Raw genomic sequence first — 53,267 nt, forward strand, 5'->3', positions numbered from 1 at the left:
CTGGCCCGCAGGCGCTGAGCCGGACACGCCTGCGGCCGAGCCGGACACGCGTGCGACGGTCCCGGTCGGCCCGGTCGGCCCGGTCGGCCCGGTCGGCCCGGTCGGCCCGGTCGGCCCGGCGGCCCGGCGGCCCGGCGGCCCGGTCGGCCCGGCGGCCCGGTCGGCCCGGTCGGCCCGGCGGCGCCCAGGGACGGGCCGGCCGCCGCTAGTCTGTGACCATGCCCCGTTACGAATACCGCTGCAGGGCCTGCGGCAGCACCTTCGAGCTGCGCCGGCCGATGTCCCAGTCCGGCGCCCCCGCCGTGTGCCCCTCGGGTCACGACGACACGGTCAAGCTGCTGTCCACCGTCGCGGTGGGCGGTACGGCCTCGGCCGCGGGGGACACCGGCCCGTCCGCGTCGCCCGCGGGTGGCGGCGGAGGGTGCTGCGGCGGCGGCTGCTGCGGCTGACGGGCCCCGGCCTTCGGGCCCCGGGTGTCCGGTCGGCGCGCCCGTGGCCGGGCGGTGGGCTCAGCGGCCCGCCGCCCGGTCCTCGCGGATGTTGGCGACCACACGGTTGGCCGTCTCGCGCACGGCCGCGGTCTCGGTGAGGAACGCCCAGTAGTCCGGGTGGCGCCCGCCGAGCGCGGCCTGCGCCCGGTCCAGCCGGGCCACCGCCTCGTCCAGCGGGCGGGCGTGCCGGGGCTCGGGGGTGACCCGGCCCTGCATGGCCAGCCGCTGGGCGTCCCGGATCGCGAACCTGGTCCTCTCGACCTCGGCCGTGGGGTCCTTGGCCACCTCGTTGAGCCGCCGCAGCCGGTCGCCCGCGGCGCCCACCGCCGCGTCCACGTCGTCCATGAGGGCCCGTACGGTCGCCAGCTTCGCCGTCGCGTCCGCCCAGCGCTGCTCGGCGCGGGCCCGGCGGGCCTCGGCGAGCGCCGCCTCCGCCTGCCGTACCGCCTCCGCGGCCTGCTCCGGCACCTGCTGCAGGTCCTGCCAGCAGGCCAGCGAGTAGCGGCGCCGCAGCTCGCTGAGCACGGGCGCGACGCCCTCCGCGCGGGTGGCCAGCGCCTGCACCCGGGTGCGCAGCGACACCAACCGCTTGTCGATCTCCCGGGCCTGCTCCGGCAGCCGCTCGGCCTCGGCCCTGACCGCCTCGGCCTCGCGGCGTACGTCGTCGGCGCGCCGCACGGTCTGCTGGACGCCGTGCCGGTGCGCGCCCTCGTTGAGCTTGGTCAGCTCGGGTGAGAGGGCGGCCAGGCGGGCCGCCAGGGCGTCCGCCCGCAAGCCCGCGGCGCGCACCGCGTCCAGCGCGTTGCTCGCGGCCAGCAGCGACTGCTTGGCCCGCTCGACGGCGGGCGCGAGCCGGGCGAGCTGGGTCTCGGCCTTGCCCAGCAGGGGGCCGAGGCCCGAGGAGAACCGCTCCAGCTCGGTCTTGGCCCGCTCCAGCTCCTCCTTGGTCCGGGTGAACTCCGCGCGAGCCCGGCCCGCCGCCCCGTGGTCCAGCTCGTCCCGGTCCAGGTCGTGCGCGTCCACGGTGGCGATGTAGGCGCCGCTGACCTGGTCGATGCGCTCGCCCAGCGCGCGGAAACCCGACAGCGCGCGGCGCGCCTCGGGGGAGTCGTCGACCGCGGAGATGGTCTCGATGGAGATCTCCAGCTCGCGCTGGGCGGTGTCCAGCTCGTAGAACGCCTGGGCGGCCGCGTCCTTCGCCGCCTGGGCCTCCGCACGCAGGTTGTCGCCGCGCCGCCACCACGAACGTGCCGTCGTCACAGTGACTCTCTCTCCCCGCGCTCGCGCCCTCGTGGCCGGTCCACCCGTCCGCTCCATCCTCCCACCCGGCCCCGGCGGGCACATCGTCCGGTCCGGGGCCTGCGCGGTTGCCGACCAGGCCCGCAAGCAGGGTAATCTGTGTCGTCGCGGTCTCCGGGGCGTGTAGCTCAGTGGTAGAGCGCCGCCCTTACAAGGCGGATGTCGGCGGTTCGAAACCGTCCACGCCCACTCGGCGCGATTCCGGTGGACGCGAAGAACGGCCAGGCAGGGGACCGCGGTCCCCCGCCTGGCCGTCGGTCTTTCCCCGCGCTCAGCCCTTCAGGGGGTTGGAGGCGATGTCGGCGAGGAACTGCCGAGGGTTGTCGTCGTCCCGGTTGACGAGGGCGACGCACGCCAGCACCAGCAGGCGGTCGACGCGCTCGTCGTGGATCCGCACCGAGTAGCGCGGGTTCAGGCCCGACTGGCGGGTCAGCTCGAAACCGTCCGACCCGGCGCCCTGGAACAGCAGCCGGAGGGAGAACAGCGCGTCGGCGGGCGCGTTGGCCAGCACGGCGCGCAGCGGGAAGCTGTGCCGCAGTTTGGTGGCCCGCCCGTCCGGTCCGCCGAGCAGTTCCGGCAGGCCGCTCTGCTGGAAGCTCCACTTGTCCCGCCGCGCGGCCGACCCCGACCGGCGGTCGACCCGGCCGATCCTGACCCGGTCCGCCGTCATGGCCTCCCAGGGCGTCACGTACCCGACCAGCCGGTCGAGCCCGGGCCCCTCGAAGACGTGGTACGGGAAGCGGGTGTCCCACGCGCTGTCCTTGTGGGCGCGGGCCACCGGCTCCTTCTGCCCCTGCGCGTACACGCGGAACGTGGTGTGCTTGCGGCTGAACTCCGGGACGCAGGTGAACGCGTCGAGCGACTCGATCACGTGAACCCGCCCGCGCGCGGCACCTCGGTCCGGCGCCGCGCGTCCTCGGTCGCGGTCCGGCTGAGCTCCCCGATCAGGTCCTTGATGTCGTCGACCTCGGCGCCGTCCGCCAGTTCCCGGAAGATGCGGTCCGCCAGTTCCTGCTGCCGCGGGGACCGGTTGGCCATCATCTCGTCGGCGACCCTCTCGCTCGCCGCCTCGATGTCGTCGGCGTCGCCCGGCCCGTGGGCCGCCCCGTACTGCGATCCGTGGAAGCTCATGTCATCTCTTTCCCGTTCCGGTCCTGCCGTGCCGCTGTGCTGCCGTGCCGATGTGCGGTGTCGCCGTGCCGCCGTGCCGCCTGCTGCCGTCGTGCCTTTTCGCGCGGTACCGGCGACGTCACTGGGCCGGCGGGAGCATGGCGAGGCGCGCGGCGCCCACGCTCGGCGTCCAGCCGCCCTTCTTTTCGAACGAGAAGCCGTTCTGCTCCACGTCGTTGACGAGACTTCCCAGACTCGGCAGTTCCATCGGCGCGTTGAAGAACGCCTTGACCGCTTCGACGTCCTTTTTCATCGTCTCCACGGCCTTCTTGACGGCGTTGATCGTCTTGTCGATGTACATGATGATTGTGATGATCTTCTTCACAATCTTGTAGATTTTGTAGAGCTTGTAGGCGGTGAAGATTCCCGCGCCGATGTCCGCGAGCGGGTCCTCGGGCCCGAGTCCCACCGCCTCGATCCCGGCGTCGCCGGCCGCCATCTCGGCGCCCTGCTTGGCCAGTTCCTCCAGCTCGTTGTTGATGAGGTCGTTGAGTTCCTTGAGGACGACGTAGACGAGCGGGACGATCACGTCGTACCCGTCCTTGAACGCCTTGGCGGCCACCGCGGCCGCGTCGCCTATGCCGCCGACCCCCATGCTCCAGCGGAACATGTACGAGTCGAAGGCCGTCGCGCCCTCGCCGGTCCACTCGTCGGCCAGCGACCAGGAGCCCTTGCGGATGGTGCCGGCCACCGTGTAGGTGCCGTCGCTCAGCTCCGCGTAGGCGTCGTGCAGGTACTTCAGCCGGCCGTACTGGCCGAATATCGGGTCGATGAGGATCGCGATCAGGCTCTTGCCGGTGAGCCACTTGAAGATCTTCTCGGCCGCCGCCAGCTCCCCGCCGCTGGTCAGCTTCCTGCGCATCAGCTTCAGCTGGAGCTTGATGTTGTTGGCCGTGTCCTCCTCGGCGCTGGTCGGCGTCTTCAGGTCGACGGGCTCGTCCTTGAAGTCGCCCATGCGCGGCATGCCGGGAGTGGCGCCGATGTCGGGGAAGTGGGACAGCGGCTTGCCGTACACGCTCTGCAGGTTGACCTGGTTGGCGTGCTCGGTGTGGGCGTAGTCGCTCGCGGTCTCCTTCACCTTGCTCGCGACCGTGTGCATGCCCGTCTCGCACTGCCCGAGCTTGCCGCCGAAGAATCCGGATATCTCCGGGACCAGCGGCCGCAGCAGTTCCAGTACCCCGTCGAGGCCGTCGCTCTGGTTGCACTCGCTGGTGCTCCAGCTCTTCAGCTTCGTGAAGTGGCCGCCCTGTTCCCCGATCAGCGTCTCGTAGTCCGAGAAGTCCTTCTGTGGTGGCGTTTTCAGGTCTGACACATTTCCCCCGTTACCGGTTCTTTGTGCATGTGTTCACTTGTCCTCGGCCGTCGGCGCGTTGTACGCGCGCCCGACCGGCCCTGTGCAGTGTATTGACGCCCGCCGGGCCGGGTGAAGGAGGTGGCTCCATGTCGCGCGCCCGTTCCCACTCGCGTTCCGTAGGGGTGAACGGCTGCCCCACTGCGGTGTGTTGACGGCGGAGGGCGCGGATCCCGAAGAGTAATCGCACAGAATATCGGGTGTTTGCCCGATGAATACTCCGAACGGGGGAACGGCTGCCGGGGGCGGGGCTCTCCCGCCCGCTTCTCCCGACCATTGCCCTGTGAGTGCCGATCTGAGCATTTCGTGGGGGAAACGCGCCCTGTTGTGGGCGGCGCTCGTCGTCGTGGTGACGGCGGCGGGTCTGTGGGCCGTCGGCGGGAGAGCCGCCGCCGCGCCCAGGGCGCCGTGCCCCGCCTTCCTCGGGCAGCCCGTCTGCCGCGACGAGCAGGCGGCGCCGGGGCCCTCCCAGGGCGACCCCGGATGGCCCTGGCGAGGACCCCGCCGCTGGTGGGAGTGCGGGCACTGGATCTGGATCTGGGACTGGGGCGACGACTGGCCCTGGCGCCACCACAAGCCGAGACCGTGCCCGACCCCGACTCCCAGCCCCACTCCCACTCCCACTCCCACGCCGACCCCGACCCCGTCCCCGACTCCTACCCCGTCCCCCTCCCCGACGCCCAGGCCCGCGCCGGCGCCACCGGTCGTACGGCACACGCCGCCGCCAAGCCCGGCGCCGGTACCGAAACCGCCACCCCGACCCGCGCCCAAGCCGGCGCCCAAACCGACGCGGGCTCCCGCGCCCGCGCCGAAGCCGCGGCCCGCGCCTGTGCGATGGCCGGCCCGCGAACCGGCCGCCGTGGCACCGCCGAGGGCCCGGCACCAGCCCATGACCATCACGATGCTGCTGACCACCGTGCCCGCCCTCCTGGCCGTCGCGGTACTGCGCCCCGGTGGCGGGACCGGTCGCAGGAGCAGGTAGCGAACGACGACGTACCGAAGCGAAGCCGAGGGGGAGTTGCCGATGTCGCAGTGGCTCGCGCTGCTGATCGCCATGATCGCCGTGTGCGCGGTCGTCCTGACCGTCGTGGTGATCAGGCAGCGCAGGATCGGGGACGACGACGATCCGTCGCAGACACCGGATGTCATCGAGTACATGACCATGATGATCGGGGTGATCTACGCGATCGTGCTGGGCCTGGCGATCGCCGGGGTGTGGGAGGCCAGGGGCTCGGCGCAGGACGCGGTGCGGGCCGAGGCCCAGGCGCTGCACGAGGTGAAGGCCAGGGTGCAGGTGTATCCGCCGGCGGTACGCGACAAGGTGCGTGCCGACGTGGACATTTACGCCCAGTACGTGGCCGACCACGAGTGGCCGTACATGAAGAAGCACGGCGACCTGTCGGCCAGGGGCACCGCGCTGCTGGACCAGGTGCGCGCCGACGTCACCCGGTTCGACCCCAAGTCGGACCTGGCGGCGCAGGCGTACCAGCCGGTGGTGGACCAGGTCGCCGCCGCCGACGAGGCGCGCACCGCCCGCGGGCAGAACGCGGGCTCGACGATGCCGGCGATGGTGTGGTTCGGACTGATCGTCGGTGCGCTGGTGACGGTCGGCCTGGTCTTCGTGCTGCAGATCCGGCGCTCGGCCCGGGAGTTGCTGCTGGCCGGGCTGTTCAGCGCCCTGATCGCCTTCCTGCTGTTCCTGATCTGGGACCTGGACGATCCCTTCGGCTCGGGCCTCGCGGTCTCCGCCGACACCATCAGGAACGTGGTGCTCGGGTAGCCGCCCGGTACGGCCGCGGCGCGCGCAGGACGAAAGGAGCGGTTCCCCCAGGTCGGGGGAACCGCTCCTGTTCCGTGCCGCGGGCCCTTGCGGGGCCCGCGGCCGGTCCGCTCAGCGCCAGTTCGCCACGTTCACGTTCTCCAGCACGCCCAGCGCGTCCGGCACCAGCACCGCGACCGAGAAGTAGGTGCTGACCAGGTAGCTGATGACGGCCTTCTCGTCGATGCCCATGAAGCGGACGTTGAGCCCGGGCTCGTACTCGTCGGGCAGGCCGGTCTGGTTGAGGCCGATCACGCCCTGGTTGTCCTCGCCGGTACGCACGGCGATGACCGAGCTGGTCCGCGCCGCGGTGACCGGGATCTTGTTGCAGCTCAGGATCGGGATGCCGCGCCAGGCGGGAACGGTCGAGCCGGCCACCTCCACCGGGTCGGGGTAGATGCCGCGGCGGGTGCACTCGCGGCCGAATGCGGCGATGGTCCTGGGGTGGGCGAACAGGAAGCGGGTGCCGCGGCGGCGGGTGATCAGCTCGTCGAAGTCGTCCGGCAGCGGCGGGCCGGCGTGCGGCTGGATCCGCTGGTCGTACTCGGCGTTGTGGAGCAGCCCGAACTCCGGGTTGTTGACCATCTCGTGCTCTTGCCGCTCGCGCAGCGCCTCGACGGTGAGCTTGAGTTGCTGCTCGGTCTGGTTCATCGGCTCGTTGTAGAGGTCGGCGACCCTGGTGTGCACGCGCAGCACGGTCTGGGCGACGCTCAGTTCGTACTCGCGCGGCTTGACCTCGTAGTCCACGAAGGTGCTGTGCAGGGCGGGCTCGCCCTTGTGACCCGAGGTCAGCTCGATGTCGGCCTCGCCGCGCCTGTTCGTGCGCTGCTTGGGCAGGGCGCGGAACGCCGCCAGGTGCTCGGACAGCTCCGGCAACCGCCCCTGCAGTGCCTCCAGGTCGGCGCGGGTGAGCGCCAGGACGGTGGTCGCGGCCGCCGCCCGGGCGGTGAACTCCCAGGTGCCGTCGCCGGACAGCAGGGCGTCCGCGCCGAAGTGGTCGCCGTCCGCCAGCACGCCGAGGCGGGTCTGCTCCCCGTACGGCCCCTCGCCGAGCTGCTCGACCTTGCCGTGCGCGATCAGGTAGACGGTGTGGGCGGGCTGCCCGGCCTGCGCGAGGACCGCTCCCGGTTCGAACTCCCGCTGGACGAAGCGGTCCGCCAGCGCGGTGAGCCCCTCGTCGCTGTCGAACGAGCGCAGCGGCGCCAGCTCGCCCAGCTCCCGCGGGATCACCCGGACCTCGGAGCCGGTCTTCACGAACGTCACCCGCCCGTCACCCACCGCGTAACTCAGCCGGCGGTTGACCCGGTACGTGCCCGCGGTGACCTGGACCCAGGGGAGCACCTTCAGCAGCCAGCGCGAGGAGATGCCCTGCATCTGCGGGGCGGACTTCGTGGTCGTGGCGAGATTCCGCGCCGCGGCGGTGTCGAGACTGGTTCGTCCCTGTCCGTCCCGCGGTTCTCCTTGCGCGGTCTCCTGCCCCGCATCAACCGACATGGGCTGTCCTTCCCATCAGGGGGTGATACGGCCCTCATTGTTTCCGTGACGCAGGGTGCTGCCTATTGCCGGATCGAGTGAGAATACTTTCCGAAATCCTGGTATTCGCCGCTGACCTGGCCGGACGCGAGCCCGTCCGCGGCCCGTACGCAGCCTGCCGGCGGCCCGCCTACAGCGCTTCGACGATCCCGGCGCGGTCGGGCTGCGTCTGCTGACCCGGAAGGGGCAGGGGTACGGCGGCGTAGGCGGCCTTCAGCGCCGCCCGGCGCTCCCGCCGGAACACGTAAGCGGCGAAGCCGCCCGCGGCCAGCAGCGCGGCGAACGACATCGCCGTACCCAGCCAGCTCGCGCCCAGCCACTCGCCGCCGATCCAGCCCAGGCCCACGCTGTACGTCGCCCAGCACACCCCGGCCACCGCCGACCAGGGCAGGAACTCCCGGGGGCGGCGCCGGGCCGCGCCCGCGCACAGGCTGACCACGCTGCGGCCCGCGGGGGCGAAACGGGCGAGCACGACCAGTGCCCCGCCGCCGCCGGTCAGCACCTGGCCGAGCCGCTCGTGCGCCGACGCCAGCCGCCGCGATGCCGCGACCCGGCTCTCGAACCAGTCCCCGCCGCGGAACGCCAGCCGGTACGCCAGCAGGTCGCCCGCGCAGGAGGCCGCGGCGGCGCACACCAGCAGCGCGAACACGTCGAGGAAGTCGTCACCGGGCGCGGACGATCCGGCGGTGGCCGCGCTGATCACCAGCATTCCGCTGGGCAGCACCGGCAGGAAGACGTCGAGCAGGACGGACAGCGCCACCAGGGCGTAGATCCAGGGCCAGTCGAAGAGAGAGCCCAGGCCCTGCAGCACCCTGCCTCCTCGTCCTCCGCCAGTCCTGCCCGTGCCGTGCCGTGGTCCCGCGAGTCCGTGCGGAGTACGGTGCCGCTGTCGTTCCGGGAACGGCGGATCTTGTCCCCCGTCAGCCGTACAGCGTACGCCAGTGATGGCCATCGGTTCCGCCGAGGGCACGTGACGTATCAGACACCTTTCGGCCGCTGTTGGGACACGGGGGCGGGCCGCGGGGCACGGGTGTTCCCGGCGGCCCGCCCCGGCGGGAACAGCCGTGCCCCCGCGGGCGGGCGGTGTGCCACAGTGGCGCCGTGACCGCCCCGACCGCTCTGACCGCCCCGACCGGCGCCGCCCTCGCGCCCGCCGCCTTGCCGTCCGCCTGGTCGCCGTCCGCCCTGCCGTCCACCGCCTCGTCGTCCTCGCTGCTGCCCGTGGACCGCACGCTCGCCGTCGTGCTGGCGGTGCTGCTGGTCGCGGCGGCGGGCGTCGCCGCGTACGCGCGGCTGGCGGACGCGCAGGAGAACTACGCCCGCGGCATCGTGTACGCCGGAATCCGCGCGGCCGTCCAGCTCGCGGCGGTCTCGGCGCTCATCGGCTGGGTCGTGAAGCACGAGGCGGCGCTGCTGGGCTTCGTGGTGCTGATGTTCTCGGTGGCGTCCAGGACCGCGGGGCGGCGGATCACCCGCGACCGGACGTGGTGGTGGGCCTTCGTGCCGGTCGGCGCCGGGTCGCTGCCGGTGGTGGCGGTGCTGGTCGCGGCGGGGCTGGTGCCGATCGACGGCGTGGCCCTCATCCCCGTGGCGGGCATCCTCATCGGCGGCGGGCTGACCGCGACCGTGCTCGGCGGGCGGCGCGCGCTGGAGGAACTGGCCGGGCGGGCAGGCGAGGTGGAGGCCGCGATGGCGCTGGGGTTCAGCGACCGCGACGCCCGGATGGAGATCGCCCGGCCCGCCGCGTCCGGCGCGCTCGTCCCGGGCCTGGACCAGACGCGGACCGTCGGCCTGGTCACCCTGCCGGGAGCGTTCGTCGGCATGCTGCTCGGCGGCGCGAGCCCGGTGTCGGCGGGGGCGGTGCAGTTGTTCGTCCTCATCGCGCTCATGGCCGTGCAGGCCGTTTCGGTCGCCGTGGTGCTGGAACTCGTGGCCCGCGGGCACATCACCCGCCCCGCCCCCGCGTAGTCCCGCGCGGCCCCCGTACACTGGTCGCAGCAGAAGGGGAGTAGCTCTTCGCCGGACCGTCGACATACTGCCCGGACCGCCGCCCGCGCGGCGGCACCCGGGCCGGCGCCCGGGGGCGGCGCGTGCGTGCACGGGCCGTCGGCGAGACCTTCGGCCGCAGTGTTCACACGCTGCCGTGCCGAAGCGACCCCGAATCCGCGGTCCAGGGCACGGCGCCCGACCGATCGAGGACCCGAATCCCGTGTTCAGCCCGACCGTCATCGCCGTCGTGTTCGGCGTGATCTTCCTTGCCGAGCTGCCCGACAAGACCGCGCTCGCCTCGCTCATGCTGGGCACCCGCTACCGCGCCTCGTACGTCTTCGCCGGGGTCGCCGCCGCCTTCGTCGTCCACGTGGCGCTCGCCATCGCCGCGGGCAGCCTGCTCACGCTGCTGCCGCACCGCCTGGTGCAAGGTGTGGTGGGCCTGCTCTTCCTCGGCGGCGCGGCCATGCTGCTGCTGTCCAGGGGCGAGGAGGACGAGGAGGTCAGGGCGCCGTCCTCGCAGAGCTTCTGGAAGGTCGCGGGAGCCGGCTTCACGCTGATCCTGGTGGCCGAGTTCGGCGACCTCACCCAGATCATGACCGCCAACCTCGCGGCCCGCTACGGCGACCCGGTCTCCGTCGCCATCGGCGCCGTCCTGGGCCTGTGGGCGGTGGCCGCGCTCGGCATCTTCGGCGGGCAGCTCCTGATGAGGCGGGTCCCGCTGCGGCTGATCACGAAGATCGCGGCGGCGGTGATGGTGGTACTGGCCGGATTCAGCCTGTACGAGGCGGCGGCCGGGTGAGGCGCGAGGGCCTGGCCGGGGCCTGAGCCGGGGCCGGCCCGGCCGGGGCCCGGCCGCACGGCTGCGTTCGGGGCCAGGTGGGGCGGAGCCCGCCGGCCGGGTGCGGCCGGCCGCCGCCGCTCGCGGGCCGCCGTCCAGGAACGGCCCGCGAGCGGTCAGCGGACGGTCACGTGGAGGCCGCTGTCAGGATCGGCCGCCACGAGTACGTGGTCCAGCGACGGGACGTGGGCGGTGGGCCCGTGGGCCGCCGCGCGGGGGCCGACGCCGACGACCCGCATCCCGGCCGCCTTGGCCGCCGCGATGCCGACTTCGGCGTCCTCGAAGACCAGGCACTCCTCGGGGGCGAAGCCCAGCTCCGCGGCGCCCTTGAGGAAGCCCTCGGGGTCCGGCTTGCTCGCGCTGACCCGCTCGGAGGTCACCAGCACCGGCGGCAGCGGCAGCCCGGCGGCGCCCATCCGGGCCCGGGCCAGCGCCTCGCTCGCCGAGGTGACCAGGGCGTGCGGACTGCCCGCCAGCGCGGCCAGGAACGCCCCGGCGCCCGCGACCGGCACGACGCCGTCCAGGTCGCCGGTCTCCTCGGCGAGCAGGACGGCGTTCTCCGCGAGGTTCTCGGTCATCGGGCGGTCCGGCAGCAGTTCGGCCATCGTCATGTGGCCCTGCCGCCCGTGCACGACCCTCAGCACCGCCTCGCGGGCCAGGCCGTGGCGCGCCGCCCACCGGCTCCAGACCCGCTCCACCACCGCGTCGCTGTTCACCAGGGTCCCGTCCATGTCGAGCAGCAGCGCGCGGACGCGGAAGGTGGCCGTGGCCGGCATGGTGCTCCCTCGGTACGGGGTCCTGCGGCGGGCTGACGCAGTGGCTCCGCCCGCCGGTCAGGGGAAGCGGGCGGCGCCACTTTGTTTCTTCACTATACAAAGTGGCCGCGGGGGACGCCAGTGCTTCCGGGGAACGGGCGACGACGCTTTGGGTGCGGGCAGGGGACGGCCTGGTTACGGGCAGGGGGTGGCCAGGCGGGGGCGCGGCCCGGACGGGCCGGACCCGGCGGGGAGGGCGGCTCAGCGCTCGTCGGACACGTACTGCAGCAGGCCCCAGGTGAAGTGCGCGAACACGCGGGTGGGGGTGCCCGGGACGGTCAGGGCCAGGCGGGAGCGCGTCGGGGCGTCCGGCGGCAGGGGGGTCGCGGGCGGGAAGGCGCGGGCGGCGTCGTCGACCGTGCAGGACCAGGGGACCAGGTCGGCGGCGGTGCGCAGCGGCGGCGGGGGCGTACCGGGGGCGCGGACCAGCCACTCGTTCCAGACCGCGCCGCCGGGAGCGCACAGGACCTCGAACCGCAGGTCGGGCCACAGCGGCACCGGCCACAGCAGCCCCGTGCAGGTCAGGTCGCCGACCCGCCGCAGCGTCTCTTCCCGCGGCGGCCCGAGCGCGGTCCGGTACCGCTGCGCGCCGCCGGGGAACGTCCGCGAGTGCACGCGCGCCTGCCACCGCTTGTGGGCCTCGCGCAGGTCGGTGTGGCTCGCGCCGAGCGTCCGCAGGGCGTCGTCCACGAGTTCCGGCCGGTGGTCGGCCATCCGGCGCAGCAGCACGAGCTGGAACCGGTCGAGGCCGAAGGAGGGCGCTGGCACCCGGACGAGTCTACGCGGGACGCCTTCCGGCCGGTCGCCGCCCGAACCGCGGCCCGCCGGTCCGCGGCCGGGGCGGTGGCCGGTGGCGGTCGGTGGCCATCAGTGGTGGTAGGGGCCGCCCGTCGCGTTCTCCAGGGCGGCGCGGGTGGCAGGGCCGTAGACGCCGGAGGGGTCGGCGGTGACGCCGTACCAGAACTGGAACGTGGCGACGGCCTGGCGGGTCCACTCGCCGTACCGGCCGTCGACGGGGCCGTGGTAGGTCCACACCCGGGTGAGGCGGCGCTGGAGGTCGGCGACCTGCGGGCCGGAGTCGCCGAGCCGCAGGACGGCGGAGGGGGCGGGCGTCAGCGGTCCGTTCGGCGAGGCGCCGGTCGGCGGGGGCTGGGAAGGGGACGGCGCGGTGGGGGAGGGCGAGGCGGGGGCCGACGCGGTGGGCGTGCCGGACGGGGTGGGCGCGGTCGACGGGGTGGCCGGGGACGGCGTGGGACTCGGCGACGCGGACGACGGACTCGCGCTCGGCGCCGTCGGCCTCGCGGGCGCGGCATGCCCGCGGCTCGCGGCCGGCGGCGCCGCGTGGGTGCTCGGGGTGGCCACGTCGGTGGGCAGCTGGACGTCGGGCACGGAGGTCGTACGGTCCGGCTGCGCCAGATCCGTACCGCCCTCCTCCTCGCCCACGATCTGCCCGGTCACCGCGACCGCCCCCGCGGCCAGCGCCGACGCGGCCACGGCTGCCGCGGCCACCACGATCCGCCGCCTGCGGCGCCGGTGCCTGCCGCGGACGGCGGCAGCCGCGGCCGCCTCCCTCTCGTACGCGGTGTCACGCTCGGTCAGCGGAAGCAGCGGCACCCGGGCGAGCTCGGCCGTGGGCGGCTCCTCGGGGAACTCCGGCAGCGGCAGGAGGCCGGTCCGCGCCGCTTCGTCCTCGGGCGCCTCCGCCGCGGCGGACGGCTCGGCCACGTACGGGCGGACCCGCAGCGGATGGAAGCCCTCGGCGGCCGCGACCGCCTCGGCGCGGCGGGCCGATCGCTCGGCCGCGCGTCTCTCGCCCGCCTCCGGGTCGGCCTCGCCGATGTCCCCGGCGGCGTCCGTGCCGACGGCCGCGCCGCTTACCGCGTCGAGGCCGTGGTCGCCGCGCGTGTCCGGGTCGTCACGGAAGGCCGCCGCGCCCGGCGCCCGCGGCACGTCCCGCTCCCGCGCCGGCCCGTCCGGCATCCGCCCCCGCCCGGCCCCCTTCTCCTGCTGCGACGCCACTGGGTCCCCTCCCACGATGGGTTCACTTGTTCGTGAAGCCAGGGCGATTATGCCCACTGCGGGTCCCGGCGCGCAGACGTTCCCCTTCCCGCCGGGCTCGCGCCCCGCGCGGAACCGACCGCGACCCGTGGGTCATACCCGTTCGAACAGTGGGAATCCGGACCAGTGGGAATGCGGTCCAGTGGGGTCCGGGGCCGCCGGCGTCCGGGATGGGCGGGATCCGGACCGGCGGGATCCGGACCCAGGACGTTCGGTCAGGAGAGACCGGACCCAGGACGTCCGGCCGGGACAGACCGGACCGGGGACCTCCCGGGCCGGGCAGGCCGGGAGATCCGGACCTCGGGGGATCGAGGCGAGGGAGCTGTTCCATGGCCCAGGACACATCCGCCGCCGCGGCTCCCGCGGCGGCGGCGGGCGAGCCCCAGGACAAGCGGGCGGTCCGTCTCGCGATCGGCGCGCTTGCGCTGGGCCTGCTGCTGGCGGCCCTCGACCAGACCATCGTGTCCACCGCGCTGCCCACGATCGTGAGCGACCTGGGCGGCATCGACCACCTGTCCTGGGTCGTCACCGCCTACCTGCTGGCCTCGACCGCGGCGACGCCGCTGTGGGGCAAGCTCGGCGACATGTACGGCCGCAAACGGCTGTACCAGGCGGTCATCGTGCTCTTCCTGCTCGGTTCCGCGCTGTGCGGGGTCGCCCGGTCGATGGGCGAGCTGATCGCCTTCCGGGCGGTGCAGGGGCTGGGCGGCGGCGGCCTCATCGTCCTGTCGATGGCCATCGTCGGCGACATCGTGCCGCCCCGCGACCGGGGCCGCTACCAGGGCGTGTTCGGCGCCGTGTTCGGCGCGGCCAGCGTGCTCGGGCCGCTGCTGGGCGGAGTGTTCACCGAGCAGCTCTCCTGGCGCTGGGTGTTCTACGTCAACCTGCCGATCGGCGCCGTCGCCCTCGCCGTGATCGCCGCGGTCCTGCACATTCCGGCCCGCCGTACCCGCCACCGCATCGACTACCTGGGCATGGGCGTGGTGGCGGCCGCCGCCACCTGCCTGGTCCTGGTCACCTCGCTGGGCGGCACCACCTGGGCCTGGGGCTCGGCGGGCATCGTCGGCCTGGCGGTGGCCGGCGTCCTGCTCGTCGCGCTCTTCGTGTTCGTCGAGCGCCGCGCCGCGGAACCGGTGCTGCCGCCCCGGCTGTTCACGGTGCGCACCTTCACCCTGTGCTCCGCGATCTCCTTCGTCGTCGGCTTCGCGATGTTCGGCGCGATGACGTACCTGCCGACGTTCCTGCAGGTCGTGCACGGCTACTCGCCGACCTTGTCCGGTGTCCACCTGATCCCGATGGTCGTGGGCCTGCTCATCTCGTCCACCGGCTCCGGCCAGATCGTCAGCCACACCGGGCGCTACAAGGTCTTCCCGGTCGCCGGCACCGCCGTGGTCACCGTCGGACTCCTGCTGCTGCACCGGCTCGACGAGTTCACCGCGACCTGGCTGCTGAGCCTGTACCTGTTCGTCTTCGGCTTCGGGCTCGGCCTGGTGATGCAGGTGCTGGTGCTCGCCGTGCAGAACGCCGTCGACTACGACGACCTCGGCGCGGCGACCTCCGGCGCCACCTTCTTCCGCTCGATCGGCGCGTCCTTCGGGGTGTCCGTCTTCGGCACCGTCTTCACCAACCAGCTCCGGGACAAGCTGGTCTCCGCCCTGCGCGGAGTGCCGGTGCCGCCGGGCTTCCGCCCGGCCTCCCTCCAGGCCGACCCCACGTCCGTCGCCCGCCTGCCGTCGGCGATCAAGGCGCCGGTGCTGCACGCGTACTCCACCTCGATCACCACGGTGTTCCTGTACGCGGCGCCGGTCGCCCTCGCCGCCTTCGTCCTGTCCTGGTTCCTCAAGGAGCAGCCGCTGCGCGGGACGGTGACCGTGCCCGACGCCAGCGAGACCATCGGCACCAACCCGGTCGACCGCTCCTCCCTGGACGAGATCGCCCGCTGCCTGTCGCTGCTGGGCAGCCGGGAGGCGCGCCACGACCTGTACCGGCGCATCACCGACATGGCCGGTCTGGACATCCACCCGGCCACGAGCTGGCTGCTGCTGCGGCTGGCCCGCGACGGGGAGGACGACCCGGTCGAGCTCGCCGAGCACACCACCGTGCCGTCCGCGCTCATCGAGTCCGCCGCCGTGGAGGCCGAGTCGCGCGGCTACGCGACCCGGGAGGGCAACCCGCTGCGGCTGACCGAGTCCGGTCTGCTGCTCGCCGACCGCCTGGTCGAGGCCCGCCGCTCCGTCCTGGCCGGACTCCTCGGCGACTGGGACCCCGCGGCCCACTCCGAACTCGCCGCGCTCGTCAACAAGTTGAGTACCGAGCTGTGCGGCGGCGACACCGACCGCCCCGAGCCGCGGGTACACCGCCGTACCTCCCACGGCACGGCGGCCGACCGCGCGGCCTGACCCTCCCGGCCGGGACGTACGCGGCCTCGCGGGGGGCGCGCAGGGGGCCGGACATCCCGTCATCGCCCCCCGGCCTCTGCGCCCTTGGCCGGAATCGGAGTTTGGCGGCACCGGCAGCGGCAACGCGAACCGGGGAGAGCGGGGAGAGACGGGAGGCACGTGATGTCCACAGGAGCGGTGATCGCCGTCGTCGTCGTGGCGGCCGTCGTGGTGTGCGCCATAGCCGCGGCGATGGCCATGATGCGCGGCGGCGGCAGCACGATGGGGGTCAAGCGGCGGTTCGGCCCGGAATACGAGCGGGCACTGGCACGCAACGACGGCGACGTGAAGGCGACGCGGCGGGAACTGAGCGAACGGGTCAAGCGGTTCGGCGGGCTCCGGCGCGAGCCGCTGTCCGCGCAGGACCGCGACCGGTACATGACGAGCTGGGCGGGAGTGCAGACCCGGTTCGTGGACGAGCCGGCGGCGGCCGTCAACGAGGCGGACCGGCTGCTGGCCGGGCTCGCGGCCGAACGCGGCTTCCCCGGCGCCGACTCGCCCGACCACTTCAACGCCCTTTCCGTGCACCACCCGCACGAGATCCAGGGCTACCGGCACGCCCACGCGCTGGCCGAGCACGGCCCGGTCGGACGGCAGGCGACGGAGGAGCTGCGGCAGGCGCTGCTGGGCGCGCGCGCCCTGTTCGACGTGCTCGTCGAGGACGTGAGCCCCGAACCGGTCCCCGCGGCCGGGACGACCGCGCCCGTCACCGCGGGCGCGGCGGCGGCACCCTCCCTGGAGAAGGGCCCCGAGGCGGACGGGACGCGGGGCGCGGACCCGGCGGGCACGGCCGACCCCGACGCGGCCGACAGGGAGGAAGCGCTCGCCGGCGGACCCGGCCGCCGCGGCGGCCCCCTCGCCCAGCGGTTCGCCGGCCTGACCGGCGGCCGGCGCGGCGGCCACGGCGGCGACCAGGCCTGACGCACCGCCACACCACGACCGCGCACACCCTTTCGGGCACTTCGCGGACTTCGCGGAATCCAAAGAACCGGGGACCACAGGTCGGGCGCTCCGGGGAGGCGACGGCATCCCTTCCCGGAGCGCCTTCCCCGACCCGTACGCACACGCACGCGCATAGGCATACGTACACGCGGCACGCGCACCCGCGGCCCGCCGCCGGCAGCCCCAGGACCCAGAAAGACGAGGACGATGACCGCACAGCAGGAACGCGAGCAACAGCGGGCGGTCCGCGAGGACCAGGACCGGCCGGAGGCCGAGGCCGGGGCGGCCCCCGCCCGCGCGCCGGAGTCCGGCAACCCGACGCCCGGCCTCCTCCGTGAGCCCGGCGCCCCCGCGCCCGGCGTCCCGGAGCCCGGCGTCCCGGAGCCCGCAGAGCCCGGCGCCGGAAGCGCGCCCGTACCCCCGTCCGAAACACCCGCGTCCGAATCACCCGCGTCCGAAGCACCCGCGACAGCTCCGGCCTCCGCCGCCGGGGCTCCGCCCGGGCCCCCGGCCGGGCAGGAGACGGACCCCGTCGCCGAGATGGACCGGCTCGGGCGGCGCATGGACCGGGCCGTCGGCGGCTTCGTGGACGATCCGCGGCGCGCCGTGAAGGACGCGGACGCCGTACTGGAGGAGACGGTCGAACGTCTGGCGCGGCTGCTCGCCGAGCGCCGCCGGGAACTGCGCGAGAGCTGGAACACGCGGGACGGCGAGGCGGCCGGCACGGAGGAGCTGCGGATCGCGCTGACCCGGTACCGGGACATGACCCGGCACCTGCTCACCGTCGCTTAGGACCCGCCGGACCCGTCGGGCCCGCCGGACGGCCCGGCGGCCGGCGGGTCGAAGGACGCGGCGGCGGTGAACGCCGCTCGGCGGGTGGCCCGGCGCAAGGCGCGCAGCACGGGGGGCCCGAGGGCGAAGGAGAGGACGGCGGTCAGGGCGGCGCGGGGCAGGTCCCAGCCGAGCGACGTCGTCAGGCAGTAGGTGGCGAACCGGGCCAGGTTCGTGCCCAGGGAGGCGTGCGGGTCGTAGGAGATGTCCGAGGCGAGCCCGGCGATGTAGGGCCAGCCCTGGAGGTTCATCACGGTGCCGTACGCGACCGCGGACACCGCCCCGTACCCGGCGAGCAGGGCGAGTTCGGCCCGGCCGCGCAGGCGATGGGCGCCCGGCAGCAGCCCGGCGCCCATCGCCACCCAGCCCATGGCGAGCATCTGGTACGGCAGCCACGGACCGACCCCGCCGGTCAGCAGCGCCGAGGCGAACATCGTCAGCGAGCCCAGCGTGAACCCGAAGCCGGGCCCGAGCACCCGCCCCGACAGCACCATCAGGAAGAACATCGGCTCGATCCCGGCCGTCCCCGCGCCCAGCGGCCGCAGGGCGGCCCCGGCCGCCGCCAGCATCCCCAGCATCGCCACGGCCTTGGCGTCCATGCCGGTGTCCGCGATCGTGGCGATCACCACGGCCACCAGCAGCGGCAGCAGCGCCGTGAACAGCCAGGGCGCGTCGGCGCTGTGCGCGGCCACGGCGGAGCCGTGCGCGGCCAGCAGCGGCCAGCAGAAGGCGGCGGCGCCCACCGCGGACACGAGCGCGAGCACGGCCGCGGACCGTACGCCCAGGCGCACCGGACGCACCTGGGCGTCGAGCCGGGTCCGCGCGGCCCTCGCGGCAAGGGGCGCGGGTGGCGCGGCCGCCCGGCCCCCGGCCGCCGGCCCGGGCGCCGCGGTCACGGCGCCGCCTCCAGGGCGCGGGCGACCTGGCCGACCGTCAGCCAGGGAGCCGGGGCGAGGATCTTCGCGACCTGGGGCGCGAACGCGGGGGAGGAGACGACCACCTCGGCGGCCGGGCCGTCGGCGACGATCTCGCCGTCGGCCAGGACGACGACGCGGTGCGCCAGATCCGCGGCAAGTTCCACGTCGTGCGTGGCCAGGACGATCGCGTGCCCCGCCGCGGCGAGCGCCCGCAGGTGGGCGACCAGGCGGGACTTTGCGGCGTAGTCGAGGCCGCGGGTCGGCTCGTCCAGCAGCAGCACCGGGGGCTCGGCGGTGAGGACCACGGCCAGGGCGAGGGCCAGGCGCTGGCCCTCGGACAGGTCGCGCGGGTGGGCGTCGTCCGGAACGCCGGGCAGCAGCTCCGCGACAAGGGCGCGGCAGCTTCCCGGGGCCGCGGCGGCGTCGCGGTCGGCGGCGGCGCACTCGGCGGCGACCGTGTCCGCGTACAGCAGGTCGCGCGGCTCCTGGGGGACGAGGCCGACGCGGCGCACCAGCTCGGCGGGCCGGGTGCGGTGCGGGACAGCGCCGCCGACGTCCACCGTGCCCGAGGCGGGGGTGTGCAGGCCCACCAGGGTGGACAGCAGGGTGGACTTCCCGGCGCCGTTGCGGCCCATGAGCGCCACCGTCTCGCCCGCCCGCACCTCCAGGCCGACACCGCGCAGCACCTCGCGCCGGCCGCGCCGCACCGCCAGCCCCCTGACCTGTACGAGGGGTGTGCCGGGAACGGGTCCGGCCGCGGCCGCCCCGGCGTCAGGTGCCGCGCCGGCCAGGCGTTCCCGCAGGGGCGCGGCCCGGCGGCGGGCGTCCCGTACCGACAGGGGAAGCGGCGACCAGCCCGCCAGCCGGCCCAGCGCGACCACCGGCGGCTGGACCGGCGAGACGGCCATGACGTCGGCGGGCGGGCCGGCCAGCGCGGGCGCGCCGGGGGAGGGGAGCAGCACGACCTGGTCGGCGTACTGCACCACGCGCTCCAGGCGGTGCTCGGCCATCAGCACGGTCGTGCCGAGGTCGTGCACCAGCCGCTGCAGGACCGCCAGCACCTCCTCGGCCGCGCCCGGGTCCAGCGCCGAGGTCGGCTCGTCCAGGACCAGGACCGAGGGGTGGACGGTCAGGACGGAGCCGATCGCGACCCGCTGCCGCTGGCCGCCGGACAACGTGGCGATCGGCCGGTCCCGCAGGTCGGCCAGGCCCAGCAGGTCCAGGGTCTCCTCGACGCGGCGGCGCATCGTCTCGGCCGGCAGCCCCAGCGACTCCATGCCGTAGGCGAGTTCGTCCTCGACGATGTCGGTGACGAAGTGGGACAGCGGGTCCTGGCCGACCGTCCCGACGACGTCGGCGAGTTCCCGCGGCTTGTGGGTACGGGTGTCGCGCCCGGCCACCGTCACCCTGCCGGACAGCCGGCCGCCGGTGAAGTGGGGTACGAGGCCGCTGACGGCGTTCAGCAGGGTGGACTTGCCGACCCCGGACGGGCCGACCAGCAGGCACAGTTCGCCCTCCGGGACGGTGAGGTCGATGCCGCGCACGGCGGGCGCGGCGGCGCCCTCGTAGGTCACCGTGACGTCCTCGAACCGGATCACGGGCGCGCCTCCTTCGCGGGGGCCGGGGCCACGAACGCCGGGAGCAGGCCCACCAGGACGGACAGCGCGGGCCACAGCGGCAGGGTGGGGGCGGTCAGCGGGTACGCGGGCGGGTCGAGCGGGCCGGGCGCGTACCGGGAGGCGGCGATCATCGCCGCCGCGACCGCGACGCCCGAGCCGGCCACCAGCCAGGCGCGCGGCCCCCACGGGTCGGGGCGGTACCGGGTGCGGACCGAACGGCGGCCGCCCAGGCGCAGCCCGGCCAGCGCGCAGGCCAGGCCGGCCAGCAGCACCCACAGGCCGTAGCCGGAACCGGCGGCGGACAGCAGCCCGTACGTCCCGGCGCACACGCCCATCAGGCCGCCGAGGGTGAGCGCCGCCGTCGCGCGCCGCACGCGGACCGGGACGTGGGCCGTGCGCCCGTATCCGCGCGCGTCCATGGCGGCGGCCAGCGCGACGGAACGTTCCAGCGCGCCTTCCAGCACCGGCAGGCCCACCTGGAGCAGGGCGCGCACGCCGCGGTCGTCGCGGCCGCGCAGGCGGCGGGCGGCGCGCAGCCGTGAGACGTCGGCGACCAGGTGCGGGGCGAAGGTCATGGCGACGACGACGGCGACACCGGCCTCGTACAGCGCCCCGGGCAGCGACTTGAGCAGGCGGGCCGGGTTGGCCAGCGCGTTCGCCGCGCCGACGCAGACCAGCAGCGCGGCGAGCTTCATCCCGTCCCGCAACGCGAACACCAGCCCCTCCGCGGTCACCCGGCCGCCCAGCCGCACCCCTTGCGCCCAGTGCGGCAGCGGCACTTCGGGCAGCGTCATCACCACATGGGTACCCGGCACGGGCGAGCCCAGCAGCACCGCGAAGAACAGCCTGATGGCGAGCACCGCGAGCCCCAGCCGCAGGAAGGCGCCGTAGGAGCGGGCCCACGGCGCGTCGGTGCGACGCGCGGCCACGACGTACCCGGCGACCGCCACCACCAGGGCGAGCAGGAGGGGGTCGGTGGTGCGCGAGGCGGCCGTGGCCAGGCCCAGCGCCCACAGCCACCAGGCGCCCGCGTGCAGGGCGTTGGCCCGGTCGGCGCGGGGCGCCCCCCGGAGCGTCACGAGCGGCGGCGGCGGGCCTGCCATACGGCGGCTCCGCCGAGCAGGAGCACGGCGCCGCCCCCCGCGTACAGGCCCAGGGCGGGGCCGTCGCCATGGTGCCCGGACGCGCGACCCGCCGACGGCGCACCGGCACCGGCACCGTCGCCGGAGCCTTTGCCGGAGCCGCCGTTCGGGCCCTTGCCCGACCCGCCGCCCGACCCGCCGGCGGCGTCACCGTTCGACCCGCCGTCCGACCCGCCCTTCGCCGACACCTGCTCGCCGCAGCCGGCCGCCGGGTAGCCGTCGATGGCGCACAGGATGCCGGAAGAGTCGTAGCGCAGGGGCTTGGCCACGGCCGCCAAGGCGTCGGCGGAGCTGGCGTCCTCGGGCACCCGGGCGCAGGCGGTACGCGGGCCCCGCGCGGGTGTCTCGCCGGCGGGCGCGTCGGCGTCCGTACCGGCGTCGATGACGAGGGCGACGCGTTTGCGGCCGGGGGCCGGCGGCGTGTGGGCGCACACGGTGGCGAAGGCGGGCGTCTCGCGCGGCCGGGTGGCCTTGTCGGCCGCGTCCCGGCTCACCGCGAACCGCCACCCCTCCACGTCCCCGTCATGGGGTGTGTGGAAGGCGGGCCCGGTCTGCGCGTACGTCCAGGCGCCGTCCGCACCGAGCAGCCAGTACGACCAGTACCGGTAGCCGGTGGCCCGGGCGGGGGCCGCAGCCAAGGTGACGAGGACAAGCGCGGCCATTGCCGCGAGTACCGCCGCCGGAAGGGCGCGGACGGTACGGGTGACGCGGGCGGGCCGGCGCATCAGCCGCGTCGCCTGCGGGCGCTGAGGAGGATGCCGACGCCGACGCTCGCGACGAAGGCGACGCCGACGATCACCCAGGTGCCGACGGCCGAGCCGCCGTGCTTGGCGGAGTGGTGAGCCGACGCGGACGCCGGCGCCGGCGAGGAGTCCGCCGCCTTGGCGGGGGCCGGGCCGAGGTTCGTGAGCTGCCGCACCCAGTCGGCGCCGGCGGCGTCGCGCGGGTCGGCGCCCACCGCGTGGGCGGCGAGGATCAACTGGGACAGCGCCGCGGGGTTGGCGTGCGCCCATGCGGTCGCGTGGCCGGTGAGCCAGGTGTACGTGGCCTTGGCGGTGCTGAGGTCGCCGGTCGCGGCAAGGGCGGCGACCGCGTCCGCCGTCGTGCTGTAGTCGGGGGTCGGCGTGGTGGCGCCGGGGGTGACCGCCGTCAGGTGGCCGCCGCCCTTGGTGAGCAGGCCGGCGAGATATGCGGCGCCCGCCTGGCCGCTCGCCTTGGGGGCGAGCGCGGCATAGGCGTCCTTGCCGCCCGCGCACCCGGGTGCGGCCGGCCGGGTGTCCGCCGCGGGCGGGCTCACCAGGAATCCGGCGCCCTGGGCGCCGCGCACGGCGTCCACCGTCGCCTTGGCGTTCACCGAGAGCTTGCCGTTGATCGGGTAGCCGAACGACCCCCGGTCGGCCACCTTGGCCGAGCAGCCGAACTGGAAGCCGCGCAGGGCGTCGTAGGGGCTCTTGCCCGAGGCCGAGGTGCGCGTGGCCGGATCGGTTCCCACCGCCTTCAGGGCGCCGATCACCACGGCCGTGGAGTCCGGGTCCGAGGGGGTGTGGGGGTTGTACGGCCAGCCGCCGTCCGCGTTCTGCACCGACGCCAGCCAGGTGGTCGCCTTGGTGACCGCGGCCGTGTGGCCGCCGAGCGCGGCCAGCGCCTGGACGGCGAGGCCGGTGGCGTTGGTGTCCTCGGCCTTGGCCACGCAGGGCGTCGCCGTGGCGGCGCGGAACGAGGGGAACCCGCCGTCCGCGCACTGCTGTCCGGTGAGCCAGCCGACGGCCGCGGGGGAGGGGGTCACCCCCGCGGTGTGCAGGGCGAGCAGGGCGTAGCTCTGCCGCCAGACGCCGTCGTAGGTCGGGTCGGCCGCGCCGTACAGCCCCGCGGGCGGCGTGGCGGCAGCCGCGGCGAGGGGCGTCAGCAAGGTGGCTGCCGCGAGGGTGAGGACGGCGGCGGCACGGCGCAGGGACATGAGGTGTCGGCCTTTCGGGGTGCGTGGGAGCCCCTCACCCTAACCCGCGGCGCCCGACCCCCTCCGACCCGCCCCGGCGCCACCGGCCGCCCCCGACCAGGCGGCGGCGTCCGGCCCGTCCTCGCCCCGGCGGCCGGTGCGCCGCGCCACCGGCAGCCGGTCCGCCCCCGCGTCGGCGGCCGGTGCGCCGCGGCCCGGCGCTCACTTCCCCGGCGGTCCCCCTTTCACCGCACCCTGCCGGATGACCTGGAGGAAGACCGCCAGGTTCCTGCGTGTCGTGCGCAGCACCACACCCGGGTTGTCGCTCTCCCGGAGCAGGACCGCGCCCCCGTGTGCGGCCAGTTCGACGCAGTCGCCCTGCTCCTGCGAGTACGTGGACTTCTGCCAGATCAGGGGCACGGTCATGGGCGGCCTTTCAGAGGTCTCGGGAAATGGCGTGGATGAAATCTCGGGACCGCGGGCGGTCGAGGGCGACGGCGGCGAGCGTGTCGTACAGCACCCGGTAGTTGGCCAGTTGCGGGGCCGAGTGCAGGAAGGTGACGCCGTGCGCCGAGTCGATCTGGACGGTGTCGAGCTGGCGGACCGGCCCGCTCGCGTAGAGCATCGCGTGGCCGGATCCGATGTGGCCGTCCGCGGCGAACGGGATGACCCGCACGCTTATGTGCGGCAGATGACTCAGCTCCTGGAGGTGTTCGAGCTGCGCCCTGGCCACCTTGCTGCCGCCGAAGCGCATGCGCAGCGCGGCCTCGTGGACCAGCGCCTCGTACGGCGGCGCGGCCTCCCGGTACAGCACGCCGGAGCGCTCCAGCCGGTGCGCCACCCTCGCCTCCAGTTCGTTGTCCGGCAGCGGCGGGATGGCGTAGCCGAAGACCGTACGGGTGTAGTCCTCGGTCTGGAACACGCCCGGGATGTGCGTGATCTGGATGCTGCGCAGGTGAACCGCGTGGTGCTCCAGCTCGGCGACGTCGAGCAGCGCGGCGGGGACCACTCCGCGGTAGGTCTCCCACCAGCCCTTGCGGCCCTGGCTGTTGGCCATGGCGACGAGCGCGTCGATGAGCGCGGTGTCGCCGCACTCGTAGAACGCGGCGAGCCGCCGTAACCGCTCCTCGCTCACGCCCAGCCGGCCGGCCTCGATATGACTGACCTTGGCCGGGTCGGTGCCGAGCAGGCGGGCGGTGTCGCGAGCGGTGATGCCGGCCGCTTCCCGCATCTTCCGCAGCTCCGCACCGAGGCGCTCCTGGCGGGCGGTTGCGGTGCTTCTGAGCGGCATGGTGTCCCTTCTTGATGCTGGTTCAAAAGTGTGCCGTTCCGCCCTCTCGGGGTCCAGATCGTTTCTGGAAATTTCGGCGACAACGTTGCAGAGGGGCATTATTGCCCCAAACCGCCGTCGCGCCGCCACCCGGGTCGTGCGTACGGGACCAGTCAACTCCCTTGTCGGGCAGTCATGTTGCACCGGGTGGACCATTGCCCGTGGTCCCGGGCCGGCCCGGCCCCGGGGGCCGTGCGGCGCGCCCGGCTGGAACCGTGCGTTCCGCATGCCCATGAGATGACATCGGTGACTTCTCCCGCCGCCGGCGGCGTGGAAATCTTTGTCCGTCGCCGGCTCTGGATTCCTCCCGGGCCGAAGGCTCGTGGGGAAGGGTTCGATGGACAATCGCTACGAGGTTTTCTGTATCGCGGACCGGTATTTCTACGAGAGCCTCGACCGGCTCCCCGCCGAGGTGCCCGCGGCCCTGACGAGCGGCGGCGCGATGACGCTCTTCGAGACCGCGCAGCGCGAGATCCCGGCCGGCTGGCGCAGCACGCGCCACGGCGACTGGCTGCACATCGACCCGCCCGAGACGGCCGGCGGCCACCCGCCGCAGGGCTGGAAGATCCACGTCTCGGCCGCCCTGGACAACGCCGACAAAGTCGCCGCGAAGGTGTGGGACTACTGCGTCCCGCGGCTCGTCCCGTTCAAATTCGTGCCCGGCCCGCAGTTGCTGCACCTGCGGAATTCCAAATACGCCGGCCGCGACACCAGCGGGAAATTCGTCACCGTCTATCCGGCGGACGAGGACCAGTTGCGGACGGTCCTGGAGGAACTGGACGACCTGCTCGCCGGCGAGCACGGACCGTACATCCTCACCGACCTGCGCTGGCGCGAAGGACCGCTCTACGTGCGCTACGGCGCCTTCGCCCGGCGGTACTGCGTCGGCGAGCGCGGCACCCTCGTACCGGCCGTCGAGAACGCCGAGGGCGTGCTCGTCCCCGACGACCGGTCGCCCGCCTTCCGCGTGCCGCAGTGGGTGACGCTGCCCGAATTCCTGCGGCCGCACCTGGAGGCGCGCAACGCCACCACCGTCGCCGACCTGCCGTACCGCATCGAGTCGGCGCTGCACTTCTCCAACGGCGGCGGGGTCTACCAGGGGACCGACACGCGCACCGGCGCGAAAGTGGTGCTCAAGGAGGGCCGCCCGCACGCCGGGCTGGCCGCCGACGGCGCCGACGCGGTGGCGCGGCTGGAACGCGAACGCGACGCCCTGCTGCGGCTGTCCGGGCTCGGCGTCGCCCCCGAGGTGCGCGACTGGTTCACCGTGGGCGACCACCGCTTCCTGGTGATGGACTTCCTCGACGGCAAGCCGCTCAACTCCTTCTTCGCCCACCGCCACCCGCTGCTCACCCCCGAGCCGGACCCGGACGCGGTCGCCGCGTACACCGACTGGGCGCTGCGCATCCACGCGGGCGTCGAACGCGCCGTCGCCGCCGTCCACTCGCGCGGCATCGTCTTCAACGACCTGCACATGTTCAACATCATGGTCGGCCCCGACGACGAGTCCGTCGCGCTGCTCGACTTCGAGGCGGCCGCGCCCGCCTCCGACCGCGGCCGCCAGTCCGTCGCCCACCCCGGCTTCGTGGCCCCGCCCGACCGCCGCGGCACCGACGTCGACCGGTACGCCCTGGCCTGCCTGCGGCTGGCCCTGTTCCTGCCGGTCACCACCCTCCTCGCCGTCGACCGCGGCAAGGCGGCCCACCTCGCGGAGGTGATCGCCGCCGAGTTCCCGGTGCCGCGCGCCTTCCTGGACGAGGCGGTGGCCGAGATCACCCGGGACGAGCCCGCCGGCTCCCCCGAGCCCGCCGACGGCGCGCCCGCCCTCATCACCGCCACCCCCGCGCCCGGCCGCGGCACGCGCCGTCCGCCCGCCGACCCCGCGGACTGGCCCGCCGCCCGGGAGTCCATGGCCGACGCGATCCTCGCCTCGGCCACCCCGGACCGCGAGGACCGGCTGTTCCCCGGGGACATCGCCCAGTTCGCGGACGGCGGCGGCCTCGGCCTCGCCAACGGCGCCGCCGGCGTCCTCTACGCCTTCGCCGAGAGCGGCCTGCCACGGTACGAGCGGGGCGAGCGGTGGCTGCTGGACCGGCTGGCCCCGCCGCCGAACGGCATCGCGCTCGGGCTGTACGACGGGGTGGCCGGCATCGCGTACGTCCTGGACCGGCTCGGCCACACCGAGCGGGCCCTGGAACTGACGCGCACGCTGCTCGGCGAGAACTGGCAGCGGCTGTCCTCCGACCTGCACGGCGGGCTCGCCGGCATCGGGCTGGTGCTGGACCACCTGGCCCGCACCACCGGGGAGGCCGACCTGCGCGAGCGCGCGCTCGAAGCCGCCGGCATCGTCGCCGGACGCCTGGCCGCCCTCGCCGACGCGCCGACGCCGGCTCCCGCCAGGAACGCCCCGCCCCGCCGGGCCGGCCTGCTGCGCGGCGCCACCGGCCCCGCCCTGCTCTTCCTGCGGCTGTACGAGCACACCGGCGCGCCCGCCCTGCTCGACCACGCCGCCCGGGCCCTGGGGCTCGACCTCGACATGTGCGTGACCGCGGAGAACGGCGCGCTGGAGGTCGACGAGGGCTGGCGGACCATGCCGTACCTCGGCGACGGCGGGGTGGGCATCGGCATGGTCCTGGACGACTACCTCGGCCTGGCCGGCCGCGGCGACGCGGGCGACCCCGCCGCGGCCGGCCGCTTCCAGGAGGTCCGCGGCGCGGTGGTCCGCGCGGCCACCTCGCGGCTGTACGCGCAACCCGCCCTGTTCGCCGGCCGGGCCGGCATGGTGCTGCACCTGGCCAGGACCACCGCCCCGGTACCGGACGGCGCCCTGGCCGCGCAGATCGGCGCCCTCGGCTGGTACGGCATGGACTACCGCGGGCACCTCGCCTTCCCCGGCCACCAGATGATGCGCCTGTCCATGGACCTGGCCACCGGCACGGCCGGCTGCCTGCTGGCCGTCGCCGCCGCGAACGGCGCCGGCGACGGCGGGCACACCGCCCGCCTGCCCTTCCTGCCGCCCCTCGCCCCCATGGCGGGCGCGGGCGGCTCCTGAACCCGGCCCCGGTCCCGTGCCGCCGGCCGTGCACCACCAACCGTCTAGTGAAAGGACACTGTCATGGCCCTTCTCGACCTGCAGAACCTGGAGCCCGCCGACCGTCACAACGGCGGCGACGGCGACAGCTCCCTGAGCCTGCTGAGCTGCGTCAGCTCGCTCAGCACGCTCGTCTGCCTCTGACCTTTCCGGTCATCCCGGGTGCGGCCGACGGGCCGCACCCGGGTCTTTCCGCTCCACCAGGAGGTCGCGCATGGCCGGCCAACCGCCCTCGGGCGACCGGATCCTGCTGGACGCGGCGCGCCGGGCCTGGGCGCGGGTCACCGCGCTCGTCCTGCTGGGCGCGGCCCAGACCGGGCTGACGCTCCTTCTGCCCTACGTCCTCGGCCACGCCCTGGACCTGCTGCTGCGCGGCCGGTCCGGCGGTGCGTGGGTGGGCGCGTGCGCGGCCGTGGTCACCGGGCAGTTCGCGCTGGGCGCCGCCGCCGACGTCCTCGCCGCCACCACCACCGCGAGAACCGCGGCGGGCCTGCGGCGGACGGTCGTCCGGCACGTCCTGGCCGCGGGCGAGCCCGCCGCCGCGACCGGCGCCGGCGACCTGGTCAGCCGCATGGTCGGCAACGCCGCCGACGCCGCCTGCGGACCCACCGCCGCCGCCGCGCTGCCCGCCACCGTCGCGGGCCCGCTCGGCGGCATCGTCGCGCTCGGCCTGACCGACCCCTGGCTCGCGGCCGCCTTCCTCGTGGGCGCGCCGCCGATGGCCCTGCTCGTACGGCGGTTCGCGCGCGTGTCCTCCGACAGCGTCATCCGCTACCAGGACGCCCAGGGCCGGATCGCCGCCCGCCTGGTCGAGGCGCTCGGCGGCGCGCGCACGATCGCCGCCGCCCGCACCGAGGAGCGGGAGACCGCCCGGGTGCTCGCGCCGCTGCCCGAACTCAGCGCCCAGGGCTTCCGCATGTGGCACGTCCAGGGCCGCGCGACCGCGCAGGCCGCCGTCCTCGTACCGCTCCTGCAGATCCTCGTCCTCGCCGTCGGCGGCTGGCGCGTCACCCAGGGCGCGATGAGCGTCGGCGGCCTCCTCGCCGCCACCCGTTACGCCGCCTTGGCCACCGGTATCGGCCTGGCGGTCGGCCAGCTCAGCGCGCTGGTACGGGCCCGGGCGGCGGCCCGCAGGCTCGCCGCGGTGCTCGCGGTGCCCGTGATGCCCTACGGCGACGGCCGGCTGCCGGCGCGGGAGGGGGCGGGCGCGAGTGAGCCGGTGGCACCGGACGCGGCTGCGGCACCCGATGGGTACGCGGCACCGGACGCGGCTGCGGCACCCGATGGGTACGCGGCACCGGACGCGGCTGAGGCACCGCACGGGTCCGCCGTACGAGGTCGGCCGGCGGCATGGAGCGGGCCGGCCGGGCCGGCCGGGCAGGCCGGGCAGGTGGGGGACGGGACGCTGGAGCTGCGGGGGGTGACCGCGCGGCGCGGAGGCGCGGTCGTCCTGGACCGGCTCGACCTGACCGTACCGGGCGGCGCCTGCGTCGCCGTCGTCGGGCGGTCGGGCGCCGGGAAGTCCGTCCTGGCCGCGATCGCCGGGCGGCTGGCCGACCCCGACGAGGGGACGGTCCTGCTCGACGGACGTCCCCTGACCGCCCTCGGCAAGGCGGAGCTGCGGGACGCCGTCGCGTACGCCTTCGCCCGGCCCGTCCTCCTCGGCGACACCCTCGCCGAGGCCATCGCCTTCGGCCGCGGGCCGCTGCCCCCCGCCCGGGTCCGGGCCGCCGCGCGCGCCGCCCGTGCCGACGAGTTCGTCTCGCTGCTGCCGCGCGGGTACGGGACCCCGCCCGCCCGCGCTCCCCTGTCCGGCGGCGAGGTCCAGCGCCTGGGCCTGGCCCGCGCGTTCGCCCACCACGGCCGCCTGCTGATCCTGGACGACGCCACCTCCAGCCTCGACACGGTCACCGAACACCACGTCGCCCGCGCCCTGCTGAACCCGGCGGGCCGCCGTACCCGTCTCGTCACCACCCACCGCCCGACGACCGCCGCGCGCGCCGACCTGGTCGCCTGGCTGGACGCGGGCCGGCTGCGCGCCCTGGCCCCGCACGCCGACCTGTGGCCGCTGGCGGAGTACCGCGCGCTGTTCGCGGCCCCCGCGGCCGACGACGGCGCCGGGCCGGACGCCGCCGGCGAGGGGGCGGCGTGAACGGGGGGATGCGGGGCTTCCTGCGGGAGCGCCGGGCCGTGCTCGCGGTCCTCGCCGGATGGTCCGTCGTCGAGGCGGGGCAGACCTTCTTCGGCGCCTTCGCGCTGGCCAAGGCGGTCGACCAGGGCTTCCTGCGGGACCGGCCCGCCGTGGGCGCGTGGTGGCTGGCGCTGGCGGCGCTGTGCGTGCCGGTCGGCGCGTTCGGCACGGCCCGCGTCTTCCGGGCCCTGGCCGCGCTGGTGGAGCCGCTGCGGGACCGACTGGTCGAGACGGTGGTACGACGGGGGGTACGGGCCGCCGTGCGCGGCCGCGCCACACCGCACTCGTCCGTGGTCTCGCGGCTGACCCACCAGGTCGAGATCGCCCGCGACGCCTTCGGCGGACTCGTCCTGGTCCTGCGGTCGTTCGCCTTCACCACGGCCGCCGCTCTGGCCGGAATGTGCGCGCTGGCTCCCATGACGCTGCTGATCGTGGTACCGCCGCTGGCGGCGGGCATCGCCCTCTTCGCGGCAGCCCTGCGGCCACTGGCGGCCCGCCAGCACCGCTACCTCGCCGCCGACGAGGCCCTCGCGGCCGAACTGGGCACACTGGCGGGGGGGCTGCGCGACATCAGGGCGTGCGGCGCGGAGGAGGTCATGGCGGAGCGCGCGCGTCAACGCGTCGACGCGGAACTGCGGGCCGAGTGCTCCCTCGCCCGCTGGGGCGTCGCCCGCGCGGCCGCCCCCGCGATCGGCGGCCGGCTCCCCGTGGTCCTGCTCCTGGTGGCCGCCCCTTGGCTGCTGTCCACCCACCGCGTCACCGCCGGCGCCCTCCTGGGCACGCTCACCTACCTCACCCAGTCCCTCCAGCCCGCACTCCAGAACCTCGTCCACACCTTGAGCGCGGCTGGCACCCGGCTGGGCGTGGTACTGGAACGCGTCACGGGTGGCGAGCGGGACGGTGCCGCGGAGGGTGAATCGGAGGGTGAACCGGACGGCGAACCGCCCGCCGCCGAAGCCGCGCCCGAGCCGGCCGCCCCCCGCGGACCGGCCGCCTGGCGGCCCAAGCGGCGCTCCTCCCCGCGGGATGCGGCGGGTGGTGGTTCGGACGGGGAGGCGGCTGCCCGGGACGTGGCCCGTGGCCGTTCGGGCGGGCGGGCCGCCGTGCCCGGGCCGGGGCGGGGGCGCCGGGGGCGCCGCGTGTCCGAGGCGGCGGGTGGTGGTTCGGACGATTGGTCCTCCGAGCCGGACGTGGCCCGTGGCCGTTCGGGCGGGCGGGCCGCCGTGCCCGGGCCGGGGCGGGGGCGCGAGGGGCTTGCGGGGGGTGCCGGGGGCGGTTCGGTGGGGGGGCGGGGGACGGGCACGTACGAGTCGGTGCCGCGGGCTGGGGGCGGGGTCGTGCTGCGGTTCGAGGGAGTCACCTTCGCGTACGGGGCCGGGGCCCGGCCGGTGGTGCGGGCGCTGGACCTGGACGTCGCGGAGGGCGAGCACCTGGCGGTGGTCGGGCCGAGCGGGATCGGCAAGTCGACCGTGGCCGGGCTCGCGGCCGGGCTGCTGCGCCCCGACGCCGGCCGGGTGGTGGTGGCGGGGCGGCCCGCGCTCGTCCCCCAGGAGGCGTACGTATTCGGCGCGACCGTCGGCGACAACCTCCGCTACCTGCGGCCCGGCGCCGACGAGGCCGAGGTGCTGGCAGCCGCCGAAACGGTGGGCGCCGGTCCGCTGGTGGCGGCCCTGGGCGGGCTCGGCGGGCAGGTGGAGCCGGCCGCGCTGTCGGCGGGCGAGCGGCAACTGCTGGCGCTGGCCCGCACGTACCTGTCCCCGGCGCCCTTGGTGCTGCTCGACGAGGCCACCTGCCACCTGGACCCGGCGGCGGAGGCCGTCGCGGAACGGGCGTTCGCCGCCCGGCCGGGCGGCACGCTCGTGGTCGTCGCGCACCGGATCAGCTCGGCGCGGCGGGCGGGGCGGGTCCTCGTGCTGGACGGCACGCACGCCGTGCACGGTACGCACGAGGACCTGCCGACCCGCTCGCCGCTCTACCGCGACCTGGTGGGCGGCTGGTCGGTGGCCGGCCTCACACCCAGCCCGCCACCCGGGAGATCCTGATGGCGTCGACCCGGTTGCGCGCGCCCGTCTTGCGGGTTATGGCGGCGAGGTAGTTGCGCACGGTCCCGTCGCACAGGTGCAGGCTGCGGGCGATCTCGGGAACCGACGCCCCCTCGGCGCTCAGCGAGAGCACGCTCAGCTCCCGTCGGGTCAGCGGCATGTCGGCCGCCTGCAGGAACTCCATGGCGAGCGACTCGTCGACGAACCGTTTCCCCTCCGCCGCCCGGCGCACCGCGGTGGGCAGCCGGTCGGCGGACCGGTCCTTGCTGACGAAGCCCAGCGCCCGCGCCTCGTAGGCCCGCCGCAGGTCGCCGGGCTTTCCGGCGCCGGTCAGCACCACTAACGCGGCGCACGACAGCCCGTGCCCGGCGCCGGCCCCCTCCGCCGGGCCGCCCGTCCCCACCCGCCCGCCCGGCCCCGTATCGCCGCGGGCCGCCCGGCCCCCCGGGCGGCCCCAGTGCCCCCAGCCCCCGTGACCGCCGCCGTCGACCCAGCCGCCCCGCGCGCCCCCTCGCGCGTCCGCGCGCCCCCGGCTCCGAGCCGCGCGCCCGGAAACACGCGGGTCCTCCGGTCTGCTCCAGCCACCGGCGTGCTGCCGCCAGCCGGGACAGTCCGCGTCCGCGACACAGACGTGCGGAAGTGTCCTGCGCCCCGACTCGCCCAACCGGGGCCAGTCCGTCGCCGTCACCTCGAAGTCCGGTTCCTGCTCAAGCAGTGCGACCAGCGCGGAACGCAGCAGGCTCTGCTCGTGGGCCACCAGAACACGTATCACTTGTCCCATCCCCTCGCGTCGACGTCCGCCCCCAAACGCCACCCCCCGGCCAGGCGCCTGTCCTTCCTAACCCGTGGGCATGCCATGCCGAAAGTCCCGCTTTTCGGTCAAGTCGGGGCAGTCGGACAGCGTGAAGGGGCATGGGGGGGCGCGCGTCAGCGCGTGCGCGCTCCCGAAGGGTCTCAGCGCATGCCCGGGCGTTCCGCTTTCTGGCGTAGTTCCGGCAATTCCAGCAGTCGGCACGCCATGCGGATGTCCGCGGTCACCCGGTCCACCGACGAGCGGCCGGCCAGCCAGCTCACCAGGGCCGCGTGCCAGGTGTGCTCGATCACGCGGACCGCCGAGAGCCGCTCGCCGGTCGGGGGGTCGGCGAGCGCCATCGCGTCCAGGATGATCGTGGTGGTCAGCCGGGAGCAGGTGTCCACCTCGGCGCTCACCGAGCGGTCGGCGAAGATCAGCGCGCGGACCATCGCGTCCGCCAGCCGCGGCTCGCGCCGCAGCGCCCGGAAGGCCCGCAGCAGCGTCTCCGCGACGCGTTCGCCGGGGTCCTCGGCGGTCGGCGGCCGGGTGCGCAGCGCCTCGTGCAACTGGCCGAGCTGGTCGCGCATGACGGCGACCAGCAGGTGGATCTTGGACGGGAAGTAGCGGTAGAGGGTGCCGAGCGCCACCTGGGAGGTCTCGGCGACCTCCCGCATCTGGACCGCGTCGAAGCCGCCCCGGCAGGCCAGCGCGGTGCTGGCGGCCAGGATCCGGCGGCGCCTGGCCTCCTGCCGCTCGGTCAGCGGGAGCTGCGACGGGCCGGGGTCCGCGGTCGTGGGTGCCATGGCGTACCGTTCCGTTTCCGTACAGATTCCGTACTGTTGGCGGCTGTTGCGTGGGTCCGTGCTGGGTCCGTGCTGGGTCCGGGCTGGTCCGTGCTGGGTCCGGGCTGGTCCGTGCCGGGTCCGGGCTGGTCCGTGCCGGGTCCCCCCGCCGGCCCGTGCGGCGCGCGCTCGTGCGTGCGGTGCGCGGCGGGAGGACCGGGAGTACCGGGAGGGCCGGGAGGGCCGGGAGGACGCGGAAGGGGACGTGTTCTGTACCATCAAGTCTGAAACTTGTTCTAGATTAGCGCGACCGGTTACGCTCCGGCTCAATCGCAGGCAGAAGGGGGCCGTGAGTGACCCAGGAGGCCAGGCCGCTACGGATCGCGCTGCTCAGCTACAAGGGCAACCCCTTCTGCGGCGGTCAGGGTGTCTACGTACGGCACCTGTCCCGGGAACTGGCCGCGCTCGGGCACAGCGTCGAGGTGATCGGCGCGCAGCCGTACCCCGTGCTGGACGCGGTCGGCGAGGGCGTCGTCCTCACGAAGCTGCCCAGCCTGGACCTCTACCGGCAGCCCGACCCCTTCCGCACGCCCGGCCGCGGCGAGTACCGCGACTGGATCGACGTGCTGGAGGTCGCCACCATGTGGACCGGCGGCTTCCCCGAGCCGCTGACCTTCAGCCTGCGGGCCAGGCGCCACCTGGCCGCCCGCCGCGCCGACTTCGACGTCGTCCACGACAACCAGACCCTCGGCTACGGGCTGCTGGGCCTCGGCCTGCCGCTGGTCACGACGATCCACCACCCCATCACCGTCGACCGGCGGCTGGAGCTGGCCGCCGCGCGGGACCGCAAGCGCCGGCTGTCGGTCCGGCGCTGGTACGGCTTCACGCGGATGCAGAAGCGGGTCGCCCGCCGGCTGCCGTCCGTGGTGACCGTCTCCGGCTCCTCGCGCGAGGAGATCGTGGCGGACCTGGGCGTGCGGCCGCAGCGCATCCGTACCGTCCCGATCGGCGCGGACACGCGGCTGTTCGCGCCCGACCCGGCGGTCGCCGAGGTGCCCGGGCGGATCGTCACCACATCGAGCGCCGACGTGCCGCTCAAGGGCCTGGTCTTCCTGGTCGAGGCGCTGGCCAAGCTGCGGGTCACCCGGCCCGGCGCCCACCTGGTGGTGGTCGGCGCGCGCCCGGACAAGGGCCCGGTCGCCCGGGCGATCGAGGACTTCGGGCTCGGCGGCGCCGTGGAGTTCGTCAAGGGCATCAGCGACGCCGAACTCGTCGACCTGATCCGCGGTGCCCAAGTGGCGTGCGTGCCGTCGCTGTACGAGGGGTTCTCGCTGCCCGCCGCCGAGGCGATGGCCACCGGAACCGCGCTGGTGGCCACCACCGGCGGCGCCATCCCGGAGGTGGCCGGCCGCGACGGCGAGACGTGCCTGGCCGTGCCGCCTGGTGACGCGGGCGCGCTGGCCGCCGCCCTCGACCGGGTGCTGGACGACGGCGAACTGCGCCGCCGGCTGGGGGCCGCGGGCCGCGCCCGCGTCCTGGAGCGCTTCACGTGGGCCCGCGCCGCCCAGGCCACCGCCGAGGTCTACCGCGAGGCGATCGCCGACCGGCGCGCCCACCGGCCCCGCAGGCCGCCGATACCGGCGCTGCCGCCCACCGCGAGGACCGCCACCGCCAACACAGCCACCGTCGCCAACACCGCCGCCAATACCGCCGCCACTGCCGACAACGCCGCCTCCGCCGTCTCGGACGACCCGGCCACCCCCGTGGGGAGCAACCGCTGATGCTGACCGTCGACTTCACCCGTTTCCCGCTCGCCGCGGGCGACCGCGTGCTGGACCTCGGGTGCGGCGGCGGCCGGCACGCCTTCGAGTGCTACCGGCGCGGCGCCCGCGTGGTCGCCCTGGACCGCAACGGCGAGGAGATCCGCGAGGTCGCCAAGTGGTTCGCGGCGATGAAGGAGGCGGGCGAGGCCCCGGCCGGCGCGTCCGCGACCGCCATGGAGGGCGACGCCCTCGCGCTGCCGTTCCCCGACGAGAGCTTCGACGCCGTCATCATCTCCGAGGTGATGGAGCACATCCCCGACGACAAGGGCGTGCTCGCCGAGATGGTACGGGTGCTGCGCCCCGGCGGCCGGATCGCGGTCACCGTGCCGCGCTACGGACCCGAGCGGATCTGCTGGGCGCTGTCCGACGCCTACCACGAGGTCGAGGGCGGCCACATCCGCATCTACAGGGCCGACGAACTGCTGGACCGCATGCGCGAGTCGGGCCTGGCCCCGTACGGCACCCATCACGCGCACGGCCTGCACGCGCCCTACTGGTGGATCAAGTGCGCGGTCGGCGTGGACGACGACAAGGCCCTGCCGGTGCGGCTCTACCACAAGCTGCTGGTCTGGGACATCATGAAGCGGCCGCTGGCCACCCGGCTCGCCGAACAGGCCCTCAACCCGCTGATCGGCAAGAGCTTCGTGGCCTACGCGACCAAGCCGCACCTGCCGGCCGACGCCCGGGCCGGGGCCGCGGCGGCCGGGCCCGTCGGAAGCACCGCCAGGTGACCCGGGCGGGCAGCGGCCAGGGCGGCCGGACCGAACGGCTGGCGCTGCCCGGGGTGCTCACCGCCGGCCAGGCCGCCGCCACCGTCGCGGGCATCGCGGCGCTGCAGCGCCCGGACGGCGCGATCCCCTGGTTCGCCGGGCACCACCTCGACCCGTGGGACCACACCGAGGCCGCGATGGCGCTGGACGCGGCGGGCGAGCACGAGCGGGCCCGGGCCGCGTACGAGTGGCTGGCGCGGCATCAGAACCCGGACGGCTCCTGGTTCGCCGCCTACCAGGACGGCGACGCCGCACGGCCCACCGACCGCGGCCGGGAGACCAACTTCTGCGCCTACGTGGCCGTCGGCGTCTGGCACCACTACCTGGCCACCGGGGACGACCCCTTCCTGGACCGGATGTGGCCGCACGTCGTGCGCGCCGTGGAGTTCGTGCTGGCCCTGCGGCAGCCGGGCGGGCAGATCGGCTGGAAGCGGGAGGACGGCGGGCAGGCCGTGGCCGACGCCCTGCTGACCGGGTGCGCGTCCATCCACCAGGCGCTGCGCTGCGCCCTGGCCATCGCCGAGCACCGCGAGGAGCCGCAGCCGGACTGGGAACTGGCCACGGGCGCGCTCGGGCACGCCGTGCGCCGCCACCCCGAGCGGTTCCTGGACAAGAGCCGCTACTCCATGGACTGGTACTACCCGGTGCTCAGCGGCACGCTGCGCGGCCCGCGCGCACTGGAGCGCATCGACGAGGGCTGGTCCCGGTTCGTCGTCCCCGGCCTCGGCGTGCGCTGCGTCGTCCCCAACCCGTGGGTGACCGGCGGGGAGAGCGCGGAACTCGCCCTCGCGCTGTGGGCGGCGGGCCGCTCGGACCACGCGGTCCGCGTCCTCGCCGACATCCAGCACCTGCGCGCCGAGGACGGCCTGTACTGGACCGGCTACGTCTACGAGGACGACGCCTTCTGGCCCGCGGAGCGCACCACTTGGACCGCGGCGGCGCTGCTGCTGGCGGTGGCCGCCCTCGGGGGAGAAGAGGCAACCACCGCGGTCTTCGGGGCGGAGCGGCTGCCGTACGGACTCGCGCCCGACTGCTGCTGACCTCTCCGGCGTGCCGGGCCCGGGCCCGCGTTCGGCACCTGACCAGGTCCCGGCACGCCGTCGTACGATCCGGTCGGGGTGCCGTACCCGACGCGGTGCTGTAGCCGATGGACTGCTATACCCGATTCACCCGGCCTGCCACCGCGTGCGCCACGACCAGGTAGACGACCGCGGGCAGACCGTAGTTGAGCACCGTGCGCCACTTTGCGTTGTCCGGCGTGAACAGGTCGCGGGACCAGCCCGCCAGCCAGTTCGCCGAATGATGGACCCAGTTGACCAGGTCGTTGGCCCGATTTGCGTCCAGCAGGAAGAACAGGATCCACAGGATCAGGATCAGCGAAGCGATGTCTGCGGCGATCAGGATGATCACCGCGGCGGGGTTGCCGCCATACCGTCTGGCCATGTCGGTCGCATTGCCCCGAAGGGGTGGTTGAAACGCGGTGGACGAGTCCCGGGAAAGGCCGGCGGACGCTCGGCGACACCCGTGCCGACCTGCTCGAATGGCGGCGGTCGACCGTTCGGGTGATCCTGCTGGAGGATACGTCGGCATAGGTGCCGCTATGCCCGGAACGTACCGCCGTCATCCATGGCCTGCCACCCTCGTTCACGGCCCAGTACCGGAGGTGCGTCGTGACCACCGGAAACCCCGCCCGCAGGGCCCTGGTCGTCCTGTCGCTCGCCCTCGCCCTGCTCGTGATCCCGGCCGGCGCCGGGCACGCGGCCGCGGCGGGCCCAGTCGCCGGACACTCCGCCGTCGTACCCGCGGCCGCCGTACCCGCGGCCGGACCGGGCGCGGCCCAGCCCAGCCCCAGTCCGACCAGCCCCGCCGAGCGGAAGAAGTTCGCCAAGACCCGCTTCGTGCTCAACGCCGGGCTCGCCGCCGGTGCCACGTACGAGTGGATCGTCAAGCCGGCCAAGGCGGGCAGGTTCAAGAAGGGCGCGCCGGGCCGCAAGCTCACCTTCGTCAAGGCCGCCCTCGCGGGCGCGTTCGCGTACAACCGCCTCAAGGCCGCCGTCGCGGACGCCAAGGGCGACCCGGCGCTGAGCAAGGCGCTGGCCCCCGTCACCGCGGGCATCGCCTCCCTGAAGGCGCTGCCGGCCAAGCTCAGGAACGGCGAGGACGTCAACTCGATCGTCGACGACTACGACAAGACGATCACCAAGGTGAAGGACGCGGGCAAGAGCGCCGGCGCCGACGTGAAGAACAAGGTCCCGTCGCTGTCCGACCTGAAGTCGGGCGCGAACAACCCCGGTTGACGTCGCCCCCGGCGCTCCCGCGGCGCGAAACGGCCGGCGCCCCTCCGTGTCCTTCCCGGAGGGGCGCCGGCCGTTCGTCCGACCGGCGGGTCAGCCGCGCTGGATGCCGCTGCTGTCCTGGAGGACACCGCGCCGCCCGTCCTGGGTCTGCGCGATCAGCGCGGCACCGCGCTGGTCGACCGCGAGGTACCAGGTGCCGGGGGTGAGTTCGGCGATCTGGCCGCCGCTGCCGTCCTCGGCGTACAGCGGGCGCGGCACCGGCACCGCGAACCAGAAGGCGGTGAAGTCGCCGCCGGCGGGCGCGGCGGCGGCCGGCGCGGGCTGCGGGGCGGCGGCGCCGTACGGGGCCGGGGCCTGCGCTTGCGCGTACGCCGGGTCCACCGACTGGGCGCCGCCCGGGTAGCCGTAGCCGGCCTGCGGCGGAGCGGCCGCGTACGGCTGCGCGCCGCCGACCGCGCCGTACGGCTGCGGCGCCGGGGCGGCGCCCATCAGCGGCGCCTTGAGCGCGGGCAGCCGGTTGTTGAGCACCGCGAGCACCGCCAGGCCGATACCGAAGATGAACGTCAGCCAAGCCCCCGCGCCCTTGCTGACGCCATCGTTGTTCTGTCCGAGCCCGCCCGGGATGACGTTGGAGAAGATGGACCAGAAGGCCGACCAGCCGACGAAGACACCCAGCGCCGTGGCCCACTGGTCCAGGGTCAGCCCCACGACCTGGCGGCCGGGCTGCTGGCGGGCGAAGGCGAACAGGGCGGCGGTCGCGAGCGCGGCCAGCGTCACGGTCGGCAGCAGCGGGAACAGGGCCGGGCTCCACGAACTTGTGGACTTGGAGGTGCCGGAATAGGTGAAGAACGGCAGGAAGGAGAAAATCAGCAGCAGCAGAGCCGCGCCGATCACCGCGCCGTCTCCTCGGGTCAGGGAGCGGATGTTCACTTCAGGTCCTGTCCTTACGTCATGTGTCGGTCGGTCGTGCGGTCGTGCGGTTGTCGGTCGCTGCCCCTGTCGCTGGTGCGCGAGGTCCTGCGAGTCGTTCGGTGGGTATCAAGTGGGTACCGGTCCGGCAAGGCACATGCGGGTGCCCCATCGTACGGGTGTGATCTTCAGCTCGTGGGCCGGGTATGACCATTGGTGCGCGATCCATACCGGACTGCTACACCCCTGTCACCTCGCCCCCGTCGCTCTCTCGCCGGAAGACCGTCACCTCTTCCCTTCGAGGAAGGCGGTCAGCCCGTCGGCGATCCCCTGGGCAGCGTGCTGCCGCCAGCCGGGGTCCGTCAACGCCTTGGCATCGACGGAGTTGCGCATATTGCCGCATTCGATGAAGACCTTGGGCACGGTGGAGAGGTCCAGCCCGCCCAGGTCGCCGCGGACGGTCAAACCGGTGCCGTCGGCGAGGTAGTTCGCGAACGGCTCGCCGGTCGCCGCCGCGAAGTGCGCGCGCAGCGTGGTCGCCAGCCGCAGCGAGGGCGCGGCGATCGCGCGGGTGTCGGCCGCGCCCTCGTGCAGCGACTCGGGCGCGATCACGTGGAAGCCGCGGCCGGAGGCGGGACCGCCGTCCGCGTGGATGGACAGCGCCGCGTCGGCGTGCGCCCGGTCGCCGATCCTGGCCCGCTCGTCCACGCACGGGCCGTACGGGGTGGAGCCGTCCTGCGTCAGCGTGACCTGCGCGCCCCGGGCCGCCAGGATGGTCCGCACCCGGCGGGCGACGTCCAGGGTGTACGAGGCCTCGGTGTAACCGGCGTTCGTCTCCGTGCCGGTCGTGTCGCACTCCTTGCGGCCGGTGCCGATGTCGACCAGGCGCGCGATCCGCGCGGGATAACGGAAGTTGCCGGGATTGTGGCCCGGGTCCAGGACCACCACACGCCCGGCCAGCGGACCGCTCCTCGCCGGGCCCGGTGAGCCCGCGCGCGTCGCGGGAACGGTGGCCCGCGGCGAACGCGCCCCCGCCGGGCCGCCGGGCCGCGCGCCCGCGGTGCCGTCCGGCGCCACGGAGGGTGTCCCGCCGGTCGTCGCGCCGTTCGTCCCGCCGTTCGTCGCGGTGGGACCGGCGTGTTCGCCCGCGTCCGTCCCCGTACCGCCGTCCGCCGCCCGGTACACGAGCCAGCCCGCCAGGCACGCGGCGAGCACCACGGCGGCGGTTATGAGGAGGGGACCGCGACGGCCGCCCCCACCGGACTCGTTGCTGAACACGCGGGCGACTCTATCGTGACCGATCCTTGGCACGCCCCTTGCTCTTCCGGGCCGGCCCGCACTCCTCGGAGCCGCCCCCGCTCTCGTGCGGGCTGCCCGTACTCCCGCGGGCTACCCCCGCACTCCCCGTACGCCCCGCACGCGCCGCAGCACCCGCAGCGAGCCCGTCGCCGAGACCTCCGTGAAGTCGCCGCCGGACAGGGCGCGGCGGTAGACGCGGTACGGTGCCTGCCCGCCGTCGGCGGGGTCGGGGAACACGTCGTGGACGACGAGCAGACCGCCCTCGGCCACCAGCGGCGCCCACCCCTCGAAGTCGGCGCCCGCGTGCTCGTCGGTGTGGCCGCCGTCGATGAACACCAGCCCGAGCGGCTGCCGCCACAGCTTCGCGACCTGCGGGGAGCGGCCCACGACGGCGATCACGTCGTCCTCGAGTCCGGCCGCGTACAGGGTCCTGCGGAACTGCGGCAGCGTGTCCATGCGGCCCGTGGCCGGGTCGACCAGGGAGGCGTCGTGGTACTCCCAGCCCGGCTGCTGCTCCTCGCTGCCGCGGTGGTGGTCCACGGTCACCGCGACCGTGCCCGCGCTCCTGGCCGCGTCCGCCAGCAGGATCGTGGAGCGCCCGCAGTACGTGCCCACCTCCAGCAGCGGCAGCCCGAGCCCGGCCGCCGCCTCCTTCGCCGCCGCGTACAGGGCCAGCCCCTCGTCCACCGGCATGAAACCCTTGGCGGCCTCGAACGCCGCGAGCACGTCTGTCATGGTTGCCACCTTAAGGACCCCCGAGGACCCCCACCGAAGGGCCCGCACCTGGACGGCCGGGCGGAGCCCGCCGCGGACCGGAGGGGACCTCCGGTCGTAGGTCGAAATCCCGATGCCGCTGCGCCGCCGCGTTCGGCAGCATGGAGACCATGACTGAACTCCTGGGCGAACGGCGGCAGACCGGACGAGGCGGCCGGGGGGCGACGGCCCCGGCGTGGGCGGTCCTGCTGGCGGTGTGCGCCGGGCAGTTCCTGGTGGTCCTCGACGTCTCCGTGGTCAACGTGGCCCTGCCGTCCATGCGGACCAGCCTCGGCATGGGCGAGACGGGCCAGCAGTGGGTGGTCAACGCCTACGCGCTCACCTTCGCCGGGTTCCTGCTGCTCGGCGGACGGGCCGCGGACCTCTTCGGCCGCAAGAAGGTCTTCCTCACCGGCCTCGGCCTGTTCACCCTGGCCAGCCTCGCGGGCGGCCTCGCGCAGGACCCGTGGATGCTCATCACCGCCAGGACCGTGCAGGGCCTGGGCTCGGCCGTCCTGGCGCCGACCACGCTGTCCATCCTGACCACCTCCTTCACCGAGGGAGCGGAGCGGACCCGGGCGATAGGCACCTGGACCGCGGTCGGCGCCGGCGGCGGGGCCGCGGGCGGCCTGGTCGGCGGCGTGCTGACCGACTACCTGTCGTGGCGCTGGGTGCTGCTGGTCAACGTGCCGGTCGGCCTGGTCGTCCTGGCCACCGCCTTCTCCTGCCTCACCGAGAGCCGCGGCCCGGCCGGCCGGCGCCTCGACGTGCCCGGCGCGGTCCTGGTCACCGGCGGTGTCGCCACCCTCGCGTACGGCATCTCGCAGACCGAGACGCACGGCTGGACGTCCACCGCCTCCCTGGCGCCGCTGGCCGCCGGACTCGCCGTCCTCGCCCTCTTCACGGCGGTGGAGCGGCGCACCGCCCAACCGCTCATGCCGCTGCGGCTGTTCCGGGTGCGGTCGGTGTCCGCCGCGAACGCCGTGCTGCTCGCGTGCGGCGCCGCGACCTTCGCCACCTGGTACTTCCTGTCCCTCTACATGCAGGGCGTACTGCACTACAGCCCGGTACGGGCCGGCCTGTCCTTCCTGCCGCACACCGTCTCCATCATCATCGGCTCCAAGATCGCGCCGCGGCTCATGGCGCGGATGGACCCGCGGATCGTCGGCGCGGCCGGCGGGCTGATGTCGGCGGCCGGACTGGCCTGGCAGAGCACGCTCACCGCGCACGGCACCTTCGCCGGGAGCATCCTCGGACCGGGCGTCGTCACCATGTTCGGCGCCGGCCTGCTGATGACGCCCATCGCCGCGGCGGCCACTTCCGGTGTCGGCATCGGCGAACAGGGCCTGGTCTCCGGCCTGCTCAACACCTCGCGCCAACTGGGCGGCGCCCTGGGCCTGACCGTCCTCGCGACCACCGCGGCCGACCGCATCGCCGCGCGCACGGCCGCCCACGCCGCGCCCGCCGACGCCCTCGCCTCCGGCTACGCGCGGGCCTTCCTGGTCGGCGCCGCGATCCTTGCCGTCGGCACCTGCCTGATCGCACTGCTGCCGAAGCCGACCCCGAAGGAAGCGGCCCTCCAGTAAAGGGAGTACGGGGGCCGGGGGCGCGGGAGCCAGGGGCGGGGCGTACGGCGGTGGCGTACCGGCGGGGCGGGCGGGCGCTACAGCCAGCCGTTCTGCCGGGCGGTCCGCACGGCCTCCATACGGTTGCGGGTGCCCGTCTTCCCTATCGCGGCCGACAGGTAGTTGCGCACGGTCGACTCGGACAGGAACACCCTGGCCGCGATGTCGGCGACCGTGGCGCCGTCGGCGGCCGCGTTGAGCACGTCCTGCTCACGCGGGGTCAGCGGGCTCGGCCCCGTGCTCAGGGCGGCCGCCGCCAGGTCGGGGTCGATCACCCGCTCGCCGCGCAGCACCCGCCGGATCGCGTCCGCCAGGTCCTCCACCGGCCCGTCCTTGACCAGGAAGCCGCTCGCCCCGGCCTCCATCGCCCGCCGCAGGTAACCCGGCCGCCCGAACGTGGTGAGGATCAGCACCCGGCACGACGGCAGCCGCTCGCGCAGTTCCGCGGCGGCGTCCAGCCCGCCGCGGCCCGGCATCTCGATGTCCAGCAACGCGACGTCCGGCCGCGCGGCCAGCGCCTCCTCGACGACACGGTCCCCCGCCGCCACCTGGGCGACCACCTCGATGTCGTCCTCCAGGCCCAGCAGCAACGCGAGCGCGCCCCGCATCATCCCCTGGTCCTCGGCGAGCAGTACCCGGATCGACGCGGTGGACGCCCCCTCGGCGGTGTCGGTCATGGCCTCAGCGTAGACAGCCCGGGCCCCACGGCCCCGTCCCCAGCCGAAAACGATGGACCAGCGGCGCGCGGGCGGCCTGCCGCCGCGCGTACGAGACGCCTGAACGCCTTCTGCGGCCCGTCGCGGTCCACGGCGTCCCGCCCCGCCTCACAGGGACTTGTCGTCCTCCACCGGCAGGACCGCCGTGACCCGGAAGCCGCCGCCGGGGGCCGGGCCGTGCGTGAGGGACCCGCCGGCCGAGGCGAGGCGCTCGGTCAGGCCCCGCAGCCCCGTCCCGGTGCGGCGGCGGACGGCGGTGGCGGTGGAAGAGGCGGGAGGAGCGGCTGGGGGAACGGCGGGGGAGGAGGCGTCGGCGGGCGCCTCCTCGGGGGCCGGCCCGCGGCCGTTGTCGGTGATGGTGAGCCGAACGCGGCCGGCCTCCGTACGCAGTTCGACGCGGGTGAGCGTCGCGCCGCTGTGCCGGACCACGTTGGTGACGCCCTCGCGGACCACCCAGCCCAGCAGCGCCTCGGTCTGCGGCGGCAGCGGCGGCCCCGACTCCTGGACGGTGAGCTCGACGTCGGACGCGGCCAGCGCCGAGCGGGCCCGGTCGAGTTCGGTGGACAGGCTGTTCTCGCGGTAACCCGTGACCGCCTCCCGTATCTCCGTCAGTGCCTGGCGGCCGACCGCCTCGATGTCGGCGACCTGGCCCAGCGCCGCGTCCAGGTCGCGGGAGGCGATCCGGCGGGCGGCCTCGGACTTGACCACCACCACGGACAGCGTGTGGCCGAGCAGGTCGTGCAGGTCGCGGGAGAAGCGCAGCCGCTCCTGCGCCACCGCCGAGCGGGCCAGCTCCTGCCGGGTGGCCTTGAGCTGGTCGACCGCGTGGAAGAGGGTGATGATCACGGAGACCACCAGCCCGGACAGGAACGTGCCGTAGGCCAGGCTCGCGGTGGACCAGAAGCCCTCGTGCCGCAGCCCGGAGACCGTGCCCGCCGTGGCGCTGAGCGGCATCAGCATCAGCCCCAGGTGGCGGCGGCTGGTGGCCACGCTGCCCACGCCCAGGGAGACGAGGACGAACAGCAGCAGGAAGTCCCGGCCGTACCCGATCGCGAGCGCCGCGGCGGTGACCGCCAGCGCGGCCAGCAGGCGGATCGGCAGCTTGGTGGCGCGCCAGCGCTCGCTGAAGGCGGTGCGGCACACCGCCACGTACAGCACGCAGAACACCGCCAGCCCGGTGGTGGCCAGCCACGGGTGGGACACCTGGCCCTTGGCCACGTCGGTGGCCGGGCCGACCGCCATCAGCATCCACGGGAGCAGCGAGGCGCCGTCAGGCTGCTTGAGGTGCTCGATCTCCTCGTCGAAGTCCTTGGTCCGGCGCCACCAGGCGCGGCGGCATGTCCGGTCCGCCTCCTGCGCGCACTCCCCGTCGATCGTCATCGCGATCCCCGTCCCCGTCCGGTGCATCACTGGTCCCCCCGCCGGACGATCACACTCCGCGCGCGCCTCGGCGGTACGCGAACACAGCGTAACCGGCCGCACCGACAGAAAGTCAGCCCCCTTGTTGTGTTCACGACCCCGTGGACCCTGGCGGTTCCCGGGCTCCGGGAGGCGGGCTCCGGGAGGCGGGCTCCGGGAGGCGGGCTCCGGGAGGCGGGCGGCGGCAGGCGGGCGGCGGGAGGCGTAAGGCGTGAGCGGCGGGGCCGCGCCTGGCCGCCCGCGCCGGGTGCGGAAAAAGTCCCCGGGCGGTCGGACGGATGCCGTCGGCCCGCCCGGGGACGGGGGTACGCGCCTGACGCGCGCGGGGTGCCGGGTGCCGCCCGGCTCGTGGCCCCCCCGGCCGGTGCGGCCGGGCGCGGCTTCCGCTTCCCGGCGAGGACCGGGGCGCGGGGCGCGGGGCGGTGGATGCCGGAGGTGGGATGCCGGACGTCGGACGTGGGACGTCAGACGTGGGGTGCGGAATGTCGGACGTGGGACGTCGGACGCGGACGTCAGGCGTGGGGCGTGGGGCGTGGGACGCGGGCGACGCTCAGTCGTCGGCCGGGCGGCGGTGCTTGCCGTGCGGCTGCGTCCTCTCCGCCTCTTCCGGCGCCGCCTCGCCGCGGTGGCGGCCCGCCGTGCCGTCGGTCATGTGCTCATGGTTCGTAGTGTCGGACATGGGTCGGTTTCTCCCCCGGGAATTGCGAACTGCTGTAGGTCGTATGAAGGAAATAAGATCCTCGGCGAGTCTATCGAGACGGCGGCGGCGCCCTCCCGGGGGCCCGGGCCGGCCCCCGCCCGCGAGGCGGTCACCCGGCGGCCGCGGAAGCCAACGGAGCCTGCTGCAGCGGGAGTACGGCGGGCGGGCGCGCGACTCGCCCGCGTACGCCGGTCGGCCGGGGCGCCGGGGCCGGGCGCACGGCGTCGGTCCCGGCCGGCGGGACGTCATAAGGGGCCAGGCCGCAGGGCCAGTCGGGCACGGCGTACGGCAGGCACAGGGGCCGGCCGGGCAGCCACAAAGCGGTGGGCCCGAGCCAGCCGGCGGGCGCCGGACGAAAGTGCGGCCTGCCCTCGCCCGGCCGCCACAGGACCAGGGACTCCGCCCCGCCGGGCACTTGGGCGCGCAGGGCGACGGCGCAGGAGTCGGGGGAGAGGATCTGGCCCGGCTGGGCGGCGACCGGCGTCAGCAGCGCGCCGTCGAAGTGGAGGCTGTCGGGGAAGCGCACGGGCCGCCTGCTGCCGAGCACCCCCCAGCCCAGCCGCGGCCGGCCGGGCGCGTCGCTGCGCAGCACGAGCAGCCCGCTGTCCGGCTCGGCCAGCAGCAGGCGGTCGTCGCTGTCCTCGGTGATCTGCAGCAGCGCGCTGACCTCACCGGTGTGCAGGTCGACCGCGGCCGTCTTCGTACGACCGTCCAGTTCACGGTCCAGCGCGAGCAGGCGTCCGCCGCGGTCCAGCCAGACCCCGCCCGTACAGCGCCCGGCGACCGTCATCACCCGCGCGGGGCCCACGCCATCGCCGTGCACCTGCCAGATCTCGGTGGTCCGGCCGGCCCCCGGCACCAGGGCGAAGACCCGGCCGGCGGCGGGCGACGGCGGCAGCAGGCGTACCTCGGTGCCGGCCAGCGAGCCCACCGGCACCTCGCCCGTGCGCGGGCCGGTGGGGTACGCCAGCACCACGTCGCAGCGGTCGTCGGCGCGCCGCATCACCAGCACCCGGCCGTCCGGCAGCGGCAGCACCCGCGCCGAGCCCACGTCCTCCGGGCGGGCCCCGGCCAGCGACACGGCGTACGGTTCCGGCCCGTCCAGCGTCCACCGCTCGGCGAACCACCGTCCGCCGCCCGGGTCGCCGTCCGCCGGCTCCGCCTCCGCCAGGCACGCGCCGTACGAACCGTCGGCGGCCAGGACGAACCCGGTGCGCCGCACCACGCGGCGGTCCGCCGAACCCCACCCGGCAGCGGTGTTGGCGCCGGTCCGGGCGGAGCCACCGGCCGCTGGACCGGCCGCGGTGGTACGGACGGTCCGCACGGCCCGGGCCGCAGCCGACGGGCGGGCAAGCCCGGGTGGACCAGCAGGCCCGGACGGGCCGTCGGGCCCGAAGCGCCCGACCTTCACGACGGTGACCCCGGTCGTCCCACTCATCCCGGTCACACTGGTTGCGGCTGCCGACCGCGCGGTACGGGACGCGGCCGAGGCGGCACCTGGGGCGCGGACGCCAGGGGTGCGGGTGCCGGCGGCCCGCACGGGGGCGGCCCCGGCGGAGGGCGTCCCGGCCGCCAAGCGCCTGGCGCCGGCGGCCCGCACCTCGGCGGTCTCGGCTGCGGGTGTCCCGGCTTCGGCGGCCGGGGTGCCTGGGTGCCCGCTGCCTGGGGTGCGGGTGGGTGTGGCCTGTACCTCGGCGGCCGGGGTGCCTGGGTGCCCGCCGCCTGAGGTGCGGGTGCCGGCGGCCCGCACGGGGGCGGCCCCGGCGGAGGGCGTCCCGGCCCCCAAGCGCCTGGCGCCGGCGGCCCGTACCCCGGCGGTCCGGGCATCGCCCGGCCCAGCGGTACCGGGCGATGGCGCGGGTATGGCGGCCCCCTTCGAGGCGGTGCCGGTGGCACCGGCGGGTGTGGCCCCGATACCGGTGCTCAATGCCCCGGTACCAGTAGTCGAGGCCCCAGCACCGGCAGGCGCGGCCCCGGCACGGGCGGCCGAGGCCCCTGCAGCACCGGGCGCAGCCCCTGCACCGCCGGGCGCGGCCCCGGGACTGGTGGTCGGCGCCCCGGCATCGGCGGGCGGGGCCGGGGCTTCGGCGGTCAGGGCGGACCCGGCGGTCGCAGCGGGGCCGGCGGTCACGGTCATGGATCGTCCACCTCCGCCGCCTGACCGTAGTTTTCGCACGTCCGGACGATCACCGCGAGTGGGGAGGGTTCACACGTAAGGGTGGCGGTTGCGGCGAATCACGCCTGCCGCCCGGGCCGGTGTGGTCGGCTGTGCCGGGGAAGGCGCGGGCACCGCGCCGGGTGCCGCGGGCCGGTAACCTTCCTTCCGTGCCTACCGTGTCCGACGTCGTCGCCGCTCTCGACACCCTCTGGCCCCCGGAGCTGGCAGAGCCGTGGGACGCCGTGGGGCTGGTGTGCGGCGACCCGGCGGCCGAGGTGTCGCGCGTGCTGTTCGCCGTCGACCCGGTGCCCGAGGTCGCCGAGGAGGCGGTGCGGATCGGCGCCGACCTGCTGGTCACCCACCACCCGCTCTACCTGCGCGGCACCACCTCCGTGGCGCCGGTCGGCCCGGCCGGCTTCAAGGGCCGGGTGGTGCACACCCTGATCCGGGGCGGCGTGGCACTGCTCGTCGCGCACACCAACGCCGACCGCGCCGACCCCGGCGTCTCCGACGCCCTTGCCGCCGCCGTCGACCTGCGGGTCACCGGCCCCCTCGTACCCGACCCGGCCGACCCCCGGGGCCGCCGGGGCCTGGGCCGGCTGTGCGAGCTCGACGCGCCGCTCAGCCTGCGGGATTTCGCGGCCCGCGCGGCGCACGGCCTGCCGCGTACCGCCACCGGACTGCGGATCGCGGGCGACCCCGCCGCCACGGTCCGTACCGTCGCCGTGTGCGGCGGCGCCGGTGACAGCCTGTTCGACGCGGTACGGGCGGCCGGGGCCGACGTCTTCCTCACCGCCGACCTGCGGCACCACCCCGCCTCCGAGGCCCTGCTGGCGGGGCCGCCCGCGCTCGTGGACGCCGCCCACTGGGCCACCGAGTGGCCCTGGTGCGAACAGGCCGCGGGGCAGCTCGACGAGATCTCCGACCGGCACGGCTGGGCCCTGCGCACCCACGTCTCGTACGCGGTCACCGATCCGTGGTCCGCCCACGCGCCCTCGACCACCCCTGCCGACCCCTCGGCCGCCCCCCTTCCCACCAGCGCCTCGCGCGCACCTTCCAGCCCAGGAGCCCCCCGCTGAACGCCGCGCCCGCCGACCAGATCCGACTCCTCGACGTCCAGGCCCTCGACTCGCGCCTCGCGCAGCTCGACCACAAGCGCAGGAACCTGCCCGAGCACGCCGAGATCGAGCGGCTGTCCGCCGACCTCGCCCAGTTGCGCGACCTGCTGGTGGCCGCCAGGACCGAGGAGAGCGACACCGCCCGCGAGCAGACCAAGGCCGAGCAGGACGTCGACCAGGTGCGGCAGCGCGCCGCCCGCGACCAGCAGCGGCTGGACTCCGGCGTGGTGACCTCGCCGAAGGACCTGGAGAACCTCCAGCGGGAGATCGCCTCGCTCGCCAAGCGCCAGTCCGACCTGGAGGACGTCGTCCTGGACGTCATGGAGCGGCGCGAGGCCGCGCAGGAGCGTGCCGCCGAGCTGGCCGGGCGGGCCGAGGCCGTGCAGGCCGAGGCCGCCGAGGCAGAGCAGCGCAGGGCCGCCGCGCTCCAGGAGATCGACGCCGAGGGCTTCACCGTCGCCAAGGAGCGCGAGGACCTCGCCGCCGGCCTGCCCGGCCCCCTGCTGAGCCTGTACGAGCGGCTGCGCGCCCAGCAGGGCGGCGTCGGCGCGGCCCGGCTCTACCAGAAGCGCTGCGAGGGCTGCCGGCTGGAGCTGAACATCACCGAGCTGAACGAGGTGCGGGCGGCGCCCGCCGACGCGGTGGTGCGGTGCGAGAACTGCGGCCGCATCCTGGTGCGCACCGCCGAGTCCGGGCTGTAGGCAGACCGTGGCTTCCTCCGATCCGGCCGGTACGACGCGGCTGGTGCTGCTGCGGCACGGCGAGACCGTACTCACCGAGCAGAAGCGGTTCTCCGGCAGCGGCGGACCCGATCCGGCGCTTTCCGAGAAGGGGCGCCGGCAGGCGGAACGAGCGGCCGAGGCACTGGCCGCGCGCGGCCGCGTGGACGCCGTCGTCACCTCGCCGCTGGCCCGCTGCCGGCAGACGGCCGAGGCGGTGGCCCGGCGGCTCGGGTCGGCCGCCCCCGAGACCGACGACGGACTGCGCGAAACGGACTTCGGCGACTGGGAGGGCCTGACCTTCCCCGAGGTCCAGGCGAAGGACCCGGCGGCGCTCGACGCCTGGCTCTCGGCGTCGGACGTGGCGCCGCCCGGCGGGGAGAGCTTCGACGACGTGACCCGGCGGGTGGCCGAGGCGCAGGAGCGGCTGGTGGCGCGGTTCGCCGGGGGGACGGTGCTGGTGGTCAGCCACGTCACGCCGATCAAGACGGTGCTGCGGCTCGCCCTGGGCGCGCCCTCCGAGGCCCTCTTCCGGATGGACCTCGCCCCGGCGTCCCTGTCGGCGGTGAGCGTCTTCGACGACGGCAACGCCTCGGTGGCCTACCTCAACGACACCGGCCACCTGCGCTGAGCCGAGGGCCCGCCGCCCGGTGCCCGGCGGACCCGGCGGGGTTCGGCGGCTACACCTCCCGTACCAGCACGTCCAGCCGCCCGCCGGGGCCCTCCTCCACCGTGAAACCCAGGTCGCGCAGGACGCCGGCGAGGCCGGCGACGCTCTTCGGGCGGGCCCCGGACTCCAGCAGGGCACGCAGCAGCCGGCCCTTGGTCGCCTTGTTGAAGTGGCTCACCACGGTCCGCTTCTCGACCCCGGCCACGAGCGACACGTGCAGCACCCGCACGGTCGCGGTCCGCCGGGCGAGGTCGCCGCCGGGCTTCCACGCGGCGGCGTACGCCGAGGAGCGCAGGTCCAGCACGAGGCCGCCGCCCGCCGCCTCGGGCAGCACCGCTTCCAGGTGCGGCCGCCAGTAACCGGCCGGCCCGCCGAGCGCCGGCAGCCGTACCCCCATCGAGCAGCGGTACGGCGGGACGCGGTCGGTGAGGCGGAGCGCCCCCCACAGCCCGGAGAAGACCAGCACGGACTGGTGGGCGCGGCGCCGGGCCGCGGCCGTGAGGCCGGCCAGATCCAGGGCGTCGTACAGGACCCCGGTGTAGAGGCGTCCCGCGGGCAGCGCGGGCGCGGTCCGCAGCCCGGCGTTCCTGGCCACCTCGCCGCGCAGCCCGGGGCTCAGCCCCAGCACCTGCGCCGCCTTCTCCTCGTCCCCGGCGCACAGCGCGGTCAGCTCGTCCAGTACGGCCGCCCGCGCGGGCGTGAGCGCCGGGAGCGACAGCGCCTCCAGCGCGACGGGCCGCCCGCGCCGCGCGGTGGCCTTCCCCTCGGACGGCGGCAGCAGGACGAGCACGACTTCTCCTTCACCTCGCTCGGGTACGGCTTTCCCCGGCCCCGCCCCGCAGCCTACGGCCCCGGCGGGGCGCCGGCGGTTACGTGCCGGCCGCCGCGAACCACTACGATGGCGGTACGGCAGACGAGCCGGGCGGACGGCCGCGTCGGATCCACGGATCCGCCGAGGAACGTCCGGGCTCCACAGGGCAGGGTGGTGGGTAACGCCCACCCGGGGTGACCCGCGGGACAGTGCCACAGAAAGCAGACCGCCGGGGACCTCGGTCCTCGGTAAGGGTGAAACGGTGGTGTAAGAGACCACCAGCGCCCAGGGTGACCTGGGCGGCTCGGTAAACCCCACCCGGAGCAAGGTCAAAAGGAGCGGCTCCGGCCGCTCTGCGCGGACGTTCGAGGGCTGCCCGCCCGAGTCCGCGGGTGGACCGCACGAGGCTGTCGGCAACGGCAGCCCGAGATGGATGGCCGTCGCCCCGACGACCGCGAGGTCCCGGGGCACAGAACCCGGCGTACAGCCCGACTCGTCTGCCCTTCGCCGGGAAGGGATCGGTACGAAACGGGGAGCCGTCGGCCACACGGTGCCCGCCCACTCGCACGCCCCGGCCGACCGTGCTCGCACTGTCGTCATACGCGTATTACGATGCCCTCGTGACGAAGACGCGCATCACCATCAGCCTGGAGCAGGACCAGGCCGAACGCATCAGGCAGCACGCGGAACGGGCGGGCATGGACGTCTCGGCGTACCTGGTGCACGCGGCAACGCGTCAGATGGCCGAGAGCGATGCCGTGGAGGCGCAGTTCGCCGAGGTGGACGCACTCATCGCCAGGGCGGAGCGAGCCGCGGACCGGCTGCCCGCCGAACCCGCCCCGGAACCGACCGCGGAACTGACGGAGCAGGAACGCCGCGAGGTCGAGGAGGCCCTGGGCCTTGTCCAGGGCCGGGACCGGCAAGGCCGCCGACCCGGCCACGCGGCGTGAGCGCGCGGGTGCCGGTGTACGACACCGGCATGCTCATCGCACTCGCCGACCGCAAGGCGAAGGCAGTGGCTCTCCACGAAGGACTGCGTACGGTCCCGCACCGGGCGCTGGTGCTCGGGCCGGTCCTCGCCCAGGTGTGGCGCCCCCAGCCGGCGCTGGTGCACGCCCTGTCCGGGGTGCTGAAGGACTGCACCGTCCCTCAGGCCCGGACATCCGAGCCGGCCATGCGTGAGACGAAGGCGGGCCGTCCCGAGTGTCTGGCCTGCGCGACCGGCCCCGACCTCGCGGACTGGCGGCGCATCGGCACCGCACTGGGGCGGGCGGCCCTTCCGGCGAAGAAGCGACCGGACGCGGTGGACGCCTGGGTAGCCCTGGCGGCGGCCCGCCACGGCAGCGCGGTGATCTTCACCACCGACCCGGGAGACATGCACGCCTACCTGACCGTCCTCGCGCCGATGGACGTGCACGTGGTCGCCGTCTGACGACCGGGAGGGGCGTGGGGCCCGTCCGCCGCGGTCGGCGGGCGGGCCCCACGTCGTGCGTGCCTCAGCGGGTCAGCTGCATGCGGTTCCGTTGAGGGTGAAGGAGCTGGGCGAGGTGTCGTTGGACGCCCAGGTGCCCTGGAAGCCGAAGTCGACGGTGGCTCCCGGGGCGATGGAGGCGTCGTAGCTGACGTTGGTGGCCGTGACGCTGTTGCCGGACTGGGTGACGGTGGCGTTCCAGGCGTTGGTGACCTTCTGGTCGCCGGGGAAGGAGAAGCCGAGCGTCCAGCCGTTGACGGGTGTGCTGCCGGTGTTGCCGACGACGACATCGGCGGTGAAGCCGCCCGTCCACTCGTTCTTGGTGTAGGTCACGTGGCAGCCGCCGCCGGTTCCGCCGGTCGTGCTGCCGGTCGTTCCGCCGGTGGTGGTGGTGCTGCCGGTCGTTCCGCCGGTGGTGGTGCTGCCGGTTGTTCCACCCGTGGTGGTGCTACCCGTTGTTCCGCCGGTGGTGGTCGTGCTGCCGGTCGTTCCGCCGGTCGTGGTGCCGCCGGTGCTCAGGGCGGAGATGGCGGCGTTGTAGGCGGGCTTGGGCTGGTAGTTGCTGTCCCACATGGTGGCCGCGCCGTAT

General features: G+C 75.1%; 49 protein-coding genes, 1 tRNA gene, 1 other RNA gene and 1 pseudogene (1 of these 52 running past the window's edge). 24 read left to right on the plus strand and 28 right to left on the minus strand.

The window, feature by feature from the left end; translation table 11 throughout:
• Both K7G61_RS26610 and K7G61_RS26615 read left to right on the plus strand, forming a co-directional pair.
• A protein-coding gene (locus K7G61_RS26610; protein WP_225849529.1) for an O-methyltransferase crosses the window boundary here: on the plus strand, positions 1–18 show its 3' portion. It extends 642 nt beyond the left edge of the window; 18 of the gene's 660 nt are visible here — the last part of the coding sequence; its start codon lies beyond the left edge, outside the window; it ends in the stop codon at positions 16–18.
• 200 nt (positions 19–218) lie between these two features.
• Positions 219–449, plus strand: coding sequence for a zinc ribbon domain-containing protein (locus K7G61_RS26615; RefSeq protein ID WP_225849530.1), 231 nt, complete (start codon positions 219–221; stop codon positions 447–449).
• 60 nt (positions 450–509) lie between these two features.
• On the opposite strand, the gene K7G61_RS26620 is transcribed toward K7G61_RS26615, so the two are convergent.
• On the minus strand, positions 510–1,751 hold the full coding sequence (locus K7G61_RS26620; protein ID WP_225849531.1) for a hypothetical protein: 1,242 nt from the start codon (positions 1,749–1,751) through the stop codon (positions 510–512).
• Positions 1,752–1,907: 156 nt separating this feature from the next.
• Between K7G61_RS26620 and K7G61_RS26625 the strand changes: the two genes are divergently transcribed.
• Positions 1,908–1,979, plus strand: a tRNA-Val gene (locus tag K7G61_RS26625).
• An 82-nt stretch (positions 1,980–2,061) separates the two neighbouring features.
• On the opposite strand, the gene K7G61_RS26630 is transcribed toward K7G61_RS26625, so the two are convergent.
• The 3 genes from K7G61_RS26630 to K7G61_RS26640 form a co-directional block, all read right to left on the minus strand.
• A complete protein-coding gene (locus tag K7G61_RS26630; protein WP_225849532.1) occupies positions 2,062–2,661 on the minus strand; it encodes a hypothetical protein in 600 nt (199 codons plus the stop codon).
• Complete coding sequence (locus K7G61_RS26635) at positions 2,658–2,921, minus strand: hypothetical protein (RefSeq protein ID WP_225849533.1); 264 nt, start codon at positions 2,919–2,921, stop codon at positions 2,658–2,660. Before K7G61_RS26635 ends, K7G61_RS26630 begins: the two co-directional genes overlap by 4 nt.
• A gap of 118 nt (positions 2,922–3,039) precedes the next feature.
• Complete coding sequence (locus K7G61_RS26640; RefSeq protein ID WP_225849534.1) at positions 3,040–4,272, minus strand: hypothetical protein; 1,233 nt, start codon at positions 4,270–4,272, stop codon at positions 3,040–3,042.
• A gap of 1,063 nt (positions 4,273–5,335) precedes the next feature.
• Between K7G61_RS26640 and K7G61_RS26645 the strand changes: the two genes are divergently transcribed.
• Positions 5,336–6,091, plus strand: coding sequence for a DUF4239 domain-containing protein (locus K7G61_RS26645; protein ID WP_225849535.1), 756 nt, complete (start codon positions 5,336–5,338; stop codon positions 6,089–6,091).
• Between the two features lie 111 nt (positions 6,092–6,202).
• Here K7G61_RS26645 and K7G61_RS26650 read toward each other — a convergent pair whose 3' ends face one another.
• The gene (locus K7G61_RS26650; protein ID WP_225849536.1) at positions 6,203–7,624 is read right to left on the minus strand and encodes a family 2B encapsulin nanocompartment shell protein; all 1,422 of its coding nucleotides are present in this window, start codon (positions 7,622–7,624) and stop codon (positions 6,203–6,205) included.
• Between the two features lie 169 nt (positions 7,625–7,793).
• Positions 7,794–8,474: a DedA family protein gene (locus K7G61_RS26655; protein ID WP_225849537.1), complete on the minus strand. Its 681-nt coding sequence runs from the start codon at positions 8,472–8,474 to the stop codon at positions 7,794–7,796.
• A 374-nt stretch (positions 8,475–8,848) separates the two neighbouring features.
• Between K7G61_RS26655 and K7G61_RS26660 the strand changes: the two genes are divergently transcribed.
• Both K7G61_RS26660 and K7G61_RS26665 read left to right on the plus strand, forming a co-directional pair.
• Positions 8,849–9,631, plus strand: a complete 783-nt coding sequence (locus K7G61_RS26660) for an ABC transporter permease (protein WP_225849570.1) — start codon at positions 8,849–8,851, stop codon at positions 9,629–9,631.
• A gap of 241 nt (positions 9,632–9,872) precedes the next feature.
• Positions 9,873–10,454 (plus strand): TMEM165/GDT1 family protein, encoded by a 582-nt coding sequence (locus tag K7G61_RS26665; RefSeq protein ID WP_225849538.1) that lies wholly within the window; start codon positions 9,873–9,875, stop codon positions 10,452–10,454.
• Between the two features lie 155 nt (positions 10,455–10,609).
• Here K7G61_RS26665 and K7G61_RS26670 read toward each other — a convergent pair whose 3' ends face one another.
• The 3 genes from K7G61_RS26670 to K7G61_RS26680 all read right to left on the minus strand — a co-directional run bounded on the left by K7G61_RS26670 (position 10,610) and on the right by K7G61_RS26680 (position 13,327).
• Positions 10,610–11,269, minus strand: coding sequence for an HAD-IA family hydrolase (locus K7G61_RS26670; RefSeq protein WP_225849539.1), 660 nt, complete (start codon positions 11,267–11,269; stop codon positions 10,610–10,612).
• Between the two features lie 240 nt (positions 11,270–11,509).
• Positions 11,510–12,076 carry a hypothetical protein gene (locus K7G61_RS26675; protein ID WP_374204241.1) on the minus strand — a complete coding sequence of 189 codons (567 nt, stop codon included), beginning with the start codon at positions 12,074–12,076 and terminating at the stop codon, positions 11,510–11,512.
• A 99-nt stretch (positions 12,077–12,175) separates the two neighbouring features.
• Positions 12,176–13,327 (minus strand): peptidoglycan-binding protein, encoded by a 1,152-nt coding sequence (locus K7G61_RS26680; RefSeq protein ID WP_225849540.1) that lies wholly within the window; start codon positions 13,325–13,327, stop codon positions 12,176–12,178.
• A gap of 368 nt (positions 13,328–13,695) precedes the next feature.
• Here K7G61_RS26680 and K7G61_RS26685 point away from each other — a divergent pair, with 368 nt between their 5' ends.
• The 3 genes from K7G61_RS26685 (at position 13,696) to K7G61_RS26695 (ending at position 17,538) form a co-directional block, all read left to right on the plus strand.
• Positions 13,696–15,765 carry an MFS transporter gene (locus tag K7G61_RS26685; RefSeq protein WP_225849541.1) on the plus strand — a complete coding sequence of 690 codons (2,070 nt, stop codon included), beginning with the start codon at positions 13,696–13,698 and terminating at the stop codon, positions 15,763–15,765.
• A gap of 162 nt (positions 15,766–15,927) precedes the next feature.
• Positions 15,928–16,725 carry a hypothetical protein gene (locus K7G61_RS26690; protein WP_225849542.1) on the plus strand — a complete coding sequence of 266 codons (798 nt, stop codon included), beginning with the start codon at positions 15,928–15,930 and terminating at the stop codon, positions 16,723–16,725.
• Between the two features lie 228 nt (positions 16,726–16,953).
• Positions 16,954–17,538, plus strand: a complete 585-nt coding sequence (locus K7G61_RS26695; protein WP_225849577.1) for a hypothetical protein — start codon at positions 16,954–16,956, stop codon at positions 17,536–17,538.
• Here K7G61_RS26695 and K7G61_RS26700 read toward each other — a convergent pair.
• From K7G61_RS26700 to K7G61_RS26730, 7 genes are all read right to left on the minus strand, one after another.
• Positions 17,535–18,473 carry an ECF transporter S component gene (locus tag K7G61_RS26700; RefSeq protein ID WP_374204242.1) on the minus strand — a complete coding sequence of 313 codons (939 nt, stop codon included), beginning with the start codon at positions 18,471–18,473 and terminating at the stop codon, positions 17,535–17,537. The two genes, K7G61_RS26695 and K7G61_RS26700, sit on opposite strands and share 4 nt — an antisense overlap.
• Positions 18,470–20,092: an ABC transporter ATP-binding protein gene (locus K7G61_RS26705; protein ID WP_225849543.1), complete on the minus strand. Its 1,623-nt coding sequence runs from the start codon at positions 20,090–20,092 to the stop codon at positions 18,470–18,472. Before K7G61_RS26705 ends, K7G61_RS26700 begins: the two co-directional genes overlap by 4 nt.
• Positions 20,089–21,216, minus strand: a complete 1,128-nt coding sequence (locus K7G61_RS26710) for an energy-coupling factor transporter transmembrane protein EcfT (protein ID WP_225849544.1) — start codon at positions 21,214–21,216, stop codon at positions 20,089–20,091. Before K7G61_RS26710 ends, K7G61_RS26705 begins: the two co-directional genes overlap by 4 nt.
• Positions 21,189–21,917: an SCO2322 family protein gene (locus tag K7G61_RS26715; RefSeq protein WP_225849545.1), complete on the minus strand. Its 729-nt coding sequence runs from the start codon at positions 21,915–21,917 to the stop codon at positions 21,189–21,191. Before K7G61_RS26715 ends, K7G61_RS26710 begins: the two co-directional genes overlap by 28 nt.
• Positions 21,918–21,979: 62 nt before the next feature.
• Positions 21,980–23,212, minus strand: coding sequence for a prenyltransferase/squalene oxidase repeat-containing protein (locus K7G61_RS26720; RefSeq protein WP_225849546.1), 1,233 nt, complete (start codon positions 23,210–23,212; stop codon positions 21,980–21,982).
• A 201-nt stretch (positions 23,213–23,413) separates the two neighbouring features.
• Positions 23,414–23,617 carry a DUF397 domain-containing protein gene (locus K7G61_RS26725; protein WP_225849547.1) on the minus strand — a complete coding sequence of 68 codons (204 nt, stop codon included), beginning with the start codon at positions 23,615–23,617 and terminating at the stop codon, positions 23,414–23,416.
• Positions 23,618–23,627: 10 nt separating this feature from the next.
• The gene (locus tag K7G61_RS26730) at positions 23,628–24,482 is read right to left on the minus strand and encodes a helix-turn-helix transcriptional regulator (protein ID WP_225849548.1); all 855 of its coding nucleotides are present in this window, start codon (positions 24,480–24,482) and stop codon (positions 23,628–23,630) included.
• Positions 24,483–24,858: 376 nt separating this feature from the next.
• Between K7G61_RS26730 and lanKC the strand changes: the two genes are divergently transcribed.
• The 4 genes from lanKC to K7G61_RS26750 all read left to right on the plus strand — a co-directional run bounded on the left by lanKC (position 24,859) and on the right by K7G61_RS26750 (position 31,845).
• Positions 24,859–27,573 (plus strand): class III lanthionine synthetase LanKC, encoded by a 2,715-nt coding sequence (lanKC, locus tag K7G61_RS26735; protein WP_225849549.1) that lies wholly within the window; start codon positions 24,859–24,861, stop codon positions 27,571–27,573.
• Positions 27,574–27,636: 63 nt separating this feature from the next.
• A complete protein-coding gene (locus K7G61_RS26740; RefSeq protein WP_225849550.1) occupies positions 27,637–27,756 on the plus strand; it encodes a SapB/AmfS family lanthipeptide in 120 nt (39 codons plus the stop codon).
• Between the two features lie 70 nt (positions 27,757–27,826).
• Positions 27,827–29,764 (plus strand): ABC transporter ATP-binding protein, encoded by a 1,938-nt coding sequence (locus K7G61_RS26745; protein ID WP_225849551.1) that lies wholly within the window; start codon positions 27,827–27,829, stop codon positions 29,762–29,764.
• Positions 29,761–31,845 (plus strand): ATP-binding cassette domain-containing protein, encoded by a 2,085-nt coding sequence (locus tag K7G61_RS26750; protein ID WP_374204243.1) that lies wholly within the window; start codon positions 29,761–29,763, stop codon positions 31,843–31,845. Before K7G61_RS26745 ends, K7G61_RS26750 begins: the two co-directional genes overlap by 4 nt.
• Here K7G61_RS26750 and K7G61_RS37055 read toward each other — a convergent pair.
• Entirely contained in the window at positions 31,814–32,185 is a 372-nt protein-coding gene (locus K7G61_RS37055) for a response regulator transcription factor (protein ID WP_308190711.1), read from the minus strand. The two genes, K7G61_RS26750 and K7G61_RS37055, sit on opposite strands and share 32 nt — an antisense overlap.
• Positions 32,186–32,799: 614 nt before the next feature.
• Positions 32,800–33,441 (minus strand): TetR family transcriptional regulator, encoded by a 642-nt coding sequence (locus K7G61_RS26760; protein WP_225849553.1) that lies wholly within the window; start codon positions 33,439–33,441, stop codon positions 32,800–32,802.
• A gap of 332 nt (positions 33,442–33,773) precedes the next feature.
• Here K7G61_RS26760 and K7G61_RS26765 point away from each other — a divergent pair, with 332 nt between their 5' ends.
• The 3 genes from K7G61_RS26765 to K7G61_RS26775 are packed head-to-tail and all read left to right on the plus strand — an operon-like array spanning position 33,774 to position 37,053.
• Complete coding sequence (locus K7G61_RS26765; protein WP_225849554.1) at positions 33,774–35,201, plus strand: glycosyltransferase family 4 protein; 1,428 nt, start codon at positions 33,774–33,776, stop codon at positions 35,199–35,201.
• The gene (locus tag K7G61_RS26770; protein ID WP_374204244.1) at positions 35,201–35,974 is read left to right on the plus strand and encodes a class I SAM-dependent methyltransferase; all 774 of its coding nucleotides are present in this window, start codon (positions 35,201–35,203) and stop codon (positions 35,972–35,974) included. Before K7G61_RS26765 ends, K7G61_RS26770 begins: the two co-directional genes overlap by 1 nt.
• Entirely contained in the window at positions 35,971–37,053 is a 1,083-nt protein-coding gene (locus K7G61_RS26775) for a prenyltransferase/squalene oxidase repeat-containing protein (protein WP_225849555.1), read from the plus strand. Before K7G61_RS26770 ends, K7G61_RS26775 begins: the two co-directional genes overlap by 4 nt.
• A 115-nt stretch (positions 37,054–37,168) precedes the next feature.
• On the opposite strand, the gene K7G61_RS26780 is transcribed toward K7G61_RS26775, so the two are convergent.
• Positions 37,169–37,456: a hypothetical protein gene (locus tag K7G61_RS26780; protein ID WP_225849556.1), complete on the minus strand. Its 288-nt coding sequence runs from the start codon at positions 37,454–37,456 to the stop codon at positions 37,169–37,171.
• Between the two features lie 227 nt (positions 37,457–37,683).
• Here K7G61_RS26780 and K7G61_RS26785 point away from each other — a divergent pair, with 227 nt between their 5' ends.
• Positions 37,684–38,310: a hypothetical protein gene (locus K7G61_RS26785; protein ID WP_225849557.1), complete on the plus strand. Its 627-nt coding sequence runs from the start codon at positions 37,684–37,686 to the stop codon at positions 38,308–38,310.
• 90 nt (positions 38,311–38,400) lie between these two features.
• Here K7G61_RS26785 and K7G61_RS26790 read toward each other — a convergent pair whose 3' ends face one another.
• The 3 genes from K7G61_RS26790 to K7G61_RS26800 all read right to left on the minus strand — a co-directional run bounded on the left by K7G61_RS26790 (position 38,401) and on the right by K7G61_RS26800 (position 41,253).
• Complete coding sequence (locus K7G61_RS26790) at positions 38,401–39,240, minus strand: DUF5336 domain-containing protein (RefSeq protein ID WP_225849558.1); 840 nt, start codon at positions 39,238–39,240, stop codon at positions 38,401–38,403.
• A 264-nt stretch (positions 39,241–39,504) separates the two neighbouring features.
• A complete protein-coding gene (locus tag K7G61_RS26795) occupies positions 39,505–40,497 on the minus strand; it encodes an N-acetylmuramoyl-L-alanine amidase (protein WP_225849559.1) in 993 nt (330 codons plus the stop codon).
• A 111-nt stretch (positions 40,498–40,608) separates the two neighbouring features.
• The gene (locus tag K7G61_RS26800) at positions 40,609–41,253 is read right to left on the minus strand and encodes a class I SAM-dependent methyltransferase (RefSeq protein ID WP_225849560.1); all 645 of its coding nucleotides are present in this window, start codon (positions 41,251–41,253) and stop codon (positions 40,609–40,611) included.
• A 149-nt stretch (positions 41,254–41,402) separates the two neighbouring features.
• On the opposite strand from K7G61_RS26800, the gene K7G61_RS26805 reads away from it, so the two are divergent.
• Positions 41,403–42,857: an MFS transporter gene (locus K7G61_RS26805; RefSeq protein ID WP_225849561.1), complete on the plus strand. Its 1,455-nt coding sequence runs from the start codon at positions 41,403–41,405 to the stop codon at positions 42,855–42,857.
• A 77-nt stretch (positions 42,858–42,934) separates the two neighbouring features.
• Here the strand turns inward: K7G61_RS26805 and K7G61_RS26810 are convergent, their stop codons facing one another.
• The 4 genes from K7G61_RS26810 to K7G61_RS26820 form a co-directional block, all read right to left on the minus strand.
• On the minus strand, positions 42,935–43,573 hold the full coding sequence (locus K7G61_RS26810) for a response regulator transcription factor (RefSeq protein WP_225849562.1): 639 nt from the start codon (positions 43,571–43,573) through the stop codon (positions 42,935–42,937).
• 147 nt (positions 43,574–43,720) lie between these two features.
• A complete protein-coding gene (locus K7G61_RS26815; RefSeq protein ID WP_225849563.1) occupies positions 43,721–44,992 on the minus strand; it encodes a sensor histidine kinase in 1,272 nt (423 codons plus the stop codon).
• 589 nt (positions 44,993–45,581) lie between these two features.
• Positions 45,582–45,710 (minus strand): hypothetical protein, encoded by a 129-nt coding sequence (locus K7G61_RS36620; protein ID WP_263984893.1) that lies wholly within the window; start codon positions 45,708–45,710, stop codon positions 45,582–45,584.
• A gap of 130 nt (positions 45,711–45,840) precedes the next feature.
• The gene (locus tag K7G61_RS26820) at positions 45,841–46,956 is read right to left on the minus strand and encodes a hypothetical protein (protein WP_225849564.1); all 1,116 of its coding nucleotides are present in this window, start codon (positions 46,954–46,956) and stop codon (positions 45,841–45,843) included.
• A gap of 1,100 nt (positions 46,957–48,056) precedes the next feature.
• Here K7G61_RS26820 and K7G61_RS26825 point away from each other — a divergent pair.
• The 3 genes and pseudogenes from K7G61_RS26825 to K7G61_RS26835 all read left to right on the plus strand — a co-directional run.
• Complete coding sequence (locus K7G61_RS26825) at positions 48,057–48,968, plus strand: Nif3-like dinuclear metal center hexameric protein (RefSeq protein ID WP_225849565.1); 912 nt, start codon at positions 48,057–48,059, stop codon at positions 48,966–48,968.
• A complete protein-coding gene (locus K7G61_RS26830) occupies positions 48,965–49,708 on the plus strand; it encodes a zinc ribbon domain-containing protein (RefSeq protein ID WP_225849575.1) in 744 nt (247 codons plus the stop codon). The genes K7G61_RS26825 and K7G61_RS26830 overlap by 4 nt, the downstream gene beginning before the upstream one ends.
• Positions 49,671–50,357 (plus strand): annotated as a pseudogene (locus tag K7G61_RS26835) (histidine phosphatase family protein); the annotation flags it as partial. The gene K7G61_RS26830 and the pseudogene K7G61_RS26835, both read left to right, overlap by 38 nt.
• A gap of 49 nt (positions 50,358–50,406) precedes the next feature.
• Here K7G61_RS26835 and yaaA read toward each other — a convergent pair.
• On the minus strand, positions 50,407–51,186 hold the full coding sequence (gene yaaA, locus K7G61_RS26840) for a peroxide stress protein YaaA (protein WP_225849566.1): 780 nt from the start codon (positions 51,184–51,186) through the stop codon (positions 50,407–50,409).
• Positions 51,187–51,310: 124 nt separating this feature from the next.
• Here yaaA and rnpB point away from each other — a divergent pair.
• From rnpB to K7G61_RS26855, 3 genes are all read left to right on the plus strand, one after another.
• Positions 51,311–51,707, plus strand: an RNA gene (gene rnpB / locus K7G61_RS26845) — RNase P RNA component class A.
• Between the two features lie 120 nt (positions 51,708–51,827).
• Entirely contained in the window at positions 51,828–52,157 is a 330-nt protein-coding gene (locus tag K7G61_RS26850) for a ribbon-helix-helix protein, CopG family (RefSeq protein ID WP_225849567.1), read from the plus strand.
• Between the two features lie 29 nt (positions 52,158–52,186).
• Complete coding sequence (locus K7G61_RS26855; RefSeq protein ID WP_225849568.1) at positions 52,187–52,639, plus strand: hypothetical protein; 453 nt, start codon at positions 52,187–52,189, stop codon at positions 52,637–52,639.
• A 72-nt stretch (positions 52,640–52,711) separates the two neighbouring features.
• Here K7G61_RS26855 and K7G61_RS37060 read toward each other — a convergent pair.
• The coding region (locus tag K7G61_RS37060; RefSeq protein ID WP_308190712.1) for a cellulose binding domain-containing protein at positions 52,712–53,267 on the minus strand (556 nt) is incomplete at its 5' end.

Source organism: Streptomyces sp. HPF1205 (assembly GCF_020400825.1).
GTDB lineage: Bacteria > Actinomycetota > Actinomycetes > Streptomycetales > Streptomycetaceae > Actinacidiphila.

Coding starts and splice junctions, on each gene's coding strand:
- K7G61_RS26780 (WP_225849556.1), bottom strand. CDS start 37,456: ATGGCCAGACGGTATGGCGGCAACCCCGCCGCGGTGATCATCCTGATC.
- K7G61_RS26770 (WP_374204244.1), top strand. CDS start 35,201: ATGCTGACCGTCGACTTCACCCGTTTCCCGCTCGCCGCGGGCGACCGC.
- K7G61_RS26730 (WP_225849548.1), bottom strand. CDS start 24,482: ATGCCGCTCAGAAGCACCGCAACCGCCCGCCAGGAGCGCCTCGGTGCG.
- K7G61_RS26635 (WP_225849533.1), bottom strand. CDS start 2,921: ATGAGCTTCCACGGATCGCAGTACGGGGCGGCCCACGGGCCGGGCGAC.
- K7G61_RS26715 (WP_225849545.1), bottom strand. CDS start 21,917: ATGGCCGCGCTTGTCCTCGTCACCTTGGCTGCGGCCCCCGCCCGGGCC.
- K7G61_RS26725 (WP_225849547.1), bottom strand. CDS start 23,617: ATGACCGTGCCCCTGATCTGGCAGAAGTCCACGTACTCGCAGGAGCAG.
- K7G61_RS26805 (WP_225849561.1), top strand. CDS start 41,403: ATGACTGAACTCCTGGGCGAACGGCGGCAGACCGGACGAGGCGGCCGG.
- K7G61_RS26645 (WP_225849535.1), top strand. CDS start 5,336: ATGTCGCAGTGGCTCGCGCTGCTGATCGCCATGATCGCCGTGTGCGCG.
- K7G61_RS26695 (WP_225849577.1), top strand. CDS start 16,954: ATGACCGCACAGCAGGAACGCGAGCAACAGCGGGCGGTCCGCGAGGAC.
- lanKC (WP_225849549.1), top strand. CDS start 24,859: ATGGACAATCGCTACGAGGTTTTCTGTATCGCGGACCGGTATTTCTAC.
- K7G61_RS26815 (WP_225849563.1), bottom strand. CDS start 44,992: ATGACGATCGACGGGGAGTGCGCGCAGGAGGCGGACCGGACATGCCGC.
- K7G61_RS26855 (WP_225849568.1), top strand. CDS start 52,187: ATGCTCATCGCACTCGCCGACCGCAAGGCGAAGGCAGTGGCTCTCCAC.
- K7G61_RS36620 (WP_263984893.1), bottom strand. CDS start 45,710: ATGTCCGACACTACGAACCATGAGCACATGACCGACGGCACGGCGGGC.
- K7G61_RS26670 (WP_225849539.1), bottom strand. CDS start 11,269: ATGCCGGCCACGGCCACCTTCCGCGTCCGCGCGCTGCTGCTCGACATG.
- K7G61_RS26650 (WP_225849536.1), bottom strand. CDS start 7,624: ATGTCGGTTGATGCGGGGCAGGAGACCGCGCAAGGAGAACCGCGGGAC.
- K7G61_RS26720 (WP_225849546.1), bottom strand. CDS start 23,212: ATGTCCCTGCGCCGTGCCGCCGCCGTCCTCACCCTCGCGGCAGCCACC.
- K7G61_RS26800 (WP_225849560.1), bottom strand. CDS start 41,253: ATGACAGACGTGCTCGCGGCGTTCGAGGCCGCCAAGGGTTTCATGCCG.
- K7G61_RS26685 (WP_225849541.1), top strand. CDS start 13,696: ATGGCCCAGGACACATCCGCCGCCGCGGCTCCCGCGGCGGCGGCGGGC.
- K7G61_RS26740 (WP_225849550.1), top strand. CDS start 27,637: ATGGCCCTTCTCGACCTGCAGAACCTGGAGCCCGCCGACCGTCACAAC.
- K7G61_RS26710 (WP_225849544.1), bottom strand. CDS start 21,216: ATGGCAGGCCCGCCGCCGCCGCTCGTGACGCTCCGGGGGGCGCCCCGC.
- K7G61_RS26745 (WP_225849551.1), top strand. CDS start 27,827: ATGGCCGGCCAACCGCCCTCGGGCGACCGGATCCTGCTGGACGCGGCG.
- K7G61_RS26810 (WP_225849562.1), bottom strand. CDS start 43,573: ATGACCGACACCGCCGAGGGGGCGTCCACCGCGTCGATCCGGGTACTG.
- K7G61_RS26760 (WP_225849553.1), bottom strand. CDS start 33,441: ATGGCACCCACGACCGCGGACCCCGGCCCGTCGCAGCTCCCGCTGACC.
- K7G61_RS26615 (WP_225849530.1), top strand. CDS start 219: ATGCCCCGTTACGAATACCGCTGCAGGGCCTGCGGCAGCACCTTCGAG.
- K7G61_RS26690 (WP_225849542.1), top strand. CDS start 15,928: ATGTCCACAGGAGCGGTGATCGCCGTCGTCGTCGTGGCGGCCGTCGTG.